This is a genomic window from Anoxybacillus sp. ST4 (assembly GCF_019448545.1).
Lineage (GTDB): Bacteria > Bacillota > Bacilli > Bacillales > Anoxybacillaceae > Anoxybacillus > Anoxybacillus pushchinoensis.
In genome coordinates, this window is sequence record NZ_JAHZOE010000014.1 from 1 (window position 1) to 55,219 (window position 55,219).

The following is a 55,219-nucleotide window of genomic DNA, read 5'->3' on the forward strand; positions in this document are numbered from 1 at the left end:
TTCAATTCTGACTTGGAGAAAGGACGGTACATACTTCTACCTCTCCTTCTTCATAGTTTTCCTTTAACATATTAACAAAAGAAAAACGATTTTGTCCTTGACAAAATCGTTTTTCAACAGTCTGAAATAAAATGAGGCGGCAAGCCTCATTTTATTTCCGTAAAAGCCTATGCAACGTAAGCAATTGGTATGCATTGCAAATTAATAACGGGAACAACATTAAATATAACCAATTTTCTTCATTAATCCGCAATACCGGGAACCATTCAATCACCGTAACAACAACCATAAAAAATAAGGCAGGAATAAATGCTTCTTTGTTTGTTTCACGCATTTTTACGTATGCAACAATAAGTCCAAACAGGAAAATAAATAAAGCAACAAGCACGTAACTGACAATTGACTCTCCTTCTTTAGCAAACAGTTGATAGCGAAAATAAACGAGATCAAATAAAACAAAAGCAATGAGAACGATTTGTACCGCATTCCACAAGCTTGCGGAACGGAAAATTCCGAGACCAAAACGATGAATTGTTAAATATGCAAAAAAACCCATTTGACTAATGACGCTAAAAATGAAACCAACTCCAATCAGCCAAACGAGAACAGATAAAATTTCTTTTATCTCAAAAGATGTAAAAAGATGTGCGTATTCATTCCACTTTACAGCAAAACCAACAATCCCTGTACTTATTCCACCGACCAACAATGTTGAAAAAAACAATTGAACCCACTTTCGACTGTTCACCTATAAACCCTCCACTTCTCAATATCCCTTTCAAAATTCTATCAACGAAATAAGAAAAATGCTAGCGAATATTTTTGCAAAGAATATTGAATATTAACAGTAAGGAAACTTGTTGAAAGGGGCCCTTAATGATGAATCGAACATTTTTGCTCCTCGCATTTAGTTGTGCATTAGCGCTAGCAGGGTGCGCTCAACAAGAGAAAACCCCTGTACAACCTGATTACGATCAAACAAAAAAAATGGTCGTTGATATTTTAAAAACGGACGAAGGGAAAAAAGCAATTCAAGAAGTGATGAGTGATGAAAAAGTAAAACAGCATCTCGTCATGGATCAAGAAGTTGTAAAAAAAACGATTGAGGAAACGTTAACTTCAGACAAAGGAAAAGCGTTTTGGAAAAAAGCATTTGAAGATCCAAAGTTCGCTCAAAATTTCGCGAAAAGCATGAAAGAGGAACATGAAAAATTATTGAAAGCGCTAATGAAAGACCCTGAATATCAAGCAATGATTGTAGACATTATGCAAAATCCAGAAATGAAAAAATTAATACAAACAGAGATGAAAAACAAAGATTTTCGCGCTCATTTGCAAAAAGTGATTACTGAGACATTTAGCAGCCCGCTATTTAAAGCAAAAATTGAAGATATTCTTATCAAAGCAGCGGAAGAAATGCAAGGCGGTAAGAAAAAATCCGACCAAGAGGGATCGAGCGAGGATCAAACAGCATAAGGGTGTCCTTGCATTATCGGGACACCCCTTGTAAATACATATGCACAATCGATCATCAAAGAAAGACGCTACTTCATCGTAACTTTGCGATAATTTTTTTAGCAATATTCATATATACTTTTCCAATTGGATGATCTTCACCGTATACAGAAGGGGCAAAATCATCATCGTTCCAATCAGGTTGTCCGAGCGGTAGCTGTCCAAGTAAGTCCGTCTGTAATTCTTCAGCTAATTTTTGGCCACCGCCTTTTCCAAAAATATATTCTCTTTCACCTGTTGTTTTGCTTTCAAAATATGACATATTTTCGATAACACCAACAACTTCATGATTCGTCCGAACCGCCATCGCTCCCGCTCTTGCGGCAACAAAAGCAGCCGTTGGATGAGGCGTCGTCACAATAATTTCTTTCGATGTCGGAAGCATCGTATGCACATCTAACGCTACATCCCCTGTGCCTGGGGGTAAATCTAATAGTAAATAATCCAATTCTCCCCATTCCACTTCATCAAAAAAGTTTTTTAACATTTTGCCAAGCATCGGTCCACGCCAAATGACCGGAGAATTATCTTCTACAAAAAACCCCATAGAAATTACTTTTACACCAAACCGCTCAACCGGAATAATTTTTTCTCCACGGACGATTGGCCGTTCTGTAATCCCCATCATATCCGGCACACTAAACCCGTAAATATCCGCATCGATTAATCCAACTTTTTTCCCAAGACGTGCAAGCGAAACAGCTAAATTAACGGATACGGTCGATTTCCCTACGCCACCTTTCCCGCTTGCAATCGCTAAATAAATCGGTTCATTCGTTAATCTTTCCTCTTCTAACGGCAATTGAGCAAAACGAAGCCCAACAGATGATGCTCCTGCATCTTTTAAACGTTGTACAACCGTCTGTTGCACTTGAAGTTGTTCCGCCGTCCCTGTTTTAGCTAAAGCAATTTTTACGCTTACTAGCCCTTTTTCTTCATTTATTTTGACTTCTTGAATCGCTCCTGTTTCTTTAAACGTTTTTTTCAAAAAAGGGTCGTAAATCGTTTCAAGCAGCTCTACAACTTGTTTTTCTGTCAACATCGCGCCTCACCAATCCTTATGTATTCGGTTTCACACTTTCAATATAACATAATTTTCTGCATAAAAAAATGAATCCTTCTCACTCAGAAGGATCACGTTCGTTTGATACGTAACGTAAAACGCCTTTGTAAATCGAAGCGGCAAGCTGTTCTTGATACGTTGAGGATGCTAGTAATTTTCGCTCTTCTTCATTTGACAAAAAGCCGATTTCAACTAAAGCTCCTGGTTTTTTAGCCATTTTTAATAAATATACTGTTTGAATGGGCTTCGCCAATCGATGTGTATTTTCCAAATTGACGCGTAGCTCTTGTTGAATAAACTTCGCTAACCTTGCATTTTCCTCTAATGAAGGATAGTAAAAAACTTGTGCGCCTCTCCATTTCGGCGAAGGGATGGCATTTAAATGAATGCTAATAAAAAAATCTGCCTCTGACTCATTCACAAATTGAACTCGCCGTTGTAAATCTTCTATTTTCCTTCGGCTATATCCTCTTGTTTGTTCGCTTGCTAAATCATGATCTCCTTCTCTCGTCATTTGAACGAGTGCACCTTGTTGTTGCAAATAATCGCGTAATTTTAACGCCACATCTAGTGCGACTTCCTTCTCCAAAACATCTCCTCCGACCGCTCCTCCGTCAGGTCCTCCATGCCCGGGATCAAGAACAATAATTTTTCCTGATAACGGTAAGCTCCATGCTTTCCAAGAGCGATCATGAAGGACATAAAACTGTAAAAAAAGGGCAAAAACAATGAAAACAATAATAATACGTATTTTCATCCCTTCTCCTCCCCACTATTTATGTTATATGGGACAAGAGGAGAATTTAGAACGGTTACTTCAAACGAAGACGTTGACGGCGCAGTCCTTTTTCGATTCCTTCTCTCCACCATCCGTCGATGTAACGGGCGCATGCATCGTACATGTCATCTCCGTATTCTTTCATACGGTCATACAACTCATCAATGAGCTGCATATATTCATCGATACAACGTCTTCTCACCGTTTCCTTTGACTCACCATAATATATAAAGCGGCTATAATGCGCCCCGATCAAATATGCTTCAATCGCCACATCGATACATATCGTTTCGATCCATTCAGAAACAATGATGTATCGTTGCCAATACGTGCGCATACGTTGCCATAGTTCATGATAAGAAAGATCGCGCAATGCATTTCGTTCATCAGTTAGCTGCTTTTCTATCTTTTTCGCTGTAAACGATGTAAGTATTCCCATCTTCTTATCCCTCCTCATACATATTGTTTGCATGAAAATGAGAGACATACAAAAAAATCTCGGCAAATAATTGCCGAGATTTTTTGACATTAACGTTTTGAGAACTGTGGTGCACGACGAGCGCCTTTGAGACCGTATTTCTTACGCTCTTTCACACGAGAATCGCGCGTTAATAAACCTGCACGTTTTAATGTTTGGCGGTATTCAGGGTCAACTTGTAACAATGCACGAGCGATACCGTGACGGATCGCACCTGCTTGACCTGTAAATCCACCACCGCTTACGTTTACTAATACATCGTAGCTACCGAACGTTTCCGTTAAAACAAGTGGCTGTTTTACAACTTCCACTAACGATTCATATGGAACGTAGTCACGAATGTCACGACCATTTACGATAATGCGTCCTTCACCTGGAACGAGACGCACGCGCGCAACTGAACTTTTGCGACGGCCTGTGCCGTAGTATTGTACCTGTGCCAAAATAATGCCCTCCTTTAATCAATTATCCGCGAAGTTCATAAACTTCTGGTTTTTGTGCTTGATGCGGATGTTCACTTCCGCGATAAACGTGCAATTTTTTGAACATTTGACGACCAAGGCTACCTTTTGGAAGCATGCCGCGAATTGCCTTTTCAAGCATTTGCTCTGGGTAATTTGTGCGCATTTCAAGAGCTGTTCTTACTTTTAACCCGCCTGGATGTAAGCTGTGGCGATAGTATAATTTGTTTGTTAATTTTTTACCTGTCAATTCAACTTTTTCTGCGTTGATGATGATCACATGATCACCTGTGTCAACGTGCGGTGTGTAAGTTGGTTTATGTTTACCGCGCAAAATTGCAGCAACTTCGCTAGCAAGACGTCCTAACGTTTTGCCTTCTGCATCAACAACGTACCATTTACGTTCTACTTCATTTGGCTTCGCCATATACGTACGCATTTGTTTTCCCTCCTAAAATAAAAAATAAACAAGCAATATTTATTTCAACACGATTAATTTCCGGGGCTAATCGTGGGTTTAAAATACATACCATATGATATAATATCTCTTTCACAACCTAATGTCAAGAAAATGTTACACCTGGATTAGTTGTCATAAGAAACGTGCCATAAATATAAGCCGTGACCTGGGGCCGTCTTCCCCGCAGCGCTTCGATTTTTTTGTTGCAAAATCGTTTTCATCTCTTCAGCACGTCGTTCCCCGCGCCCAACTTCTAGCACTGTTCCAACAATAATGCGAACCATATTGTACAAAAAGCCGTTGCCGACAAGACGGAAGATTAGCTCTTCTCCTTCTTGAATGACTTCCGCTTCATAAATGGTACGAACTTTATCGTCAATTTCCGTTTTTGCCGAACAAAAACTTGTGAAATCATGCGTCCCGATCACATAACGGAGCGCTTCGTTCATCGCCGTGACATGAAGTTTATACGGGTAGTGATATACATAATGGCGTAAAAAGACGTTTTTCTCTCCCATCCAGACGCGGTAGCGATATTCTTTCTTTTTTACGCTAAATCGGGCATGAAAAGAAGGAGATACTTCACTTGCTTCTTTGACAATGACATCATCCGGGAGAAGAGCATTTAACGCCTTTGGCCATTTTTCATCTGGAATCGTAAGCGGCGTATCAAAGTGAATCACTTGTCCATATGCATGAACCGTTGCATCCGTTCTTCCTGACGCATATACGCGAACAAATTGCCCTTTATGAATGATGGAAAGTGCATGCTCTAGTTCTCCCTGCACCGTTCGCTTTTGTTGTTGAATTTGATATCCTGCAAAATGCGTACCATCATATGCAATGGTACATTTTATTCTTCTCATGATTTTCGCTCCTTCTCATGAACGAAGTAACCATAACGCAATAGCCAATAAGCCGATGAAAAGCATAAAAGCAGTATCTATTCGTCCCCACGTCAACTCGCGCCATTTTGTTCGATTTTGACTACCACGATATCCGCGTACTTCCATCGCGACAGCTAGCTCTTCTGCTCTTTTAAATGCGCTAATAAATAGCGGAACGAGCAACGCCGTCATCGCTTTCATTCGTTCTTGTAACGGACCGCTTGAAAAATCGACACCACGAGCGGTTTGAGCTTTCATAATTTTTTCGGTTTCTTCCATTAACGTCGGAATAAAACGAAGGGAAATGGACATCATGAGCGCTAGTTCATGAACAGGTACATTCCATTTTTTCAAAGGCGAAAGTAACGACTCCATACCATCTGTCACTTCAATCGGCGTTGTTGTTAACGTTAATAGCGTCGTGACGACAATAAGGAGCAAAAAGCGTAAAGAAATAAACGCCCCTTGTTGAATCGCTTTATCGTACACTTCAATGCCAAACCATTGAAAAACGATATCTCCCTCTTTTGTTAATAGCACATGGAGAAAAAAAGTAAATACAATGACCCACAAAACAGGTTTTAACCCTCTCATCATAAATGAAAAAGGAATGCGTGATAAAAACAACAAAAGGCATGTAAACAAAGTCAATATTCCATACGTCCATCCGTTGTTCGCAAGAAATACGATGAACACGTAAATAAACATAAGCAGCAGTTTTGTACGTGGATCGAGCCGATGAATAAAAGAGTGTCCAGGAACATATTTTCCGATAATCATACCGTTCATCATATACGCTTCACCCTAGTAAATAACGTTTGTAAAGATCGGACGACGTCTTCTATCGTCAAACAAGGTTTTGGAAATTGTATCCCGAATTTTTGCTCGATGGCCCGCTGAAACAAAACGGGTTCAGGGACATCTAACCCAAGATGTATTAAATCATCAACGTTACGGAAAATTTGTTCTGGTGTCCCTCTTCGAACGATCGTTCCTTGATGCATAATAATAATATCATCCGCGTAACGTGCTGCCTCTTCCATGCTGTGTGTCACGAGTACAATCGTCATCCTTTTTTGCCGTTGAAGCTTTGCAAACATGTCCATCATTTCTTTCCGTCCACGCGGGTCTAATCCTGCCGTAGGTTCATCTAACACAAGCACTTCCGGCTCCATTGCTAACACACCAGCGATCGCCACACGGCGCATTTGTCCACCGCTTAAAGCAAACGGAGATTTATGTCGCACTTCTTCCGGCAGCCCGACAAGTGCTAACCATTCACCAACACGAGCTTTTGCTTCTTGTTCCGACATTCCGAAATTCATCGGCCCAAAACAAATATCTTTTTCTACTGTTTCTTCAAACAATTGATGTTCAGGGAATTGAAAAACAATGCCTACTTTCTTCCGTAAAGGTTTTAACTGTTTTTCTTTTTTTCCCGCTGCAATTGTATAATCGCCAAGGTGGACGGTCCCTTTTGTCGGTTGAAGTAAGCCATTGAAATGTTGTAAAAAAGTGGACTTCCCTGATCCTGTATGACCGATTACCGCTACATATGAGCCGCTGCGAATATCAACATGAATATCGTACAATGCTCGCTTCTCGAAAGGGGTATTTATTTGGTAACGATGTTCGACATCGCGGAATACAATGTCCATAATTCACTCACCAACCCCTCCATTGTTAAATGATCAGCCGTCATTGGAATACCATTGTTCTTCAATCGTTGACTTAGCTGTAGCGAGAATGGTAAGTCTAACCCCATCTCTTCTAATTTCGCCCCGTATGCAAAAATATGCGCAGGCGTTCCTTCGAGCACAATTTTTCCTTTATTCATCACAATAACCCGATCTGCTTTTGCGACTTCATTTAAATCATGAGTAATCGAAATGACCGTCATATCGTGTTCCCGACGAAGCGACTGCATCACATGAAGAACGTCTTTTTTCCCGCTCGGGTCAAGCATGGATGTCGCCTCATCTAAAATAATGACATTCGGATGAAGAGCGATGGCGCTTGCAATGGCGACGCGTTGTTTTTGTCCACCTGACAAGCGATGCGGCTCGTGATGAATGAAATCTTCCATTTTTACTTTTTTTAACGCTTCGTTTATGCGTTTTTTCATTTCCTCTTTTTGTATCCCTCTATTTTCAAGACCGAAAGCAACGTCATCTTGAACCGTCGTTCCAACGAACTGGTTGTCTGGATTTTGAAATACAATACCTAATCGCTCACGTACGTCCCATACTGTTTCTTCATTCAATGGGATTCCACATACATGAATCGTTCCGCTTGTCGGTGGCAATAAACCAATTAACAACTTCGCTAATGTTGATTTACCTGATCCGTTATGACCAACAATTGTTACCCATTCACCTTTATACACTTGAAACGATATGTTTTGTAGAGCATACGTTTGTTCACTTGCATATTGAAAACTTACATCTTCCACACGTACTGCAACTTCCACGACTCTCTCCTCATCTCTTCTGAATGTTCTTACTCTCTACTCTACTACAAAAAAGAAAACAAAAAAAAGGGCATAGATCCAGTTCAAAAACTGTCTCGCCCTTGTAAAAACGTATTAAACTAGTTCAATAATCACCATTGGCGCACCGTCACCGCGACGTGGTCCAAGTTTCATAATGCGTGTATAACCACCTTGACGGTCTTGATAACGTGGTGCGATATCGCTGAACAATTTTTGAATCGCATCTTGACCTGTTTCTGTGTTTGCTACTTCTTTGCGAACGAATGCAGCCGCTTGACGACGTGCATGCAAATCGCCGCGCTTTCCTAATGTGATCATTTTTTCTACAACAGAACGCAACTCTTTTGCACGAGCTTCTGTTGTTTCGATTCGCTCATTAATGATTAAGTCTGTCACTAAATCACGAAGCAATGCTTTACGTTGAGAGCTTGTGCGTCCTAATTTTCTGTAAGACATGTGATGTCCCTCCTTTATTTCACTTTTAACATGAAAATGCCTAGTTAACCAAACGCTTAACTAGTCATCTTTACGTAAGCTTAATCCTAGCTCTTCTAACTTCGCTTTTACTTCCTCAAGCGACTTGCGGCCTAAGTTGCGCACTTTCATCATATCTTCTTCTGTTTTTTGAGCAAGCTCTTGCACTGTGTTGATGCCAGCACGCTTTAAGCAGTTGTACGAACGAACGGAAAGATCAAGCTCTTCAATTGTCATTTCGAGCACTTTTTCTTTTTGGTCTTCTTCTTTTTCAATCATGATTTCAGCATGTTGTGCCTCGTCCGTTAAGTTCACAAAAATGTTTAAGTGCTCTGTTAAAATTTTTGCCCCTAGTGAGATTGCTTCTTTCGGGCCGATGCTACCATCTGTCCACACGTCGATCGTTAACTTATCGTAGTTTGTCATTTGACCGACGCGCGTATTTTCGACTTGGTACGATACGCGCGATACCGGCGTATAAATGGAATCGATCGGGATAACACCTATCGGTTGATCCTCGCGCTTATTAGCATCAGCTGGTGTATACCCACGCCCGCGTTTCGCTGTCATTCTCATGCGCAAACGACCGTCTTTCGCCAAAGTGGCAATATGAAGGTCTGGGTTGAGAATTTCTACATCGCTATCGTGAGTAATATCGGCAGCTGTAACGACTCCTTCACCCTGTACATCAATCTCAAGCGTCTTTTCTTCGTCCGAGTAAATTTTTAGCGCTAGCTTTTTAACATTTAAAATGATCGTTGTTACATCTTCCACGACGCCATCAATTGTTGAAAACTCGTGCAATACACCATCTATTTGAACAGATGTTACAGCGGCACCAGGGAGTGAGGATAACAGGATACGACGTAAGGAGTTACCCAAAGTTGTACCATATCCACGCTCAAGTGGTTCAACGACGAATTTGCCATATTTGGCATCCTCGCTGATTTCAACCGTTTCGATTTTCGGCTTTTCGATTTCCAGCATTCCTTTAACCCTCCTTCAAAACGTCGAAACCCCGATTAAACCGATGACAGCTCAATCGAAATTCCCCCATGAATAAGTTCCCGAATGTGCACAACAACTGTTTTTCATTTCCCTGTAAGAATGACTATATCCCATTATTGACACATACGCAAATTCTATACAGAGAAATTAAACACGACGACGTTTTGGCGGACGGCATCCGTTATGTGGAACCGGTGTAACATCTTTGATCGCTGTAATTTCTAGTCCAGCCGCTTGAAGTGCACGAATTGCTGCTTCACGACCAGCACCCGGACCTTTTACGTTTACTTCAACAGTTTTCATGCCATGCTCCATAGATGCTTTTGCAGCAGCTTCTGCAGCCATTTGTGCAGCGAACGGAGTTGACTTACGAGAGCCTTTAAAGCCTAACGCACCTGCACTTGACCAAGAAATTGCATTTCCATGAACGTCTGTAATTGTGACGATTGTGTTGTTAAAAGTCGAACGGATATGAGCAATACCAGATTCAATGTTCTTTTTTACACGACGTTTACGCGTATTCGTTTTACGTGCCATTCGTTCATGAACCTCCTTTACTTAATTATTTTTTCTTGTTCGCTACTGTACGACGTGGACCTTTACGTGTACGAGCGTTGTTTTTCGTATTTTGGCCACGAACTGGCAATCCGCGACGATGACGAAGACCACGATAGCAACCGATCTCCATTAAACGTTTAATGTTTAAAGATACTTCGCGACGAAGATCTCCTTCTACTTTCAAGCGATCTACGATTTCACGAATTTTCCCTAATTCTTCTTCTGTTAAGTCGCGAACGCGAGTGTCTTCAGATACGCCAGCCTCTGCTAAGATTTTTTGTGCAGTTGCTTTACCGATTCCGTAAATGTATGTTAATGAAATGACTACACGTTTGTCACGAGGAATATCTACACCTGCAATACGTGCCATGATTTGTACACCTCCTCAAGTTTTATCCTTGTTTTTGCTTATGCTTTGGATTTTCGCAAATAACCATAACTTTTCCGCGTCTGCGAATAACTTTGCATTTTTCGCAAATCGGTTTTACAGATGGTCTAACTTTCATGAGAACTTACCTCCTTGTTCGTGCGGAGTGTTATTTATATCGATACGTAATTCTTCCACGTGTTAAATCGTAAGGTGATAACTCAACTGTTACTTTATCACCCGGTAAAATGCGAATAAAATGCATGCGAATTTTACCTGAAACGTGAGCTAAAACGGTATGACCGTTTTCAAGTTCCACTCGGAACATCGCATTCGGCAACGTTTCAACGACTGTACCTTCCACTTCAATTACATCGTCTTTCGCCATTGAACGGCTCTCCCTTCTTTTTTGAAATGAGTAACATGTTCAACTAACACGACCAGTTTACAGCTTACGATGCGCATCCGCAAAGAAGGTTAAAGCGTTCAAAGTGTTGTTAAAATTTCATATCCCGCCTCAGTAATCGCAATCGTATGTTCAAAATGAGCACAAAGCTTGCCATCTACTGTGACGACTGTCCAATTATCTTCTAACGTGCGAACATAACGGGTTCCTGCATTCACCATCGGCTCAATGCATAGAACCATGCCTGGCTTTAACCGCGGTCCCTTATTTGGCGGACCGTAATGTGGGATTTGCGGATCTTCATGTAAGTCTTGACCAATTCCATGTCCGACATACTCACGCACAACGGAAAAGTTATGCGCTTCAACGTATGTTTGGATCGCATGGGAAATGTTCGTTAACCGTGCGCCAGGTTTCGCTTCTTCCAATCCACGATACAATGACTGCTCTGTCACTTCTAAAAGCTTTTTCGCCTCTTCTGAAATGGCTCCGACTGGATATGTCCATGCCGAATCACCATGGTATCCATTGTACTTTGCGCCAATATCGATGCTAATAATGTCTCCTTCGCGAAGCACACGGTCTCCTGGGACGCCGTGAACGAGCTCCTCGTTTACCGACGTACAAATGCTCCCACGAAATCCATTATATCCTTTAAACGAAGGAATTGCATCATGTTTGCGAATAAACGTTTCAGCAATATGATCGAGCTCTTTTGTCGTTATACCTGGCTCGATATATTTTTGTAACTCTTGATGAGTTAACGCAACAATTCGGCCAGCTTCACGCATAATTTCAATTTCACGCGGGGTTTTGCAAATGATCATTATTGTAAGCCCCCAAGTAATTCACAAATGTCAGCAAACACTTGATCAATATGTTGTTGTCCGTCAATGTTGCGCAAATACCCTTTCGCCGCGTAAAAATCAAGCAACGGCTGGGATTGCTTCATATTGACTTCAAGACGGTTCGCTACTGTCGCTTCGTTATCATCTGCACGTTGATACAACTCTCCACCGCATTTATCACAAACACCGGCTTGTGCTGGCGGATTAAATACGAGATGATACGTTGCTCCGCATTCTTTACAAATGCGTCTACCTGTTAGACGTTCCATTAAAATGTTTTTATCTACTTCAATGTTAATGACATAGTCGATGGAGCGGTTCAATTGTTGAAGAAGCGTTTCTAACGCTTCAGCTTGAGCAACTGTTCGCGGAAACCCATCAAGCAAAAAACCGTTTTGGCAATCGTCCTTGCTTAAACGCTCACGAACAATGCCGATTGTCACTTCATCTGGAACAAGATCGCCGCGATCCATATATGATTTCGCCTTTAAACCGAGCTCTGTTCCCTCTTTCATCGCTGCTCGAAACATATCCCCAGTAGAAATGTGAGGAATTTTGTATTTCTCAACGATTTTCTCTGCCTGTGTGCCTTTTCCAGCTCCCGGCAGTCCCATCAATACTAAATTCATCAATTTCTCCCCCTCAGCTCTCTATATGAGGTAGAGGGAATAAAATTCCCAACACCTCTTTATTTAATAAAGCCTTTATAATGGCGCTTCACTAATTGGCTTTCTAGCTGCTTCATCGTCTCTAAAGCAACGCCAACGACGATTAGCAAGCTCGTTCCTCCAATTTGAGCAGAAGGCGGTAGTTTAGCGAACTCGATAAAGAAGACAGGAAGAACAGCGATTGCTGCTAAAAATAGAGCCCCGACGAAAGTTAAACGATACAAAACGCGTGTAATGAATTCCTGCGTGTTCTTTCCTGGACGAATGCCTGGAATATAACCACCTTGCTTTTTCAAATTGTCCGCCATTTGTTCTGGATTGACTTGAACAAACGCATAAAAATACGTAAAGGCAACAATTAAAGCGACGTATATGAGCATACCAACTGGTTGTGTGTAGTCAAAAACTTTTTTGATCCACAATGTTACATCATTCGAGCCGAAAAACGATGCAATCGTCGGTGGAGTAATGATAAACGACACCGCAAAAATAACCGGAATAACACCTGCCGGGTTTACTTTTAACGGAATGTGTGTCGAATGACCACCTACTGGACTACGTCCTTCTAATCGCTTCGCATACTGAATCGGAATTTTCCGAAACGCTTGTTGCATATAAATGACGCCAACAATAACTGCAACAACTGCTAAAGCGACCAACAATACTGTAACGATGCGTAAAAACAGCTGATCACCAGCGTTTTCAAATTGTTGAACATAAATTTGGTTAAGCGTCGTCGGGATACCAGACACAATTCCTGCAAAAATCAATACAGAAATGCCGTTCCCAACACCTTTAGCCGTAATTTGCTCACCAAGCCACATTAAAAAGGCTGTTCCAGCTGTTAAAACAAGCGCGATAAGCAAATACGTCGGAATGCCTGGATTTTTAATAAGCACACCACCAGACATATTATGAAAGCCGTACGACATAGCAAACGCCTGGATAAAACCAAGCACAATTGTAAAATAGCGAGTAAACTGAGCGAGTTTACGACGGCCTACTTCCCCTTGCTTCGACCATTCAGTAAATTTAGGAACAACATCCATCTGTAATAACTGTACGATGATGGATGCCGTAATGTATGGCATGACGCCCATCGCAAAAATAGAAAAGTTTTGTAGAGCGCCACCACCGAACGTATTCAACACGCCAAAAGCGTTGAATTGATCTTGCATTTTTAGTACATCTGCATTTACGCCCGGCACGGGAATAAATGTACCGATGCGAAATACAATGAGCATAAGAAGGGTGAATACAATTTTTCTTCTTATATCACCCACGCGCATAAAATTGGAGATTGTTCGAAACATTAAATCACCTCAGTTGTACCGCCAGCAGCTTCGATTGCTTCTTTTGCAGAAGCAGAGAATTTATGAGCTTTCACTGTTAATTTTTTCGTGAGCTCACCGTTTCCAAGAACTTTGATGCCTGCTTTCAACTTGCTTACGACGCCTGTTTCAAGCAACAATTCTGGTGTCACTTCCGTACCGTCTTCAAAGCGATTTAACACTTCGAGGTTAACGATCGCATATTCTTTACGATGGATGTTAGTAAAGCCGCGTTTTGGTAAACGACGGAATAAAGGTGTTTGACCACCTTCAAAGCCGATGCGTACACCGCCGCCAGAGCGAGCGTTTTGCCCTTTATGTCCTCTACCAGAAGTTTTTCCGTTACCAGAGCCGATACCACGACCAACACGATTACGTTCTTTACGGGAACCTGGTGCTGGTTGTAATTCATGTAGCTTCATGCCTAGGCACCTCCTTATTCTTCTAATTCTTTTACTGTTACAAGGTGAGAAACTTTATTGATCATTCCACGAATGGCTGGATTGTCGTTATGAACAACTGTTTGATGCAATTTTCGTAAACCTAATGTTTTAACCGTCACGCGTTGGTCTTGCGGACGACCGATTACGCTGCGAGTGAGGGTAATTGCTAATTTTTTCGCCATCATTTTTCCCTCCCTTATCCTAACAGTTCCTCAACTGTTTTGCCGCGCAATTTTGCAACATCTTCAGCACGTTTTAATTGCTTCAAACCGTCGATTGTTGCGCGCACCATGTTGATTGGTGTGTTGGAACCGATTGACTTCGATAAAATATCGCTAATGCCTGCTAACTCTAATACCGCACGTGCAGGACCACCGGCGATAACTCCTGTACCTTCAGATGCTGGTTTTAAAATAATTTCACCTGCTCCGAAATGTCCGATTACTTCATGTGGAATCGTTGTACCAACGATCGGTACAGTAATTAAGTTTTTCTTCGCATCTTCAATTGCTTTACGAATTGCATCCGGAACTTCTTGAGCTTTTCCAGTTCCGAAGCCGACATGACCGTTTTTGTCACCAACAACGACTAACGCAGCGAAACGGAAACGACGTCCACCTTTTACAACTTTAGCTACGCGGTTAACGGCAACAACGCGTTCTTCTAGTTCAAGTTTATTTGGATCAATGCGACGCATCTCTGTCCCTCCTTCTTAATTAGAATTGTAATCCAGCTTCACGAGCAGCGTCTGCAAGTGCTTTAACACGTCCATGATATAAATATCCACCACGGTCGAATACAACCGATGTAATTCCTTTTTCAAGTGCACGTTTAGCAATTAATTCGCCCACTTTTTGAGCTGCTTCAACATTGCCCGTTGATTCTAAATCGAAATCTTTATCTAATGTTGACGCGCTAACAAGCGTCACAGCTTTCATATCGTCAATGATTTGCGCATAAATGTGTTTGTTTGAACGGAACACATTTAAGCGTGGACGTTCCGCAGTTCCTACTACTTTACGACGAACACGAGCGTGTCTTTTTTTGCGAACTGCATTTTTATCAAGCTTAGTGATCATTCGTGTCACTCCTTTCATTTACCTAAGCAGCATTATTTCTTACCAGTTTTACCTTCTTTACGACGTACAACTTCACCTTCGTAACGAATACCTTTTCCTTTGTAAGGCTCTGGTGAACGAACGGCACGAATGTTTGCTGCTAATTCACCAACGCGTTGTTTGTCCGCACCTTTAACAATAATTTTTGTTTGTGAAGGAACTTCGATTTCAAGTCCTTCTTCAGGCTCAATTTCAACAGGATGAGAGTATCCTACGCTTAACACGAGCTTTTTCCCTTGTTTTGTCGCACGATAACCGACACCGACAAGCTCAAGGCCGCGCTCATAACCTTTTGAAACACCTTCAACCATGTTTGCAAGTAAGCTACGAGTCGTTCCGTGAAGCGCGCGATGATGTTTCTCATCACTTGGACGCTCAACTGTTAAAACGTTACCTTCTAATTTAATGACCATATCTGGATGGAACGTACGAGTAAGTTCACCTTTCGGACCTTTTACAGTAACTGTGTTACCGTTTAATGTAACTGTAACACCAGCTGGAATTTCCAATGGTTTTTTACCAACACGTGACATGTATTACACCTCCATTCGTTACAAAATAATTACCAAATGTATGCTAACACTTCGCCGCCAGTGCGTTTTTGACGTGCTTCTTTGTCAGTTAAAATACCTTGAGATGTTGAAAGAATTGCAATTCCTAATCCGTTCAATACGCGTGGAACTTCGTCCGCTTTTGCATATACGCGCAAACCAGGTTTGCTAATGCGTTTAAGACCTGTAATTACGCGTTCATTGTTTGGACCGTACTTTAAGAAAATACGAAGAATACCTTGTTTGTTATCTTCAATGTATTCGACATCACGAATGAAACCTTCACGCTTTAAAATTTCAGCGATTTCTCTTTTAATTTTTGAAGCAGGAACTTCAAGTTTCTCGTGACGCACCATGTTCGCATTACGAATGCGAGTAAGCATATCTGCAATTGGATCTGTCATCACCATTATGTTTTACCTCCTTCCCAACTCATGGGTTTATTACCAGCTTGCTTTTTTCACACCAGGAATTTGACCTTTATACGCTAATTCACGGAAACAAATACGGCAAAGTTTAAATTTGCGATATACAGAGTGTGGACGTCCACAACGCTCACAACGAGTGTACGCTTGCACTTTAAACTTTGGTGTGCGTTTTTGTTTCGCGATCATTGATTTTTTAGCCACGTTTTCGCCTCCCTCTTTTTACGAATGGGAATGATTATTTTTGGAATGGCATACCGAGCAATGCAAGTAATTCACGAGCTTCCTCGTCTGTTTTCGCAGTTGTAACGATCACGATGTCCATACCACGAACTTTGTTTACTTTATCGTAATCAATTTCTGGGAAAATTAATTGCTCTTTTACACCTAACGTGTAGTTTCCGCGTCCGTCAAACGATTTTTTAGAAACGCCACGGAAGTCGCGCACACGCGGTAAAGAAACGGAAACGAGCTTATCGAAAAACTCGTACATACGCTCACCGCGAAGAGTTACTTTCGCACCGATTGGCATTCCTTCACGAAGACGGAAACCTGCGATTGATTTTTTCGCGCGTGTAACAACTGGTTTTTGACCAGAAATTAATGCGAGTTCTTCTACAGCGTTATCTAACGCTTTCGCGTTTTGTACCGCATCACCAACACCCATGTTGATGACGATTTTTTCGATTTTTGGAACTTGCATCACAGATTTATAGTTAAACTTGCTCATAAGAGCAGGAACAACTTCTTTCAAATACTTTTCTTTAAGGCGGTTCATTTGAGTACCTCCCTTCCTCAATCACTTCATTATTTGTCTAAAATTTCACCAGAACGTTTCGCGTAGCGAACTTTTTTACCGTCAACCACTTTATATCCAACACGAGTTGGTAATCCTGTTTTTGGATCAAGAGGCATTACGTTTGATACGTGGATTGGCGCCTCTTGGCTGATGATGCCGCCTTGTGGATTTGCTTGAGAAGGTTTTACGTGTTTTTTCACGATGTTCACACCTTCAACAAGCACTCGGTTTTTCTTTGGAAACGCAGCGAGGATAACGCCTTGTTTGCCTTTATCTTTACCAGAGATTACTTGTACTTTATCACCTTTTTTTACATGCATCTGAATCGCACCTCCTTAAAAGGCTTTTCCTTTTCATTAAATCACTTCTGGAGCTAAAGAAACGATTTTCATAAAGTCTTTTTCACGCAATTCGCGAGCAACTGGTCCGAAAATACGTGTGCCGCGTGGGCTCTTGTCATCACGAATGATTACGCAAGCATTTTCATCAAAGCGGATGTAAGAACCATCTGTACGGCGCACGCCACGTTTCGTACGAACGACAACCGCTTTAACAACTTGACCTTTTTTAACAACGCCACCTGGTGTTGCATCTTTAACAGTCGCTACAACGATGTCGCCCACGTTCGCATAACGACGACCAGAACCACCTAGCACTTTAATAACAAGCACTTCACGTGCACCAGAGTTATCAGCAACTTTCATACGAGTTTCTTGTTGAATCATTGACGAAACCTCCTTTCGGATTTGTATCCATCATACCGAACATATTCATTAAACGATTACAGCTTTTTCAACCACTTCAACAAGACGGAAACGTTTTGTTGCAGAAAGAGGACGTGTTTCCATAATTTTTACGATGTCGCCCACTTTTGCCACGTTGTTTTCGTCATGCGCTTTATATTTCTTTGAATACTTTACGCGTTTGCCGTAAAGAGGATGCTTTTTATAAGTTTCTACAAGAACCGTGATTGTTTTATCCATTTTGTCAGAAACAACACGGCCAACGAGAACTTTACGATTGTTGCGTTCACTCATTGTGCGAACCTCCTCTCGATATCAATTATTTGTTAGCAGCGATCTCTCTTTCGCGAATAACAGTTTTCATACGCGCAATCGCTTTGCGTACTTCACGAATACGAGCTGTATTCTCTAATTGACCTGTTGCCAATTGGAAGCGAAGGTTGAATAACTCTTCTTTCAACGCTTTAATTTTTTGTTCAATCTCGGCAGTGGTAAGTTCACGAATTTCTTTAGCTTTCATTTGATTCACCACCAATTTCTTCACGTTTTACGAATTTACATTTGATTGGAAGTTTATGAGAAGCAAGACGTAACGCTTCACGTGCTACTTCTTCAGAAACCCCAGCGATTTCAAACATGACTTTACCAGGTTTAACAACAGCTACCCAACCTTCTGGAGCACCTTTACCGGAACCCATGCGCACTTCAAGTGGTTTTGCTGTGTATGGCTTTGAAGGGAAAATTTTAATCCATACTTTACCGCCACGTCTCATGTAACGAGTCATCGCACGACGAGCAGCCTCGATTTGACGGTTTGTAATCCATGCTGGTTCTAACGCTTGTAAACCGTATTCACCAAAATGTACTTCCGTACCGCCTTTTGCGCGACCTTTCATACGACCGCGATGTTCACGACGATATTTTACGCGTTTTGGCATTAACATGATTAATTTCCTCCTTCCTCAGTTTTCTTTTTCGTAGGAAGGACTTCTCCACGATAAATCCATACTTTCACGCCGATTTTTCCGTATGTTGTGTCCGCTTCTGCCGTTGCGTAATCAATGTCAGCGCGAAGAGTATGAAGTGGAACTGTTCCTTCACTGTAATGTTCTGAGCGAGCGATATCTGCTCCACCTAGACGACCAGATACCATCGTTTTAATTCCTTTTGCACCTGCGCGCATTGTGCGTTGGATCGCTTGTTTTTGCGCACGACGGAAAGATACGCGATTTTCAATTTGACGCGCGATGTTTTCTGCAACAAGTTTCGCTTCTAAATCTGGCTTTTTAATTTCAACAATGTTGATATGAACGCGTTTGCCAGTTAGTTCGTTCAACGCTTTGCGAAGCGCTTCAACTTCAGATCCACCTTTACCGATAACCATTCCTGGTTTCGCTGTGTGGATAGTGATGTTCACACGGTTTGCCGCACGCTCGATCTCAATGCGAGAAACAGCTGCATCGCTTAAACGCTTTGTAAGGTATTCACGAATTTTAAGATCTTCGTGTAAAAGGTCCGCATAATCTTTTTCAGCGTACCATCTTGATTCCCAATCACGGATAATACCAATGCGAAGACCGATTGGATTCACCTTTTGACCCACTGATTATCCCTCCTTCTTTTCTGAAACAACGATCGTGATATGGCTTGTGCGTTTGTTAATTGCGCTCGCACGACCTTGTGCACGAGGACGGAAACGTTTCAATGTTGGTCCTTCGTTCACATAAGCTTCTGTAACAACAAGCTTGTTAACGTCCATGTCATAGTTATGTTCTGCATTTGCCACTGCAGATTTTAATACTTTCTCGATAATTGGAGAAGCAGCTTTTGGCGTATGACGAAGAATGGCAACTGCTTCACCTACTTGCTTTCCTCGAATTAAGTCAATGACTAAGCGAGCTTTACGAGGAGCAATTCGAACCGTTCTAGCAACAGCTTTAGCTTGCATAATGAAAGCCTCCTCTCATATTAACGTCTTGTTTTCTTATCATCAGCAGCATGGCCTTTATATGTGCGCGTTGGCGCAAATTCACCGAGCTTATGACCAACCATGTCCTCTGTGATGTAAACCGGAACGTGTTTACGACCATCGTAAACAGCGATCGTATGACCGATGAATTGTGGGAAAATAGTTGAACGACGAGACCATGTTTTGATCACTTGTTTTTGTCCAGTTTCGTTCAATTTCTCAATTTTTTTCATTAAATGATCATCACAAAAAGGACCTTTTTTCAAGCTGCGACCCATAAGTGAACCTCCTTTCGTGATTGCTCTACGGTTCTTTTGAACCGTAGCTCAACCCCGTTATTTTTTACGACGACGTACAATAAATTTGTCGGATTTGTTTTTCTTTTTGCGTGTTTTGAATCCAAGCGTTGGTTTACCCCATGGAGTCATTGGAGACTTACGTCCGATCGGTGCTTTACCTTCACCACCACCATGTGGGTGATCAACAGGGTTCATAACAGAACCGCGAACTGTCGGACGAATACCTAACCAACGAGCACGTCCAGCTTTACCGATGTTCACAAGCTCATGTTGTTCGTTACCAACTTGACCGACTGTCGCGCGGCAAGTTGCTAAAATCATACGAACTTCACCTGAAGATAAACGAACAAGTACATATTTACCTTCTTTACCTAACACTTGCGCAGATGTACCTGCAGCACGCACTAATTGTCCACCTTTACCAGGTTTCAACTCAATGTTGTGAATTACTGTACCAACTGGAATGTTTGCTAAAGGTAATGCATTACCTACTTTAATATCCGCATCTGGACCTGACATGATTTCCATGCCAACTTCTAAGTTTTTCGGAGCGATAATGTAACGCTTTTCACCATCTGCGTAATGAATTAACGCGATGTTCGCAGAACGGTTTGGATCGTATTCGATTGTAGCAACGCGTCCTGGAATGCCATCTTTATCGCGTTTGAAGTCAATAATACGGTATTGACGTTTATGACCGCCACCTTGGTGACGAACAGTCAGTTTACCTTGGTTGTTACGACCGCCTTTTTTCTTTAAAGGCGCAAGCAACGATTTTTCCGGCTTATCTGTTGTAAGCTCAGAGAAGTCTAAAACCGTCATACCACGACGACCGTTAGACGTTGGCTTATATTTTTTAATCGCCATGTCCGTTTCCCTCCTTCACTTTTAAACTTATACTTCAAATAGTTCGATCTCTTTGCTGTCTGGCGTTAATGTTACAATCGCTTTGCGGCGACGATTTGTTAATCCGCTATAACGACCGACGCGTTTGAACTTTCCTTTATAGTTCATAATGTTGACCTTCGCTACTTTTACGCCGAAGATCGCCTCAATTGCGTCTTTTACTTCTGTTTTGTTCGCTTTCACATCAACTTCGAACGTATATTTTTTCTCAGTCATCAACTCTGTTGAACGTTCAGTAATGACGGGGCGCTTAATAATATCGCGAGGATCTTTCATTATGCAAGCACCTCCTCTACTTTTTCCACAGCAGCTTTCGTAATGACAAGCTTGTCGTGGTTGAGTACATCAAGAACGTTGATGCCGCTCGCTGTTACAACTGTCACTCCTGGGATGTTACGAGCTGAAAGGATCACGTTCTCGTTTGCATCAGCTGTTACAATTAACGCTTTGCGATCAACGGAAAGATTGTTTAAAATTTTAACCATTTCTTTTGTTTTTGGTGCTTCAAGCGCTAGGTTATCTAACACAACGATGTTGTTTTCAAGCACCTTTGAAGATAAAGCTGATTTAATGGCTAAGCGACGAACTTTTTTAGGAAGTTTGTAGCTGTAGCTGCGTGGAACTGGACCAAATACAATACCACCGCCACGCCATTGTGGAGAACGAATCGATCCTTGGCGAGCGCGTCCAGTACCTTTTTGGCGCCATGGTTTACGACCACCGCCGCTCACTTCTGCACGATTTTTTGTTTTATGAGTTCCTTGACGCAAGGAAGCACGTTGCATAATTACCGCTTCAAATAACACATGTTTGTTCGGTTCTACACCAAATACGGCATCGTTTAATTCAATTTCACCGATGTTTTCTCCGTTTTGGTTATACAATGCTACTTTTGGCATTGGGTAATTCCTCCTTTCTTAAAAAAATTATTTCGCTTTAACCGCGCTTTTAATAATAACTAGCCCTTTGTTCGGACCTGGTACGTTTCCTTTAATTAAGATTAAGTTGCGTTCTGGATCCACTTTTACAACTTTTAAGTTTTGTACTGTTACACGCTCGCCACCCATGCGGCCTGGAAGCTCTTTAGATTTGAATACACGGTTTGGAGCGATCGGACCCATTGAACCAGGACGACGATGATAACGGGAACCGTGAGCCATCGGTCCACGAGATTGTCCATGACGTTTAATTACACCTTGGAAACCTTTACCTTTCGACGTACCTGTTACATCAACGATTTCACCTTCGTTGAAAATATCAACTTTTACCTCTTGACCTACTTCATATTCCGCAAGATTTACACCACGAATTTCACGAATGAAGCGCTTAGGTGTGGTGTTCGCCTTTGCAGCATGACCTTTTTGCGGTTTGTTCGCTAACTTTTCACGTAAGTCTTCAAAACCTAATTGAATCGCTTCGTAACCGTCGTTTTCGATCGTTTTCTTTTGAAGAACTACGTTTGGAGTGGCTTGAACAACTGTTACAGGAATAAGATCTCCGTTTTCAGCGAACACTTGAGTCATGCCGATTTTTCTTCCTAAGATTCCTTTCATCTTTCACACCTCCTATATCACAATTACAACTTGATTTCAATATCGACACCAGACGGTAAGTCTAAACGCATTAAAGAATCTACTGTTTGTGGCGTCGGGTTGACGATGTCAATTAAGCGTTTATGTGTGCGCATTTCGAATTGTTCACGAGAATCTTTGTATTTATGAACCGCACGTAAGATCGTGTACACCGTTTTCTCAGTTGGTAACGGGATCGGTCCAGATACACTTGCGCCTGAACGCTTTGCAGTTTCCACAATTTTCTCAGCAGATTGATCAAGAATTCGATGATCATACGCTTTTAAACGAATACGAATTTTTTCTTTTGCCATTATTTTCCCTCCTTCTTCGCCTATTTTTAAAATAGACATTCTCCATGGAAATTTCCTTCACACTCGCCATGGCAAAGCGGCCGGGTGTGTCAGCAACCTTCCACTTCATCGCAGTCAAAGACCAACGTTTATTATTATATATAAATTTCATGGCCAATGCAAGCTTTTTATTTCTTTTCTCAACAAACTGCCTTTCCCATTATACATATTTCACAACTGATTTTCAATGGAACAAAAAATAAGTGGTCTAGCTTATCGCTAGACCACTTTCATTCATTACTCGATGATTTCAGATACAGAACCTGCACCTACTGTACGTCCACCTTCGCGGATCGAGAATTTTGTACCTTCTTCGATCGCGATTGGCGCGATTAATTCTACTGTCATTTCAATGTTGTCGCCAGGCATAACCATCTCAACGCCTTCTGGAAGTTGGATGATACCTGTTACATCCGTTGTACGGAAGTAGAATTGTGGACGGTAGTTAGAGAAGAATGGAGTATGGCGTCCACCTTCTTCTTTTGTTAATACGTAAACTTGCGCTTTAAATTTTGTGTGTGGAGTGATTGTTCCTGGCTTCGCTAATACTTGACCGCGTTGTACTTCGTCACGAGAAACACCGCGAAGAAGCGCACCGATGTTGTCACCAGCTTCAGCTTGGTCAAGAAGCTTACGGAACATTTCAACACCTGTAACAGTTGTTGCTTTTGGCTCTTCAGAAAGACCGATGATTTCTACTTGGTCACCAACTTTTAAGATACCGCGCTCAACGCGACCTGTAGCAACTGTACCACGACCAGTGATTGAGAATACGTCCTCAACTGGCATCATGAATGGTTTGTCGATTTCGCGTTGTGGAGTTGGGATGTACTCATCAACAGCGTTCATAAGCTCGATGATTTTTTCTTCCCAAGCAGGATCTCCTTCAAGAGCTTTTAACGCAGAACCTTTAATTACAGGAACTTCGTCTCCAGGGAAGTCATATTCAGATAATAGATCGCGAACTTCCATTTCAACAAGCTCTAAAAGCTCTTCGTCGTCTACCATGTCGCATTTGTTTAAGAATACAACGATGTAAGGTACGCCTACTTGGCGAGAAAGAAGAATGTGCTCACGAGTTTGTGGCATTGGACCGTCAGCAGCAGATACAACTAGGATCGCGCCGTCCATTTGTGCTGCACCTGTGATCATGTTTTTCACGTAGTCAGCGTGACCTGGGCAGTCAACGTGTGCATAGTGACGGTTGTCAGTTTCATACTCAACGTGTGCAGTTGAGATTGTAATTCCGCGCTCGCGCTCTTCTGGAGCAGCGTCGATTTGATCATACGCGCGCGCTTCTGCTTTACCTTGTTTCGCAAGAACTGTTGTGATTGCAGCTGTTAAAGTTGTTTTACCATGGTCAACGTGGCCGATTGTACCAATGTTGACGTGTGGCTTCGTACGTTCGAATTTTGCTTTAGCCATTATAATATCCTCCTTAATGTTTTTTATTAAGTATAGAATGCTTGGAAGCGAAAGTGCACAGGCACGTCCACTTCCAAGTCTTACATAAGTATTTATACTTGAACAATGCTAGAAAATCAATTATTCACCTTTATTTTTTTTGATGATTTCCTCAGCAATGCTCTTCGGAACTTCTTCATAATGGTCAAATACCATCGTGAACGTTCCGCGACCTTGTGTATTTGAACGCAATGAAGTTGCGTATCCAAACATTTCAGAAAGTGGAACCATCGCGCGCACAACTTGTGCATTACCGCGAGCTTCCATACCTTCGACGCGACCACGACGGGAAGTGATGTCACCCATAATGTCACCTAAATATTCTTCAGGAACGATGACTTCTACTTTCATGATTGGCTCAAGCAATACAGGGTCACATTTTGACGCTGCGTTTTTCAATGCCATAGAAGCAGCGATCTTGAACGCCATTTCACTTGAGTCAACATCGTGGTAAGAACCGTCGAACAATTTCGCTTTAATGTCGACAACTGGATATCCTGCAAGAACACCATTTTGCATTGCATCTTCAAGACCTGCTTGGATGGCAGGAATGTATTCTCTCGGAACAACCCCACCAACGATCGCGTTTTCGAATTCGAAGCCTTTTCCTTCTTCGTTTGGCGAGAACTCGATCCAAACGTGACCGTACTGACCGCGACCACCAGACTGACGCACAAATTTCCCTTCAACCTGTGCCGATTTACGGAATGTTTCGCGGTACGCAACTTGTGGAGCACCAACGTTTGCTTCTACCTTGAACTCACGGCGCATACGGTCAACGATGATATCAAGGTGAAGCTCACCCATACCCGCGATGATTGTTTGACCTGTTTCTTGATCTGTCCAAGCACGGAATGTAGGGTCTTCTTCTTGAAGTTTTTGTAACGCTGTGCTCATCTTATCTTGGTCAGCCTTTGACTTCGGTTCGATCGCAATTTGAATAACTGGCTCTGGGAATTGCATAGACTCCAAAATTACTGGGTCTTTTTCATCACACAGCGTATCACCAGTTGTTGTATCTTTTAAACCTACAGCTGCCGCAATGTCACCTGCGTACACTTGCGCAATTTCTTCGCGGTGATTTGCGTGCATTTGTAGAATACGACCGATACGTTCACGCTTACGTTTTGTTGAGTTCAACACGTATGAACCGGAGTTTAATGTTCCAGAGTATACGCGGAAGAACGTCAACTTACCAACGTAAGGGTCTGTCATAATTTTGAACGCTAACGCCGCAAATGGAGCGTCATCACGCGCTTCACGAACTGTTTCCTCTTCTGTATCAGGAACAGTTCCTTTGATCGCAGGAATGTCAACTGGAGACGGTAAGTAGTCAACTACGCCGTCAAGCATCAATTGAACACCTTTGTTTTTGAACGCGGAACCACAGAACACAGGGAAGAATTGGACAGAAACTGTCGCTTTACGAATTGCAGCTTTTAATTCTTCTTTCGTAATTTCTTCCCCTTCTAAATATCTCATCATTAACTCTTCATCAAGCTCTGCAACCGCTTCGATTAACTTTCCGCGATATTCTTCTGCCATATCACGATAGTCTTCAGGAATCTCGATGCGCTCGATATTTTTACCTAATTCATCGTGATAATGGTATGCGCACATTTCAACGAGGTCGATAATACCTGTGAACTGGTCTTCTGCACCGATCGGCAGTTGAACAGGGTGCGCATTCGCTTGCAAGCGCTCGTGAAGCGTTTTAACAGAATATAAGAAGTCCGCGCCGATCTTGTCCATTTTGTTAACGAAAACGATACGTGGAACACCGTATGTAGTCGCCTGGCGCCATACTGTCTCTGTTTGCGGCTCTACGCCTGATTGTGCGTCTAGTACAGCTACCGCACCGTCTAATACACGCAACGAACGCTCAACTTCTACTGTGAAGTCGACGTGTCCAGGTGTATCGATGATGTTAATACGATGGCCTTTCCATTGAGCTGTTGTTGCTGCGGACGTAATTGTAATACCGCGTTCTTGTTCTTGCTCCATCCAGTCCATCGTCGCTGCGCCCTCATGAACTTCCCCGATTTTATGAACGCGTCCTGTGTAGAAAAGGATACGCTCTGTCGTTGTTGTTTTACCGGCGTCAATGTGGGCCATAATTCCAATATTGCGAGTGTTTTCTAAGGAGAACTGTCTTGCCATATGGATTTTTTCTCCTTCCTTAAATGAAGTATCGTAATTTAATTTGCGTATAGGAATATAGGCGAATGAGCGATGGGCATGCTTTTTTAGTTTCAACCGCATCGCTCTCACCTATTCTTAATTTAAAAGAAAAATTACCAACGATAGTGAGCAAACGCTTTGTTTGCTTCTGCCATTTTGTGCGTATCTTCGCGCTTCTTCACAGCTGCACCTGTGTTGTTCGCAGCATCCATAATTTCGTTCGCTAAGCGCTCTTCCATCGTTTTTTCCCCGCGAAGACGAGCGTAGTTAACAAGCCAGCGGAGACCTAATGTTGTGCGGCGTTCAGGACGCACCTCAACAGGAACTTGATAGTTTGCACCACCTACACGGCGTGCGCGAACTTCAAGAACTGGCATAACGTTTTTCAACGCTTGCTCAAACACTTCCATCGGATCTTTACCTGTGCGCTCACGAATGATATCGAACGCTGTGTAAAGAATTTTTTGCGCTTTACCTCTTTTACCGTCAATCATAATTTTATTGATTAAACGTGTAACTAACTTTGAATTGTAAATTGGATCTGGTAACACATCTCGTTTAGGAACCGGACCTTTACGTGGCATAGTTTTTCCTCCTTTCAGTAAAAATCATCGAGAAATGATTAATGTTATTTCTTAGCTGCTTTTGGCTTTTTCGCACCGTATTTTGAACGACCTTGCATACGGTTCGCTACACCTGCTGTATCTAACGCACCACGAACGATATGGTAACGTACCCCTGGCAAGTCTTTTACACGTCCACCGCGAATTAATACAACGCTGTGTTCTTGTAAGTTATGACCGATACCCGGGATGTAAGCAGTTACCTCGATACCGTTAGATAAACGTACACGGGCATATTTACGAAGCGCGGAGTTTGGCTTCTTCGGTGTCATTGTACCTACACGTGTACATACTCCACGTTTTTGCGGAGAGTAAACAGTTGTTTGAACTTTTTTGAAGCTGTTATACCCTTTATTTAACGCAGGTGATTTAGATTTCACTACCTTTTTTGTACGACCTTTGCGTACAAGCTGGTTGATTGTAGGCATGGTAAATTTCCTCCCTTCACAATTAAATTCAAGCCCACACATCCAGGTGGCTCATTTTTATGCAAAAACAAAGTTTTTGTAGTAAACCCACAAAAACAGTTTTTAACGAATGATCGCAACAGCCGCTGCCCCTACATCGATTTTGCATGCCTTTCCAAGCTTTTTCATCGAGTCGACTTTACATACAGGCACATGAGCCTCATTTGCCGCTTCTACGACTTTTCGGATGATCGTTTCATCCGCATCTTCAGCGATTACAACTTCACATACCTTTCCATCTTTTAGAGCTCGCACTGTTTGTTTTGTTCCTACAATAATTTGCTTAGCCTGTGCGACTTTTTCATAAGACATGTAACATATCCTCCAAAGTGACAGGTTTCGGAACACCTTTATTATGCTATCACTTTCTAAGAGCTCTGTCAACTATATTTTTTCAACCTATTGCTAGCAAACGACGCTAGCAATAGGTTGATCATTATTTCGTTGTGACAACATCTTCATCTTTACTCGTTTTAATAACCGGTTTTACTTTGCGATAGCGTGCCATTCCCGTTCCTGCTGGAACAAGTTTACCAATAATGACATTCTCTTTTAATCCAAGCAACTCGTCGCGTTTTCCTTTGATCGCTGCATCTGTTAAGACGCGTGTCGTTTCTTGGAATGATGCCGCAGACAAGAACGAGTCTGTTTCAAGCGACGCTTTTGTAATTCCGAGTAATACTGGACGAGCTGTTGCTGGACGTTTCCCTTCCATCAACACTTTCGCATTTGCATCCGTAAATTGATGGATATCAAGCAACGTTCCAGGTAATAAGTCCGTATCGCCTGCGTCAATGACGCGAACTTTTCGAAGCATTTGGCGAACCATAACTTCGATATGTTTATCGCTAATTTCTACCCCTTGCATGCGGTATACTTTTTGCACTTCACGCAACAAGTACTCTTGAACAGCATTCATATCTTTGACTCTCAATAGTTCTTTCGGGTCGATCGAACCTTCTGTTAGTTCTTGACCGCGTTCAACTTTCTGTCCTTCTTGTACTTTGAGGCGTGCGCTATAAGGGGCTGTATACGTACGTGTCTCGACTTCGCCTTGAATGACGAGCTCACGTTGACGATCGCGCGTTTCATTAATAGCCACAACAACGCCATCAATTTCTGAAATGACCGCTTGCCCTTTCGGATTACGCGCCTCAAACAATTCTTGTACGCGCGGTAAACCTTGTGTAATATCGTCTCCTGCTACCCCACCTGTATGGAACGTACGCATTGTCAGCTGTGTACCCGGCTCACCGATCGATTGTGCCGCGATAATACCAACCGCTTCACCAACTTCCACTTCCGCACCAGTTGCCAAGTTTCGTCCGTAACATTTTTTACATACACCATGACGTGTGTTACATGTAAATGCCGAACGAATCCACACTTCTTCAATGCCAGCTTTTACAATAGCATTTGCGATATCTTCTGTAATCATTTCGTTTTCATGCACAAGCACTTCGCCTGTTTTCGGATGTTTCACCGTCTTGCGTGCGTAACGTCCAACGAGACGCTCTTCAAGCTTTACAATCACTTCTGTGCCGTCTTTTAACGCACGAATTAACGTACCACGGTCTGTACCGCAATCGTCTTCACGAATGATGACGTCTTGTGCAACGTCAACGAGACGACGTGTTAAATAACCGGAGTCAGCTGTTTTTAACGCTGTATCAGCAAGACCTTTACGCGCTCCGTGAGTCGAAATAAAGTACTCAAGTACCGTTAATCCTTCACGGAACGAAGATTTAATCGGAAGTTCGATAATGCGTCCTGCTGGGTTCGCCATTAATCCGCGCATACCTGCAAGCTGCGTAAAGTTCGATGCGTTACCGCGGGCTCCCGAGTCACTCATCATGAAAATTGGATTTCGCTTATCAAGCGACTCCATTAAGCGCCCTTGAATTTTATCTTTTGCCGCACTCCAAATCGAAATGACACGTTCATAACGCTCTTCATCCGTAATTAAACCGCGTCTAAATTGTTTTAATACCGTATCAACTTTCGCTTGCGCTTCTTCTAAAATTTCCTGTTTTTCTGGCAAGACAACAATGTCAGCTACACCGATTGTGATACCTGCTTTTGTTGAGTATTTAAAGCCAAGATCTTTCATACGGTCAAGCATTTTAGACGTTTCTGTAATTTTGAAACGTTTAAATACTTCCGCAATGATGTTACCAAGAATTTTCTTCTTAAAAGGCGGAACAAGTTCTCGTTTGCGAATTTCTTCTTTTACGTTCACACCTTTATCAAGGAAATATTTATCTGGTGTTCGTTCTTCAATGTTTTCTTGCGTCGGTTCATTAATATACGGGAATGACTTCGGCAAAATTTCATTGAAGATTAACTTCCCGACAGTCGTTACAAGCAACTTATTATTTTGCTCTTCTGTAAACGTTTCGTTTTTAAGCGAACCTGCATGAACAGCGATGCGTGTATGCAAATGAACATAACCGTTATGATATGCTAGCAACGCCTCATCAGTATCTTTAAACACCATTCCTTCGCCGACTGCCCCTTCACGCTCCATCGTTAAGTAGTAGTTTCCTAAAACCATGTCTTGTGAAGGAGTAACAACTGGCTTTCCGTCTTTCGGGTTTAAAATATTTTGCGCCGCAAGCATAAGTAGACGTGCCTCAGCTTGTGCCTCCGCCGAAAGCGGTACGTGTACGGCCATCTGGTCGCCGTCAAAGTCTGCGTTATAGGCAGTACATACAAGTGGATGCAGGCGGATTGCACGACCTTCTACAAGCGTCGGCTCAAACGCTTGAATTCCAAGACGGTGAAGCGTTGGTGCACGGTTTAATAGCACAGGGTGTTCTTTAATGACAGACTCTAAAACATCCCAAACTTCTGGATGAACGCGCTCAATTTTCCGCTTCGCACTTTTAATGTTGTGCGCTAAGCCGCGTTCCACTAATTCTTTCATAACAAACGGCTTAAACAATTCAAGCGCCATTTCTTTTGGCAAGCCACATTGATACATTTTTAAGTTTGGACCGACAACGATTACCGAACGGCCAGAATAGTCAACGCGCTTACCGAGCAAGTTTTGACGGAAGCGACCTTGCTTTCCTTTTAACATATGAGAAAGCGATTTAAGCGGACGGTTTCCTGGTCCTGTGACCGGGCGGCCACGACGACCGTTATCAATTAACGCATCAACCGCTTCTTGAAGCATTCGTTTTTCGTTTTGCACAATAATGTTCGGCGCTCCAAGGTCTAATAGACGTTTTAAACGGTTGTTTCGGTTAATGACTCGACGATATAAGTCATTTAAGTCAGATGTCGCAAAACGTCCCCCATCTAACTGTACCATCGGGCGCAACTCCGGTGGGATGACCGGAAGCACATCTAATACCATCCACGATGGGTCGTTGCCAGAGTTACGAAAAGCTTCTAGCACTTCAAGACGTTTAATCGTGCGAGCACGACGCTGCCCTTGCGCTGTCTTTAATTCTTCCTTTAACGTTTCTACTTCTTTTTCAAGATCAATGTCTTGCAGAAGCTTTTTAATCGCCTCTGCACCCATTGAAGCTTGGAATGAATTTCCGTACTTCTCGCGATATGCACGATACTCTTTCTCAGAAAGCAATTGCTTCTTTTCTAATGGCGTATCGCCTGGATCCGTCACGACGTAAGATGCAAAGTAAATGACTTCTTCTAGCGCACGAGGGGACATGTCTAAGACAAGTCCCATGCGGCTAGGAATTCCTTTAAAGTACCAAATATGTGAAACAGGGGCTGCTAGTTCAATATGACCCATGCGCTCACGGCGAACTTTTGCACGTGTGACTTCAACACCGCATCGGTCACAAACGACACCTTTATAACGAACGCGCTTATATTTTCCGCAATGACATTCCCAGTCTTTTGTCGGACCAAAAATGCGTTCGCAAAACAGACCATCTTTTTCTGGTTTTAATGTTCGATAGTTAATCGTTTCTGGTTTTTTAACTTCACCATACGACCAAGAACGAATTTTCTCGGGTGAAGCGAGTCCGATCTTCATATATTCAAACTTATTTACATCTAACAAGGGGCCTACCTCCCTTTTAATATCCAGGTTTTACCCTTATGTCCAAACGCTATTCTTTTACAACAACACCTTCATCTTCTTTGGCTGACTCATCTGTAGGTGGGATGATGTCAACTGGTTGAACGTCATCATCTTCCCCGAAGTTTTCCATGCTAATTTCTTTTTCATCGCTTGATAACACTGTTACGTCCATACCTAAGCTTTGTAGCTCTTTAATTAATACTTTGAAAGATTCAGGAACGCCTGGTTCTGGAACGTTTTCGCCTTTCACGATCGCTTCGTACGTTTTGACACGACCAACCACGTCGTCTGATTTGACAGTTAAAATTTCTTGCAACGTGTAAGCAGCACCGTATGCTTCAAGCGCCCATACTTCCATCTCACCGAAACGCTGACCACCAAATTGCGCTTTTCCGCCGAGCGGTTGTTGCGTAACAAGTGAATATGGACCTGTCGAGCGAGCATGTAACTTATCGTCAACCATGTGCGCGAGCTTAATCATATACATGATACCGACAGAAACGCGATTATCAAACGGTTCTCCTGTGCGTCCGTCATATAAAACTGTTTTGGCATCGCGCGCCATTCCTGCCTCTTCTAACGTTGCCCATACATCTTCTTCGCGAGCACCGTCAAATACAGGTGAAGCGACATGAAGGCCTAGCTTTCTCGCCGCCATTCCGAGATGCAACTCGAGCACTTGCCCAATATTCATACGCGAAGGTACGCCTAGCGGGTTTAACATGATATCAACTGGTGTACCATCTGGTAAAAACGGCATGTCTTCTTCAGGTAAAATGCGCGAAATAACACCTTTATTTCCGTGGCGACCTGCCATTTTGTCACCTTCAGAAATTTTCCGTTTTTGTACAATATACACACGAACAAGCTGGTTTACACCTGGCGGCAACTCATCGCCATCTTCGCGCGTAAACACTTTGACATCAAGAACAATTCCGCCTCCACCGTGCGGTACGCGTAAAGAAGTATCTCGAACTTCACGTGCCTTCTCACCGAAAATCGCATGAAGTAATCGTTCTTCAGCTGTTAATTCCGTAACCCCTTTTGGTGTTACTTTTCCAACGAGCAAGTCGCCATCTTTTACTTCCGCACCGATGCGTACAATCCCGCGCTCATCTAGATTGCGGAGCGCGTCTTCACCGACGTTTGGAATATCGCGCGTAATTTCCTCTGGACCGAGCTTCGTATCGCGCGCTTCAGATTCGTATTCCTCGATATGAATGGACGTATATACATCATCTTTAACAAGGCGCTCGCTCATAATAATCGCGTCTTCGTAGTTGTACCCGTCCCATGTCATAAACGCAACAAGCACGTTGCGTCCAAGCGCTAATTCACCTTTTTCCATCGATGGACCGTCCGCCAAAATTTCACCCTTCTCAACGATATCCCCTGCTTTAACGATCGGGCGTTGATTGTAGCACGTTCCTTGGTTTGAACGAACAAACTTCAACAGACGATATTTATCTAGGTCACCTTTGACTTCTTTTCCATCGACTTCGATTAAACGGCGTACCCAAATTTCTTTCGCCTCGACTCGCTCAACAATCCCGCGATGCTTACAAATAACTGCCGCTCCGGAATCTTTCGCTGCGACATATTCCATTCCTGTACCGACAATTGGCGCTTCAGGCTGCATAAGTGGAACAGCTTGACGTTGCATGTTCGCACCCATGAGCGCGCGGTTCGAGTCATCGTTTTCTAAGAATGGAATGCATGCAGTCGCAACTGACACAACTTGTTTTGGTGAAACGTCCACATAGTCAACGCGATCGCGCTTAACAACAATATTTTCACCACGGAAGCGAGCAACGACGTTTTCCTCTAAAAACGTTCCATCTTCCGCAATTGGAACGTTCGCTTGGGCAACGACGTAATTATCTTCCTCATCTGCTGTTAAATAGTCAATTTGATCCGTTACTTTTCCTGTTTCAGGATCAACGCGACGGTAAGGCGTTTCAATAAAGCCAAATTTATTAACTTTCGCATATGTCGAAAGCGAGTTGATCAATCCGATGTTTGGGCCTTCCGGCGTTTCAATTGGACACATGCGCCCGTAGTGCGAATAGTGAACGTCACGCACTTCAAAACCAGCACGTTCACGCGTTAAACCACCTGGACCAAGCGCAGACAGACGACGTTTATGTGTCAGCTCTGCAAGCGGGTTCGTTTGATCCATGAATTGTGATAATTGCGAGCTTCCAAAAAACTCTTTAATCGCCGCAATTACCGGACGAATGTTAATGAGTTGCTGTGGTGTAATTGTGTTAGTATCTTGAATGGACATCCGTTCGCGAACGACGCGCTCCATGCGCGAAAGACCAATTCGGAACTGATTTTGCAACAACTCGCCAACAGAACGAAGTCGACGGTTTCCTAAATGGTCGATATCGTCCGTATCACCGACCCCATGCAATAAGTTAAAGAAGTAGCTAATGGATGCAATAATATCCGCAGGGGTAATGTGTTTTACCGTTTCCGGAATGTATCCGTTGCTAATGACCGTGATGACTTTTTCGCCATCTGGATCATTTGGGGCGTAAATTTTGATCGCTTGCAAAGCAAATTCATCTTCGACAACGCCCCCGAGCGGTTGGTATTTTCGCATACCAATCCCTTTTTCAAGCTCAGGTAAAATGCGGTCGAGCGTTCTACGATCAAGAACAGTCCCTTTTTCTGCGATTACCTCACCCGTTTCTGGATGAACGAGCGTTTCCGCCAAACGCTGACCAAATAAACGGTTTTTAATATGAAGCTTTTTGTTGATTTTATAACGACCTACACTTGCCAAATCATATCGTTTCGGATCAAAGAAACGAGAGATTAACAAGCTTTTTGCATTTTCAACGGTAGGCGGCTCCCCAGGACGTAACCGTTCATAAATTTCAAGCAATGCTTTTTCTGTGCTCTCTGTATTGTCTTTTTCTAACGTGTTACGAATATACTCATTATCACCAAGCAAATCGACAATCTCTTGGTCTGAGCCAAAACCTAGCGCTCGCAACAATACAGTTACAGGCAACTTACGCGTACGGTCGATACGAACGTAAACAACGTCTTTTGCGTCCGTTTCGTATTCTAACCATGCGCCGCGGTTCGGAATAACAGTGGCCGTAAACCCACGTTTTCCGTTTTTATCCACCTTGCCGCTGTAGTACACGCTCGGTGAACGAACAAGCTGTGAAACGATAACGCGCTCGGCACCGTTAATGATAAATGTTCCCGTTTCTGTCATTAACGGGAAGTCTCCCATAAATACATCTTGTTCCTTTACTTCGCCTGTTTCTTTGTTGATGAGGCGCACTTTGACCCGAAGCGGTGCCGCGTATGTAACGTCGCGTTCTTTCGACTCTTCAACAGAGTACTTCGGCTCTCCTAAGCTGTAATCAATAAATTCTAGTGACAAATTTCCTGTAAAATCTTCGATCGGTGAAATATCTTGAAACATTTCACGCAATCCTTCGTCGAGAAACCACTGGTAGGAAGAAGTTTGAATTTCAATTAAGTTCGGTAGTTCCAACACCTCACTAATGCGCGCATAACTTCTTCGTTGGCGGTGTCGTCCGTATTGAACTAGTTGACCTGTCAACTGATTCACCCCTCAAATCAAACATTAATAACTTGTCGTAAGACAAAAAAGAAATGGTTTCTTATAAGAAAACCACATGTTTGACCTATTATATATTTTATAAGTTTTTCCTTTAAAACTAAAATTATACATGCACACACAGCATACGTAAACTAAAAAAAATACACATTTAGCATTTTATAATGGTATCATACAGATATTTAGGCGTCAAGCTTTTTGTGCCCGAATAATAAAGTAACCTTTTTTCTTTTCAACAACATCAACTTGAGCAAAAATCATGTTTAACTTCTCTAATGCAGATGGAGCTCCTTGTTTTTTTTGAATAACAACCCAAAGCTCTCCCTTGGAAAGAAGATAGTTTGCACTTTGCTCAAAAATAGCATGGACAACCGCCTTGCCAGCGCGAATCGGTGGGTTTGTAACAATCGCTGCAAACTGTCCTTCAACTCGTTCAAATAAATTACTTATGTAAATTCGCGCGTTTTCAATTTTGTTTTGCCGCTTGTTCTTCTCTGCCAACTCAATCGCTCGTTCGTTCACATCGATCATATCTACCATTCGGTGTGGGAAATCTTTCGCAAGCGCTAAACCGATTGGCCCATACCCACATCCGACATCAAGAATATTTCCCGGCACAGTTGGTTCAACAAACGTCTCAATTAATAACCGCGAACCAAAATCCACTTCTTTTTTCGAAAACACCCCTTGATCGACTGTAAATAAAAATTGATGCCCGCGTAGCATATACGTCCATTGAAACGGTTTGCTCTCTACATTTGGTCGCTCCGTATAGTAATGATCAACCATCACACTCACCTCTCTTTCTTTCATTGTAAACGAATGAACATGAAAACACAAAGAAGCTCGCTACTACGAGCGAGCTTCCTCACATCATTACTTAATTTCAACTTTCGCGCCAGCTTCTTCAAGTTTCGCTTTAATTTCTTCAGCTTCTTCTTTAGAAACGCCTTCTTTAACTGGCTTTGGAGTGTTGTCTACTAAGTCTTTTGCTTCTTTTAAGCCAAGACCAGTAAGTTCGCGCACAACTTTAATAACTTTAATTTTTTGCGCGCCGCCATCCGCAAGGATTACGTCGAATTCAGTTTTTTCTTCAGCAGCAGCACCAGTAGCAGCACCGCCAGCAACTACTACAGGAGCAGCAGCAGTTACACCAAACTCTTCTTCAATTGCTTTTACTAAGTCATTTAATTCTAAAACAGTCATATTTTTAACCGCTTCAATGATTTGTTCTTTAGTCATGATCGATCTTCCTCCTTAATGTTTTAATTTTAGGCGATTTGGAAATTAAGCACCTTGCTCTTCTTTCTTCTCAGCAACCGCTTTTGTAACGAGAGCAAAGTTGCGGATTGGTGCTTGAAGAACGCTAAGCAACATAGAGAGCAAGCCTTCGCGAGATGGAAGCTCTGCAAGTGCCTTAACTTCTTCAAACGTTGCCACGTTGCCTTCGATGATACCTGCTTTAATTTTTAACGCTTCGTTCTTTTTCGCGAATTCGTTCAAAATTTTTGCAGGAGCAACGACATCTTCATTGCTGAATGCAATTGCATTCGGACCTGTTAATGTTTCGTCTAAACCTTCTAAGCCTAGCTCAGCAACAGCACGACGAGTTAATGTGTTTTTGTACACTTTGAACTCGATGCCCGCTTCGCGAAGTTGCTTACGAAGTTCTGTAACTTGAGCGACATTTAAGCCACGGTAATCAACGATGATCGTTGACTTGCTCGCGCGAAGTTTTTCAGCAATCTCCGCCACTAGCTGCTGCTTTTGTTCAAGTACGCTGCTCATGTCAACACCTCCTGTAGAAGTTGAGTTTCAACACCACTTATACCGCCCAATAAAAAACCTCCACGTCAACGTAGACATGGAGGCCCCTAAAAGTGCACGCATGCACTCATTTATCAGTCTCAACACCTCGGTAGGAAATTAAGCCTTGCATGAGGCACCTACTGTCTACGGTACAAATGATATTCTTTTTTCAAACAATGAGTATTTTACTAAATTCCAATTAGAAAGTCAACATCTATTATTAGCGAGCGACAGCAACTGTAGAAGGATCTACTTTTACGCCAGGACCCATCGTTGAAGCAACTGTTACGTTTTTCACGTATGTGCCCTTTGCCGCTGCTGGTTTCGCTTTTAAGATTGTTTCGTAAATTGTTGTGAAGTTTTCTACTAATTTTTCTGTATCGAACGATACTTTGCCGATTGGTACATGGATATTTCCTGCTTTATCAACGCGGTACTCTACTTTACCAGCTTTAATTTCGTTAACCGCTTTAGCAACTTCGAACGTAACTGTTCCTGTTTTAGGGTTTGGCATTAATCCTTTTGGTCCTAAAATACGACCGATTTTACCAACTTCACCCATCATATCAGGAGTAGCAACGATCACATCGAACTCAAACCAACCTTGTTGGATTTTGTTAATGTAATCTGTGTCGCCTACGTAATCTGCGCCTGCAGCTTCCGCTTCTTTCGCTTTTTCACCTTTCGCAAGTACTAACACGCGGCGCACTTTACCTGTACCATGTGGCAGTACAACTGCACCACGAATTTGTTGGTCCGCTTTCTTCGGATCAACACCTAAACGGAAAGCAACCTCTACTGTTGCGTCAAATTTTGCAACATTTGTCTTTTTCACTAACTCGATCGCCTCTTGTACAGCGTATGCTGTTGAGCGATCAATTAATTTCGCTGCCTCTAAGTAACGTTTTCCTCTTTTTGGCATGTTTATTTCCTCCTTTTGTGGTTTTAACGGAAAGACCTCCCACGAATAAAGGTTGCGAAAACTATATAGTTCGCTTCCGCAACCTTTTCCAGCCAGATCTTCATTAGTCTTCGATGACGATGCCCATGCTGCGCGCTGTTCCTTCGATCATGCGCATAGCTGCTTCAATGCTCGCCGCGTTTAAGTCTGGCATTTTTGTTTCAGCAATCTCGCGCACTTTGTCGCGCTTTACTGTTGCCACTTTATTACGGTTTGGCTCACCAGAACCAGACTCGATACCAGCCGCTTTTTTAAGTAATACAGCAGCAGGTGGAGTTTTCGTAATAAATGTAAATGAACGGTCTTCATATACCGTAATTTCAACAGGAATAATTAAACCTGCTTGATCAGCTGTACGAGCGTTGAATTCTTTACAGAATCCCATGATGTTAACACCAGCTTGACCTAATGCTGGACCGACTGGTGGTGCTGGATTCGCTTTCCCTGCAGGAATTTGCAATTTGACAACTTTAATTACTTTTTTAGCCACGAGACACACCTCCTTAAGTCCGTGATGTGGTATTAGGGATGTTCCCTCCCACTCCATATATGAAAACAATCATCGCATTCGTCTCAATGATTGAGACATACTGACCTTAAAATATTATCACTTTTCTTGCATGTTTGCAAGTTGTTTACTATTATATTTTTTCGATTTGGGAAAAGTCAAGTTCTACCGGTGTTTCACGTCCGAACATATCAACGAGCACCGTTACTTTTTGTTTATCCATCTCAATTTCTTGAATCGTTCCAACGAAGTTTGCGAATGGGCCTTCCTTAATACGAACAGTTTCATTCAATTCAAAATCAAATTCGAGCTCGATTAAGTCGACGCCCATGCGTTTTAAAATGGCTGAAACTTCTTCCTCGAGAAGTGGCGTCGGCTTCGATCCCGCACCAGCTGAACCGACAAATCCCGTTACTCCTGGGGTGTTGCGGACAACGTACCAAGAGTCATCAGTCATAATCATTTCCACAAGTACGTAACCCGGAAATACTTTCTTTTTTACTACTTTCTTTTTTCCGCCTTTTATGTCTGTCTCTTCTTCCTCAGGTACAACAACACGAAAAATTTTATCTTGCATACCCATCGACTCAACACGCTTCTCTAAGTTCGTTTTTACTTTATTTTCGTAACCTGAGTACGTATGAATAACATACCAATTCTTTTCCATTTGTTGGGACGCTATCGTCCTTCCCTCCCTAAACATATCTTTTTTAGGCAAAATAAAAACCCGTTACCGGGCTTTATTTCTGTTTGTTATCTTTCATTATACCATGGATATACTAGTGCTATTCAAGTATAAAACGAACTAACTCTGAAATTCCTAAATCAACAACTGCAAAAAATACAGTGAAAAATGCAACTGTCGCTAAAACAGTAATCGTATAATTCACTAGTTCTTTTCGTTTCGGCCAGCTAACTTTTTTCATTTCACGAACGACTTCGCGGAAAAATTTCGTTAATTGTTGCATATAAAACCCTCCAACATCTCGGGATCATCAATTACTTCGTTTCACGGTGAAGCGTATGCGTATTGCATGTTTTACAAAACTTTTTCATCTCAAGCCGCTCACTATGTTGAGCAACATTTTTCATTGTTGAATAATTTCTATTTAAACATTGGCTGCATGCTAAAATCACTTTTTTGCGCATACGTTTTCCTCCGACATACTACGTCTTAAAAACTGTATCATACAACTTTTTTTTATGTCAATATTATAAGCTAATTCCTTGAATTTCTATATACTTCTCTAACTTGCGTTTTACGCGTTGCAATGCGTTATCAATCGACTTAACGTGCCGATTAAGCTCTTCGGAAATTTCTTGATACGATCGACCTTCCAAATAAAGAAGGAGCACTTTCCGTTCTAAATCGCTAAGCAGTTCAGTCATCTTTTCTTCAATATGATCGAACTCTTCACGATTAATGATTAACTCTTCAGGATTTGTTATTTTCGTTCCCGAAAGAACGTCCATTAATGTACGGGCAGAATCATCTTCGTAAATCGGCTTGTCCAATGAAACATAGCAATTAAGTGGAATATGTTTTTGGCGCGTAGCCATTTTTATCGCTGTAATCATTTGCCTCGTGATGCACAGCTCGGCAAACGCCTTAAACGACGACTGCTTATCTTCTTTAAAATCTCGGATCGCTTTATATAATCCGATCATTCCTTCTTGTACAATATCTTCGCGATCTGCACCGACTAAAAAATATGAACGTGCTTTCGCTCGGACAAAATTTTTGTACTTATGAATTAAATAATCAAGTGCCTCACTATCACCTTGATGCACAAGTTCTACAATCGTTTCATCTTCTAGTTGTTCATAACGGCTTTGTTGTTTTTCATTTGCATTTGCGCTCACGCCGATCCCCCCGCCCTGCACATGGATAAAAGTATTATACAGTACATTTTTTTACAGGGTCAATCGTTCATTTTTCCCCTCTTCGCCATTTTTCGAAAATTTTTGCGACTTCATCCGTCAGAGGAATTTTTGACATCGGCTTTTTTTGTTGAATATGCTTGACGTTGCTTGAAATATTTCGCTGCACCGCATCCACCTCAATGAGTAGCTCTCGTGCTGATTTGCGCAACGCCCCTTGACCAAAAATCGCCCATTGTTCTGTATAATCTGATGTAGCCACGTATACTTTCGTCCGAACTTTTTGGAGCGACTTCGCCAATTTCTCAATATGTTCATCTGCTGTTTCATTTTCTTTTGTAAAAATGACTTCTACTTGATGATCGACATATTTTTTTGTTGTTCCTTGTACGAGGTGTGCGTCAAAAACAATAATCACTTTACAGCCGGTAAATGCTTGATACTCTGCCATTCTCTCGACAAGTCGATCGCGCGCCAAAGCTAAATCTACATCCCGTAGTTCCCGCAATTCCGGCCAAGCACCGATGATGTTGTAGCCATCAACGATTAAAATATCCATCTTACTCACCTAATGGATGACGTTTTCGATACACCTCATACATTAACAAGCTAGCCGCAACGGAAGCATTTAACGATGTAACATGTCCAACCATCGGCAAGCGAACGAGCACATCGCACTTATCCCGTAATAAACAGCTTATTCCTTTTCCTTCACTACCAATGACTAACGCTAATGGAATCACCCCATCTAGTTGGCGATAATCTTCATTCCCTTTTGCATCCGTTCCGAAAATCCAAACTCCCCGATCTTTCAATTCATCTACTGTTCGTGCTAAGTTCGTGACACGCGCAACAGGGACATGTTCAATCGCACCCGTTGACGCTTTTGCGACGGTTGCGGTCAAACCGACCGAACGACGCTTCGGAATAATAATGCCATGAGCACCTACTGCATCAGCCGTTCGCATAATGGATCCTAAATTGTGTGGATCTTCGAGTTCGTCTAAAATGATAAAAAATGGAGCCTCTCCACGTTCTTCGGCTTTTTTGAACAAGTCATCTACGTCGTAGTATCGATATGCCGCAACTTGCGCAATGACCCCTTGATGATTCCCTTCGCTTAACTGATCCATCTTTTTTTTAGGAACGTATTGCACCGTAATTCCCATCTCTTTAGCAAGCTGGATAATCGGTTGCATTTGGCCGCGTTGGGAACCTTCAGCAATCCATATTTTATTCATCTCGCGTCCAGATTTTAATGCTTCCAATACCGGATTTTTACCGATAATGAGATCCATGCGTTACATCCCCCTTTCCTCATCATTGTGTTGTACATCGAACACCCATTGCATTAATTGATGGAGCCGCTCTTCATTTCCGCTTAAAAAATGGTAGCCAATTAACGCTTCAAACCCTGTACTTTGACGATACGTTTGTACGTCTGTACTTTTCGGAGTGCTCCCAGATTTTGCATTACGTCCACGTCGGACAATGGAAATCTCTTGATCAGATAGTTGATGATGATTTAATAACGATTGCAACACTTTCGCTTGTGCTTTAGCACAAACATATGTTTTTGCTAAGTTGTGTAAATCGTTTGGCTTTACTTTTCCTAAAGCGAGGAGATGATGCCGTACGAATAACTCGTATACGGCATCACCAATGTAAGCTAACGTTAAACCGTTTAACTGTTGAAAATCTTTCATTTTAGGAAACAAATGCAACATCGTTTTATCCTCTTCTCCATCTCGTTCCTTGTGGTGTATCTTCTAAAATGATGTTTTTCGCCTTTAGTTCATCACGAATGCGGTCAGCTAATGCAAAATCGCGATTTTTCCTTGCTTCAATTCGCTGTTGAATGAGCGCTTCAATTTCTTCATCAAGCAATTCATCTTGTTTTAAAGAAAGACCAAGGACATCAAAAAGCTGTTCAAATTGTTGTAAAAACTTTTGAAGAACCGCTTGAGATGTATGCTTCTCCATCAAATATACGTTCGCTTGTTTAGCTAGTTCAAACAAAACGGCGATCCCGTTTGCTGTATTAAAATCATCATCCATTTCGCGAATAAATTCATTTTTTAAATCTTCAATTTTCGTCAGCCATTGTTCATCGTTTGTCGTTAAATTTGTACTGCTTTCTAAACGATGTTTTATATTCGCATACGCTGTCTTTAAACGTTCTAACCCACTTTTTGCACTGTCAAGCAGCGGCTGGCTATAGTTAATTGGATGACGGTAATGAACCGAAAGCATAAAGAAACGCAACACTTGCGGATCAACTTGCTGAATAATGTCATGCACTAAAATAAAGTTTCCAAGCGACTTTGACATTTTTTCGTTATCGATATTAATGTAGCCATTATGCAACCAATATTTCGCAAAAACTTTCCCTGTTAACGCTTCCGATTGAGCAATTTCATTCTCATGGTGCGGGAACGTTAAATCTTGCCCACCAGCATGAATGTCAATCGTATCTCCTAAATATTTACGCGCCATGGCTGAACATTCAATATGCCATCCTGGACGACCTTTCCCCCATGGACTATCCCAGTAAATTTCCCCTTCTTTTGCCGCTTTCCATAACGCAAAATCAAGAGGATCTTCTTTTTTCTCCCCCACTTCAATACGGGCGCCTGATTTTAATTCATCAATCGATTGATGCGATAGTTTCCCGTAATCAGAGAAGCGACGTGTGCGATAATATACGTCACCATCCACTTCGTACGCATATCCTTTTTCGATGAGCTGTTCAATAAATTCAATGATCGTATCAATGTTTTCTGTCACACGAGGATGAACATCTGCCTTTTTGCAACCAAGCGCTGTAATATCTTCAAAATATGCCTCAATAAACCGCTCTGCAATAGTCGGCACGTCTTCTCCTAGTTCTCTTGCTGCTCGAATAAGTTTATCGTCTACATCGGTAAAATTAGAGACGTATTGAACTTCATACCCACGAAATTGTAAGTAGCGTCGAATAGTATCAAATACGATAGCTGGGCGAGCGTTACCAATATGAATATAGTTGTATACTGTCGGGCCGCATACATACATTTTTACTTTATTTGGTTCAATCGGGACAAACGGTTCCTTTTTTCGCGTTAACGTATTATACACTTGAATGCTCATGGTTCACCGTTCCTTTCTTTAGTTCTTCTAATTGTGTTTTTAGTTGCTCGATTTCTGCTTCTAACTCTTTAAAACGATCTGCAATTGGATCCGGTAAATCACAATGATTTAAATCTTTATTGACACGCACTCCATTTTGTACAACGACACGCCCTGGAATACCGACAACCGTTGAGTTTGGTGGTACATCTTTCAACACGACCGAACCGGCCCCAATTTTACTATTCTCCCCAATAGTGATGGAACCAAGCACTTTCGCACCGGTTGCAATTAAGCAGTTATCTTTAATCGTCGGATGACGTTTTCCCTTTTCCTTACCGGTTCCACCGAGTGTGACACCTTGATACACCGTTACGTTATCACCAATTTCGCACGTTTCACCGATGACGACTCCCATGCCGTGATCGATGAAAAAGCGGCGACCAATTTTTGCACCTGGGTGGATTTCAATGCCGGTAAAAAAGCGGCTAATTTGTGAAATAAGGCGAGCTAAAAAGTAAAATTTCCGCTTATAAAGCGCATGTGCAATGCGATGTGCCCAAATCGCATGTAACCCGGAATACGTCAAAATGACTTCTAAATAACTTCTTGCTGCCGGGTCTTGTTCGAAAATCACTTCAATGTCTTCTTTTAAAGTTTTAAACACGTTGTTCCCCCCTTTGTTATCTTCCAAAATAAAAAACGTCTCTGTGTACAATGACACAGAGACGCTTCACTAGCGCGGTTCCACTCTGTTTAGCCAAAAGGCTCACTCTTGCCCTTATAACGGAAGGGAATCCGCTCCATTCTACTGCAGAACGTCTCTGGTTCGAAAGGAGGCTCCGAGGTGCATTTCAAAAGAATCAAGCATAAACCACTTCCAGCCAAGGTGGTTCTCTCTGGCATGCTGCATTCTTTCTACTTCTCCTCTTCAACGCTTTCGTCTATATGACTTATACCTATTTTATTACATAAGCAAAGAAATGTTAACCGATGAGTTTTGCTAATCGGGACATTACCGTTTCTTTTCCGAGCAAACGAATCGCCTCTGGAAGTTCCGGACCGTGCGTTTGTCCTGTTACAGCCACACGAATCGGCATAAACAAGTTTTTCCCTTTTTGTCCTGTCTCTTTTTGTACCGCTTTAATCGCAGCTTTAACTTGCTCACTATTAAACGTCGCAAGCTGTTCGATTTGTTCGTAAAATGCTTTTAATACATGTGGCACTTGTTCACCGGCTAAAACTGCTTTCGCTTCTTCATCATATTCAATATCTTTTTTAAAGAAAAGCTCTGATAGCTCTACAATTTCAGCACCATAGCTCATTTGCTCTTGGTATAACGCAATTAAATCACGAGCCCACTGCTTTTGCTCATTTGTCATTTGTTCTGGCAAGCGCCCAGCCTGAATTAAATGAGGGAGTGACAATTCAACGAGACGATCTAAATCGAGCTTTTTAATATATTGGTTGTTCATCCACGTCAACTTTTGCTTATCAAACATCGATGGAGATTTTGATAAGCGAGAAACATCGAACATACGGATAAGCTCTTCTTTTGTGAAAATCTCCTCTTCTCCTTCTGGTGACCAACCTAATAACGCAAAGAAGTTGAACATCGCTTCTGGCAAATAACCAAGCTCTTTATACTGCGAAACGAATTGAATAATCGATTCATCACGTTTGGACAATTTTTTACGATTTTCATTTACGATTAGCGTCAAATGCGCATATTTTGGTGGCTCCCAACCGAAATATTCATACACCATCAACTGTTTTGGCGTGTTTGATAAATGCTCTTCACCACGGAATACATGTGTAATTTTCATTAAATGGTCATCAATGACGACAGCGAAGTTATACGTTGGGATACCATTTGCTTTCACGATGACCCAATCTCCGATATCTTTTGATTCAAAAGAAACACGGCCGCGCACCATATCTTCAAATTCGTACACTTTCCCTTCCGGCACTTTTAGACGGATCGTGTATGGCTTACCTTCCGCTTCTAGCTGCTGAATTTGTTCTGGCGTTAAGTGACGGCATTTGCCACTATATTGTGGGGCAGCAATGCCAGCTGCTTTTTGTGCCTCACGCTCCTGTTCTAGTTCCTCGGGCGTACAAAAACATTTATAAGCATATCCTTTTTCTAGCAATTCATTTGTATATTGACGATATATGTGCAGACGCTCTGTTTGACGATAAGGTCCGTAGCCTCCATCTTTATCTATAGATTCGTCATATTCAATACCGAGCCATTTCAAATTTTCAAGTTGCGACTGTTCGCCGCCTTCTACATTCCGTTCAATATCTGTATCTTCAATACGAACGATAAATTTTCCACGATGATGGCGAGCGAATAAATAATTAAATAATGCTGTGCGCGCACCGCCAATATGTAAATGACCAGTCGGACTCGGTGCGTAGCGCACCCTTACTTCCTGTGACATGTCATGACCTCCATCTACCTAATTTCTGTACCTCATTGTACCGTAAACCGCCTACAAAATCCATCATTCATTATTCTTTTGTAGTAAAACGACGGCCTGGGCAGCTATTCCTTCTTCTCTTCCTGTAAAACCAAGCTTTTCTGTTGTCGTTGCCTTCACGTTTACTTGTGAAACGTCCCCTTCTAACAACTCAGCAATTCGCTCCTGCATATTTGCAATATACGGTGCCATCTTCGGTTTTTGGGCAATAATTGTACAGTCCACATTAACAAGTTTGTATCCATGTTGGCGCACAATGCTCCATACATGTTGCAAAAGAAGTGCTGAATCGGCATCTTTGTATGCTTCATCTGTGTCGGGAAAATGCTTACCGATATCCCCTTGACCAATAGCCCCTAAACAAGCATCAGCAATCGCATGCAACAATACGTCTGCATCCGAATGTCCGAGCAATCCTTTTTCATACGGAATCGTTACCCCACCAATAATAAGCGGACGCCCTTCAGCAAACTGATGGACATCAAACCCTTGTCCAATTCGATACATCATTGATCTCCTCTCGCACGTAAAATGGCTTCTGCAAATAATAAGTCTTCTTTTGTTGTCAGTTTAATATTCGTATATTCACCTTCGACAATGGCAACTCGATGACCGATCCGCTCGACAAGGCTCGCATCATCTGTCCCGATAAACTGTTCTTCTTTCGCCTGTTCATGGGCATGGCGAATTAACGGCACGGAAAAAGCTTGTGGTGTTTGTACAGCCCACAAGCTCGATCGATCGACCGTTTTTTCAATTTGGCCATCGACCACCTTTTTCATCGTATCTTTTACAGGAACAGCTAACACGGCCGCCCCTGTCTTTTCCGTTACTTGAACGAGTTCATGAATTTTTTTAATTGTAACAAACGGGCGAGCACCATCGTGAATGAGTATGATGCCCGTATCGCCCACCGCTTTTAATCCATTGTAAACACTTTGTTGTCGTTCTTCCCCTCCGGGAACTAGTGATGTCACTTTTTTTATTTCAAAACGATGAAGCAGACGAACAAACTGTTCACGTTCTTGATCATTAACGACCAACACAATGTTTTGGCATAAAACATCCCGTTCAAATACACGTAACGTATGAATGATAACTGGCATTCCTTCAAGATCGATAAATTGTTTGTTCATTCCTGCATTCATTCGTTTGCCTTGACCAGCTGCCGGTATAATGACAGAATAGTTCATTTCCCTATCTCCTAACAGCTCATAATGCTTTTTCGAGTAGTTTTAATTTGGCGAAAATCATTCTTCCTGCTGAAGTTTGTAAGACGCTTGTCACAAGTACATCGACCCGTTTTCCGATATAATCTTTCCCGTCTTCAACAACGATCATCGTTCCGTCATCTAAATAGGCAACACCTTGGTTTTGTTCTTTTCCATCTTTAATCACATGAACATTTAATTCTTCCCCTGGAAGAACGATCGGTTTGACGGCGTTTGCTAAGTCGTTAATGTTTAACACCGGAACATTTTGCAACTCACATACTTTATTTAAGTTAAAATCATTTGTCACGACAACCCCTGACGTAAGTTGCGCCAATTTTACGAGCTTGCTATCAACTTCTTGAATTCCTTCAAAATCACCTTCATATATCTCAACGTTAATGGCTAATTCTTTTTGAATTCGGTTTAAAATATCTAGCCCTCTTCGTCCGCGATTTCTCTTGAGGGCATCAGAAGAATCAGCGATATGTTGTAATTCTTCTAACACAAAGCGCGGAATGACAATCGTCCCTTCCAAGAAACCCGTTTGGCAAATGTCAGCGATCCGTCCGTCAATAATGACACTCGTATCTAAAATTTTTAACGACTTTCCTTTTTTCTCTTCTTCCTCGCTCCCTTTTTTCTTTCCGCTTCTGTTCGTTAAAGAAAATAAGTTCATTAACTCATCTCGCTTTTTGAACCCAACTTGAAAACCTAGGTAACCTAACAATAGCGTAAGAAAAATGGGCAACATCGTATTAACAAAAGGAATTTGAATAGAATTCAACGGAATGACGACTAAAAAGGCAACAATGAGCCCAAAAATGAGACCGAGACTCCCAAACAACAAGTCCGTCACAGGTGCTTTAACTAGCGTTTCTTCCATCCAATGAATGAGTCCAACCACATGATCGACTAACCAAAACGTGAGAAGGAATACGATGATCGCACCAACTGGGGCCGCTACATATGGACTATCGATATAAGGAAGATCGTTAAGGTGCAACAATTTCAACAAAGTAGGAAAGAAAATGATTCCCAGCATTCCCCCAGTAATTAAAAAGGATGCTTGCACAATTCGTTTTAACACGTTTTTTCACCTCCTCTATTACATTATAAACAGTTTCCAATGTTTGAAACCAATATGAGCATCATTTTTAATCATTTTTTAATCGTTTTGTTAAAATATTGGCCGATTTTTCCCTTCTCCTAACGAGTAATACAACGCTTCTTCTACATCGGCCACACCAATGACTTCAACACTTTTTGGCATGTTCCATCCACCGATGTTACTTTTCGGAATAATAATGCGCTGAAAACCAAGCTTAACTGCCTCTTGCACACGCTGTTCAATCCGAGACACGCGGCGAACTTCCCCTGTCAATCCAACTTCCCCAATGACAACATCCGTATGATTTGTCGGTTGATCGCGAAAGCTTGAGGCGATGCTTACAGCGATCGCTAGGTCAATAGCAGGTTCGTCCAGCTTGATGCCACCAGCTACTTTTAAATACGCATCTTGGTTTTGAAGAAGCAAGCCTACCCGTTTTTCTAATACAGCCATCAGCAAAGAAACGCGATTATGATCAATGCCTGTTGCCATGCGACGCGGCGTTCCGAAGCTAGTCGGTGACACTAATGCTTGAATTTCGACTAATACCGGCCTTGTACCTTCCATGGAAGCGACAACGGTAGAGCCGGATGCACCTTTGGAACGCTCTTCTAAAAAAATTTCTGATGGGTTTTTTACTTCTGTGAGTCCTGTTTCTTTCATCTCAAAAATGCCGATTTCATTTGTAGAGCCAAACCGGTTTTTTACCGCCCGTAAAATGCGGTACGTATGATGTCGTTCTCCTTCAAAATATAATACAGTGTCAACCATATGTTCAAGAATGCGCGGTCCTGCAAGTGCCCCTTCTTTCGTCACATGTCCGACAATGAAAATAGCAATTCCTTTCGTTTTAGCTATTCGCATCAGCTCCGCTGTACATTCACGAACTTGTGAGACACTTCCCGGGGCTGATGTAATCTCCGAACGATATATCGTCTGAATCGAGTCAATGACGACAAACGCAGGCTTCATCTCATCCACCGTTTGAATAATATGCTCTAAATTCGTTTCAGATAAAACATATAAATGGTCGGACGTCACATGCAACCGTTCAGCACGAAGCTTCGTTTGTTTGACGGATTCTTCCCCGGAAATATATAGCACAGTATGTTCATCGTTTGCGAGCTGGGCGCAAATTTGCAATAACAATGTCGATTTCCCAATGCCAGGATCGCCCCCGATCAAAACGAGGGAACCGCGAACAATTCCGCCCCCTAACACGCGATTGAACTCTGTAAACTTTGTGTCAATTCTTGGCTCTTGCGTTGTCTCTACCGTAGTAATGGATACAGGTTTAGCTAATACCCCTTCTGTATGCACAAATAACGCACGATGATGGGATTTTACAATTTCCGTTTCCTCAACCATCGCATTCCATGAATGACATCCTGGACATTTCCCCATCCATTTTGCTGTTTCATACCCACAATGTTGACAAACAAATTTCGTTTTCCGTTTAACCATTGCTCCATTCCTTTCACCATGAAAAACAAGGTATGCGCGTAAGCATACCTTGTTTTGTTATTTTACCGGCTCGTTTGTTAGTACAACAAACTGACCTTCTTTTACATCCATGACGACTTTTTGCCCGCTATTAATCGTTCCTTTTAACAATTCTTCAGATAAACGATCTTCGACATGTTTTTGAATTGCTCGGCGCAACGGACGAGCTCCATATTCTAAGTCATATCCTTCTTCCGCTAATTTTTCAATCGCTGCATCTGTTAATTCTAAATCAATTTGTTGTTCCTGTAGTCGTTTTTTCAGTTGTTCGACCATCAATGATACAATTTCTTTTAAATGTTTTTTCTCAAGTGAGTGGAAGACGATGATCTCATCAATTCGGTTTAAAAACTCTGGACGGAATGCCTTTTTCAACTCGTCCATTACTTTTCCCTTCATATCTTTGTACTGCTGGCTCTCATCTTGTACATTAAAACCAACGTATTTATTTCTCTTGAGGGCGTCAGCACCGACGTTTGATGTCATAATGATAATTGTATTTCGGAAATCAACCGTCCGTCCTTTAGAGTCTGTCAAGCGCCCATCTTCTAATACTTGTAACAAAATATTAAACACATCTGGATGCGCTTTTTCGATCTCATCTAATAAAATGACAGAATACGGTTTCCGGCGAACTTTTTCTGTCAATTGTCCGCCTTCCTCATAGCCAACATATCCTGGAGGAGAACCGACAAGGCGTGACGTTGAATGTTTCTCCATATATTCAGACATGTCGATGCGGATCATTGCATCTTCGTCACCAAACATCGCTTCAGCAAGCGCTCTTGCCAACTCTGTCTTTCCTACACCTGTCGGTCCAAGGAAAATAAATGAACCGATTGGGCGCTTCGGATCTTTTAACCCTGCTCGAGCACGACGAACAGCCTTTGCAACAGCTTTAACTGCTTCTTCTTGTCCGATCACACGAGAATGTAAAATTTCCTCTAACTTCAACAACCGCTCTGTTTCTGTTTGAGCCAATTTGGAAACTGGAATTCCGGTCCAACTTGACACGACGGCTGCAATATCTTCTACAGTCACTTCAGAGTTTTCTTGACCTTGCTTTTCTTTCCATGCCCGTTTCGTTTCCTCAAGTTGTTCGCGCAATTTTTGTTCGGCATCTCGCAACGATGCTGCTTTTTCAAATTCTTGACTTTGCACTGCGGCATCTTTTTCTTTACGAATTTCCTCCAGTTTTTGTTCAAGCTCTTTTAAATTTGGTGGTGTCGTGAATGAACGTAAGCGCACTTTCGAACAAGCTTCATCAATTAAATCAATCGCCTTATCTGGTAAAAATCGATCCGAAATGTAACGATCCGAAAGCTTTACTGCCTGCTCAATTGCCTCATCTGAAATAGAAACGCGATGGTGCGCCTCATAACGATCCCGCAATCCTTTTAAAATTTGAATCGATTCCTCAACAGTTGGTTCACCCACATGAATTGGCTGGAAGCGTCTTTCTAACGCCGCATCTTTTTCGATATATTTTCGATATTCATCTAACGTTGTAGCTCCAATGCATTGTAACTCCCCTCGAGCAAGAGAAGGTTTTAAAATATTTGATGCATCAATAGCTCCTTCCGCCCCACCTGCTCCGATGAGCGTATGCAATTCGTCAATAAATAAAATGATGTTGCCAGCTTGACGAATTTCATCCATCACTTTTTTCAAACGATCTTCAAACTCACCCCGATATTTTGTTCCGGCAACGACCGTACCCATGTCAAGCGTCATTACACGCTTATCACGAAGCGTTTCAGGCACTTCATTATTGACGATTTGTTGAGCTAGTCCCTCGGCAATTGCTGTTTTTCCTACACCCGGTTCTCCAATTAAAACAGGATTATTTTTCGTTCTGCGACTTAACACTTCGATAACACGTTGAATTTCTTTACTTCTCCCGATCACAGGGTCTAAACCGCCTTCACGTGCAATCGCTGTTAAATCACGCGCCAAACTATCTAGCGTCGGCGTATTGGCGTGAGCTGTCCCCCCATGATGCCCAGAGGCAGATTCGTTGCTTCCTAGCAGTTGAAGCACTTGTTGACGAGCCTTATTTAAGCTTACACCTAAATTGTTTAAAACACGCGCCGCTACACCTTCTCCTTCACGAATGAGACCGAGTAAAATATGTTCTGTTCCTACATAAGAATGGCCAAGCTTCCTAGCTTCATCCATAGAGAGCTCAATCACCTTTTTGGCACGTGGTGTATAGTGAATCGTTTGCCCTACTTCGTTTCCACGTCCAATCAGTGACTCTACTTCTTTCTGAATTTTGTCTGGCCCTAATCCGAGCGCCATGAGCGCTTTCGCAGCAATCCCTTCGCCCTCCCGAATAAGACCGAGTAAAATGTGCTCTGTCCCAATATTGTTATGTCCTAATCGAACTGCTTCCTCCTGCGCTAATGCTAGCACTTTTTGTGCTCGCTCTGTAAAACGTCCAAACATCATTTTGATCAACCCCCTCTAATTTAACTTAATTGGCATAATCGTTCACGAATGAGCGATGCACGACGAACATCTCGCTCCTGCGGACGCATTGCACCGCCTGCATATTTTTGTAAAAATCCAGGCTGTGTCAAAATCATAAGCTCTGTTAAAATTGTTTTTGGCACGTTTGTAATATATCCTAGATCAATGCCTAATCGCACATCGGATAAACATTGTGCTGCCTCTTTTGAACCGATGATTCGGCTGTTCGTTAAAACACCGTAAGAACGATATACCCTATCTTCTAATTGTATGTTAGAAGTTTTTACTAATGCCTCACGGGCCATTCGCTCTTGCTCAATTAATTGTCGAACAACTCCAGTTAAATCCTCGACAATATCTTCCTCGCTTTTTCCTAATGTAATTTGGTTAGAAACCTGGAAAATATTACCTAACGCCTCACTACCTTCTCCGTACGTACCGCGCACAACTAAACCGAGTTGATTAATTGCTGGAATGATTTGATTCATTTGTTGTGTTAATACAAGTCCTGGTAAATGCATCATGACAGATGCTCGTAATCCCGTCCCGACATTCGTCGGGCAGCTTGTTAAATAGCCGTATTTTTCGTCGTAGGCATAATCTACATGCTGTTCAATCCAATCGTCTAAGGCGCTTGCCATTTTCAATGCTTCTTTTAATTGGAAGCCTGCAAATAAACATTGAATGCGAACATGGTCTTCCTCATTAATCATGATACTAGCTTCTTCTTGTTCAGATAATAAACATGCACCAAACGTGCAATCTTCAGCTAAATGAGGGCTAATTAAATGCTTTTCAACTAATACTCGCTTTTCAATTGATTGTAATTCGTTCATTTTCAATAAGAAAAAAGGTCCGATATGCCCATAGCTTTTTTGCGAAAATAACCGTTCAAATAGTTCAATAATTGCGATTGCTTCTTCGTTTGTAAATACGGTTGGAAACGAATATTGTTTCATATTTCTTGCTAGACGAATTCGACTGCTTAACACAATATCGGAATCTGGCCCTTCTTCACTCATCCATGGGCTAAGAGCGCGCTGAAAAAATAATTGTTTACTCATGTGAAGCGCCCCCTTCTGCCTTTAATTTTGTTTCAAGTTCCCGAATTTGATCACGAGCTTCGGCTGCTTTTTCAAATTGTTCCTTAACAATTAGATCTTGTAACACGTGCTTTAGCTGTCCAATTTGTTTACGGATATATAGTGTGCCGCCGACCCGCTTCGGAATCTTTCCTTCATGAGCCACATGGCCGCCATGTAGTCTTCGAAAAACAGGTGGTAAATAATGAGCAAATGTTTCGTAACAATTCGCACAACCAAAACGTCCAACTTTCACAAACTGAGCATACGTCATTTTACACCGTTCGCATTGTAATATATGCTCGCTATGGAAAGAGGGCGCTTTCTGTTCTTTTAGTGACGCGTCCATATTTAACAGTCCAGCAATTAAATTATTAATTGAAAAAGCGCCTTGATGCGGGAACATAAACATTTCACCTTTTTCATGAGCGCACTGCTCACAAAGATGTATTTCTGTTTTTTCCCCATTCACAATTTTAGTGAAATGAAGCGTTGCTGGTCGCTGATTACACTCTTGGCATATCAAAGTATTCACCCTCTCTACATGTACTTTAACGATGTCAACATCGCTTTCAATATGCGCGCACGCAGTTCATCACGATGAGGAAGATCAATAGATAAAACGGCGCGATCAATAACGCTTAACATCATATTCGCCTCTCGCTCTGAAATTACCTTTTCATCTAGCAATCGTTGAATGATATGTTCGCCGTGCGTTTGGCTAATTCGCTCTTGAACAAGTGACAGTAGATGATCAATAAGTTGAGAAGCGCTCTGGGCTTTCACTTTCATAATGCGAATATAACCACCACCGCCACGCTTGCTTTCAACAATATATCCTCTCTCTAGTGTAAAACGTGTATTGATGACATAGTTAATTTGCGAAGGAACACACTGAAATTTGTCTGCAATTTCACTTCGTTTAATCTCAACGATATCTTTTCCGCTCATATTTAGCACTTGTTTTAAATATTGCTCAATGACATCAGAGATATTCCTCACATAATCCCTCCTCTGCCAGTTGACTTTGACTATATTTGACTTTAACTTTAATATATACGGAATTCTTCAAAAATGCAAGGATTCCCTTCCTACACTACTATATATTTTACCCATTGCATTCGTTCAATAAAACAAAAAGACCAAGACTAAATTTGTCTTGGTCTTTTCTTGCCCGGCAACGTCCTACTCTCGCAGGCGGTGTCCCGCCAACTACCATCGGCGCTGGAGAGCTTAACTTCCGTGTTCGGGATGGGAACGGGTGTGACCTCTCCGCCATCGTCACCGAGCAAACATATAGAAGGATGATTCCTTCAAAACTAGATAACAGGTTAGCCTACGCTTTTCTTGATGTCTAGCTTCGAACTAACATCCTCCTACGCCTTCGCTTTTTCCGTTCGACGTGCAAGCACGTCTTCGTCAAAAGCTCTCGGCTCCGTCGGACGTTTCCTTGGCTTCGCCAAGGACCGTTCTCAGCTTTTCTTGCTGTCTAGCTTCGGCTCCTAGCCCCTCGAATCGCTTCAGTCCTGCTGTGGCGGCAACAGCCTCCTCGCAGGCCTTTCGCGTTCTTCGTGGCTGAACAGTCGCCTACGCTTTTCTTGTGTGCTTAGTTAAGTCCTCGATCGATTAGTATCCGTCAGCTACACGTGTCGCCACGCTTCCACCTCGGACCTATCAACCTTGTCATCTTCAAGGGATCTTACTCGCTTGACGCGATG

The 55,219-nt window shown here is 42.1% G+C and carries 71 protein-coding genes, 2 rRNA genes and 2 other annotated features; of the genes, 1 reads left to right on the top strand and 72 read right to left on the bottom strand.

Annotated features, from left to right (window positions below; all coding sequences use genetic code 11):
• Positions 1 to 151: 151 nt before the first annotated feature.
• Positions 152 to 748, bottom strand: a complete 597-nt coding sequence (locus K1I44_RS09740) for a KinB-signaling pathway activation protein (protein ID WP_219986042.1) — start codon at positions 746 to 748, stop codon at positions 152 to 154.
• Positions 749 to 876: 128 nt separating this feature from the next.
• Here K1I44_RS09740 and gerD point away from each other — a divergent pair, with 128 nt between their 5' ends.
• Positions 877 to 1,476, top strand: a complete 600-nt coding sequence (gene gerD / locus K1I44_RS09745; protein WP_219986043.1) for a spore germination lipoprotein GerD — start codon at positions 877 to 879, stop codon at positions 1,474 to 1,476.
• A gap of 73 nt (positions 1,477 to 1,549) precedes the next feature.
• On the opposite strand, the gene K1I44_RS09750 is transcribed toward gerD, so the two are convergent.
• The 71 genes from K1I44_RS09750 to K1I44_RS10100 form a co-directional block, all read right to left on the bottom strand.
• On the bottom strand, positions 1,550 to 2,557 hold the full coding sequence (locus tag K1I44_RS09750) for an Mrp/NBP35 family ATP-binding protein (protein WP_219986044.1): 1,008 nt from the start codon (positions 2,555 to 2,557) through the stop codon (positions 1,550 to 1,552).
• Between the two features lie 79 nt (positions 2,558 to 2,636).
• On the bottom strand, positions 2,637 to 3,335 hold the full coding sequence (cwlD, locus tag K1I44_RS09755; RefSeq protein WP_219986045.1) for an N-acetylmuramoyl-L-alanine amidase CwlD: 699 nt from the start codon (positions 3,333 to 3,335) through the stop codon (positions 2,637 to 2,639).
• 55 nt (positions 3,336 to 3,390) lie between these two features.
• Complete coding sequence (locus K1I44_RS09760) at positions 3,391 to 3,795, bottom strand: DUF2521 family protein (RefSeq protein ID WP_219986046.1); 405 nt, start codon at positions 3,793 to 3,795, stop codon at positions 3,391 to 3,393.
• 89 nt (positions 3,796 to 3,884) lie between these two features.
• Complete coding sequence (gene rpsI / locus K1I44_RS09765; RefSeq protein ID WP_003397701.1) at positions 3,885 to 4,277, bottom strand: 30S ribosomal protein S9; 393 nt, start codon at positions 4,275 to 4,277, stop codon at positions 3,885 to 3,887.
• Between the two features lie 22 nt (positions 4,278 to 4,299).
• Positions 4,300 to 4,734: a 50S ribosomal protein L13 gene (rplM, locus tag K1I44_RS09770; protein WP_021095320.1), complete on the bottom strand. Its 435-nt coding sequence runs from the start codon at positions 4,732 to 4,734 to the stop codon at positions 4,300 to 4,302.
• A gap of 146 nt (positions 4,735 to 4,880) precedes the next feature.
• Positions 4,881 to 5,621, bottom strand: coding sequence for a tRNA pseudouridine(38-40) synthase TruA (gene truA / locus K1I44_RS09775; RefSeq protein WP_219986047.1), 741 nt, complete (start codon positions 5,619 to 5,621; stop codon positions 4,881 to 4,883).
• 15 nt (positions 5,622 to 5,636) lie between these two features.
• Positions 5,637 to 6,434: an energy-coupling factor transporter transmembrane component T family protein gene (locus K1I44_RS09780; protein WP_219986048.1), complete on the bottom strand. Its 798-nt coding sequence runs from the start codon at positions 6,432 to 6,434 to the stop codon at positions 5,637 to 5,639.
• Positions 6,431 to 7,300 (bottom strand): energy-coupling factor ABC transporter ATP-binding protein, encoded by an 870-nt coding sequence (locus K1I44_RS09785; protein ID WP_219986049.1) that lies wholly within the window; start codon positions 7,298 to 7,300, stop codon positions 6,431 to 6,433. The genes K1I44_RS09780 and K1I44_RS09785 overlap by 4 nt, the downstream gene beginning before the upstream one ends.
• On the bottom strand, positions 7,258 to 8,112 hold the full coding sequence (locus K1I44_RS09790) for an energy-coupling factor ABC transporter ATP-binding protein (RefSeq protein ID WP_219986050.1): 855 nt from the start codon (positions 8,110 to 8,112) through the stop codon (positions 7,258 to 7,260). The genes K1I44_RS09785 and K1I44_RS09790 overlap by 43 nt, the downstream gene beginning before the upstream one ends.
• A gap of 114 nt (positions 8,113 to 8,226) precedes the next feature.
• Positions 8,227 to 8,589: a 50S ribosomal protein L17 gene (gene rplQ / locus K1I44_RS09795; RefSeq protein ID WP_003397694.1), complete on the bottom strand. Its 363-nt coding sequence runs from the start codon at positions 8,587 to 8,589 to the stop codon at positions 8,227 to 8,229.
• Between the two features lie 60 nt (positions 8,590 to 8,649).
• Positions 8,650 to 9,594, bottom strand: coding sequence for a DNA-directed RNA polymerase subunit alpha (locus K1I44_RS09800; protein WP_003397693.1), 945 nt, complete (start codon positions 9,592 to 9,594; stop codon positions 8,650 to 8,652).
• A 168-nt stretch (positions 9,595 to 9,762) separates the two neighbouring features.
• A complete protein-coding gene (rpsK, locus tag K1I44_RS09805) occupies positions 9,763 to 10,152 on the bottom strand; it encodes a 30S ribosomal protein S11 (RefSeq protein ID WP_003397692.1) in 390 nt (129 codons plus the stop codon).
• A 25-nt stretch (positions 10,153 to 10,177) separates the two neighbouring features.
• The gene (rpsM, locus tag K1I44_RS09810; protein ID WP_003397691.1) at positions 10,178 to 10,543 is read right to left on the bottom strand and encodes a 30S ribosomal protein S13; all 366 of its coding nucleotides are present in this window, start codon (positions 10,541 to 10,543) and stop codon (positions 10,178 to 10,180) included.
• Between the two features lie 22 nt (positions 10,544 to 10,565).
• A complete protein-coding gene (rpmJ, locus tag K1I44_RS09815) occupies positions 10,566 to 10,679 on the bottom strand; it encodes a 50S ribosomal protein L36 (protein WP_000868344.1) in 114 nt (37 codons plus the stop codon).
• Positions 10,680 to 10,709: 30 nt separating this feature from the next.
• The gene (gene infA / locus K1I44_RS09820; RefSeq protein ID WP_003247618.1) at positions 10,710 to 10,928 is read right to left on the bottom strand and encodes a translation initiation factor IF-1; all 219 of its coding nucleotides are present in this window, start codon (positions 10,926 to 10,928) and stop codon (positions 10,710 to 10,712) included.
• A gap of 98 nt (positions 10,929 to 11,026) precedes the next feature.
• Positions 11,027 to 11,773, bottom strand: coding sequence for a type I methionyl aminopeptidase (gene map, locus K1I44_RS09825; protein ID WP_042535889.1), 747 nt, complete (start codon positions 11,771 to 11,773; stop codon positions 11,027 to 11,029).
• On the bottom strand, positions 11,773 to 12,423 hold the full coding sequence (locus K1I44_RS09830) for an adenylate kinase (RefSeq protein WP_003397689.1): 651 nt from the start codon (positions 12,421 to 12,423) through the stop codon (positions 11,773 to 11,775). The genes map and K1I44_RS09830 overlap by 1 nt, the downstream gene beginning before the upstream one ends.
• A gap of 59 nt (positions 12,424 to 12,482) precedes the next feature.
• On the bottom strand, positions 12,483 to 13,775 hold the full coding sequence (secY, locus tag K1I44_RS09835) for a preprotein translocase subunit SecY (RefSeq protein WP_042535887.1): 1,293 nt from the start codon (positions 13,773 to 13,775) through the stop codon (positions 12,483 to 12,485).
• Positions 13,775 to 14,215, bottom strand: a complete 441-nt coding sequence (gene rplO / locus K1I44_RS09840; RefSeq protein ID WP_003397686.1) for a 50S ribosomal protein L15 — start codon at positions 14,213 to 14,215, stop codon at positions 13,775 to 13,777. Before rplO ends, secY begins: the two co-directional genes overlap by 1 nt.
• A 14-nt stretch (positions 14,216 to 14,229) precedes the next feature.
• Entirely contained in the window at positions 14,230 to 14,418 is a 189-nt protein-coding gene (gene rpmD / locus K1I44_RS09845) for a 50S ribosomal protein L30 (protein ID WP_003397685.1), read from the bottom strand.
• 14 nt (positions 14,419 to 14,432) lie between these two features.
• Positions 14,433 to 14,933, bottom strand: a complete 501-nt coding sequence (rpsE, locus tag K1I44_RS09850) for a 30S ribosomal protein S5 (protein ID WP_003397684.1) — start codon at positions 14,931 to 14,933, stop codon at positions 14,433 to 14,435.
• 19 nt (positions 14,934 to 14,952) lie between these two features.
• Positions 14,953 to 15,315, bottom strand: a complete 363-nt coding sequence (gene rplR, locus K1I44_RS09855) for a 50S ribosomal protein L18 (RefSeq protein ID WP_003397682.1) — start codon at positions 15,313 to 15,315, stop codon at positions 14,953 to 14,955.
• A 32-nt stretch (positions 15,316 to 15,347) separates the two neighbouring features.
• The gene (rplF, locus tag K1I44_RS09860; protein WP_003397681.1) at positions 15,348 to 15,887 is read right to left on the bottom strand and encodes a 50S ribosomal protein L6; all 540 of its coding nucleotides are present in this window, start codon (positions 15,885 to 15,887) and stop codon (positions 15,348 to 15,350) included.
• Between the two features lie 29 nt (positions 15,888 to 15,916).
• On the bottom strand, positions 15,917 to 16,315 hold the full coding sequence (rpsH, locus tag K1I44_RS09865; protein ID WP_003397680.1) for a 30S ribosomal protein S8: 399 nt from the start codon (positions 16,313 to 16,315) through the stop codon (positions 15,917 to 15,919).
• A gap of 33 nt (positions 16,316 to 16,348) precedes the next feature.
• Positions 16,349 to 16,534 (bottom strand): 30S ribosomal protein S14, encoded by a 186-nt coding sequence (rpsN, locus tag K1I44_RS09870; RefSeq protein WP_003397678.1) that lies wholly within the window; start codon positions 16,532 to 16,534, stop codon positions 16,349 to 16,351.
• Positions 16,535 to 16,568: 34 nt separating this feature from the next.
• Positions 16,569 to 17,108: a 50S ribosomal protein L5 gene (rplE, locus tag K1I44_RS09875; protein WP_003397677.1), complete on the bottom strand. Its 540-nt coding sequence runs from the start codon at positions 17,106 to 17,108 to the stop codon at positions 16,569 to 16,571.
• Between the two features lie 29 nt (positions 17,109 to 17,137).
• Positions 17,138 to 17,449, bottom strand: coding sequence for a 50S ribosomal protein L24 (gene rplX / locus K1I44_RS09880; protein WP_003397676.1), 312 nt, complete (start codon positions 17,447 to 17,449; stop codon positions 17,138 to 17,140).
• A gap of 36 nt (positions 17,450 to 17,485) precedes the next feature.
• Entirely contained in the window at positions 17,486 to 17,854 is a 369-nt protein-coding gene (gene rplN / locus K1I44_RS09885) for a 50S ribosomal protein L14 (protein WP_003397675.1), read from the bottom strand.
• 48 nt (positions 17,855 to 17,902) lie between these two features.
• The gene (gene rpsQ / locus K1I44_RS09890; protein ID WP_003397674.1) at positions 17,903 to 18,166 is read right to left on the bottom strand and encodes a 30S ribosomal protein S17; all 264 of its coding nucleotides are present in this window, start codon (positions 18,164 to 18,166) and stop codon (positions 17,903 to 17,905) included.
• Between the two features lie 25 nt (positions 18,167 to 18,191).
• Positions 18,192 to 18,392, bottom strand: a complete 201-nt coding sequence (gene rpmC, locus K1I44_RS09895) for a 50S ribosomal protein L29 (protein ID WP_003397671.1) — start codon at positions 18,390 to 18,392, stop codon at positions 18,192 to 18,194.
• Positions 18,382 to 18,816 (bottom strand): 50S ribosomal protein L16, encoded by a 435-nt coding sequence (rplP, locus tag K1I44_RS09900; protein ID WP_003397670.1) that lies wholly within the window; start codon positions 18,814 to 18,816, stop codon positions 18,382 to 18,384. Before rplP ends, rpmC begins: the two co-directional genes overlap by 11 nt.
• Positions 18,817 to 18,818: 2 nt before the next feature.
• Positions 18,819 to 19,475, bottom strand: coding sequence for a 30S ribosomal protein S3 (gene rpsC, locus K1I44_RS09905; protein WP_003397666.1), 657 nt, complete (start codon positions 19,473 to 19,475; stop codon positions 18,819 to 18,821).
• Between the two features lie 3 nt (positions 19,476 to 19,478).
• Positions 19,479 to 19,820 carry a 50S ribosomal protein L22 gene (gene rplV / locus K1I44_RS09910; RefSeq protein ID WP_003397665.1) on the bottom strand — a complete coding sequence of 114 codons (342 nt, stop codon included), beginning with the start codon at positions 19,818 to 19,820 and terminating at the stop codon, positions 19,479 to 19,481.
• A 20-nt stretch (positions 19,821 to 19,840) separates the two neighbouring features.
• Complete coding sequence (rpsS, locus tag K1I44_RS09915; protein WP_003397663.1) at positions 19,841 to 20,119, bottom strand: 30S ribosomal protein S19; 279 nt, start codon at positions 20,117 to 20,119, stop codon at positions 19,841 to 19,843.
• A gap of 57 nt (positions 20,120 to 20,176) precedes the next feature.
• Positions 20,177 to 21,007: a 50S ribosomal protein L2 gene (gene rplB, locus K1I44_RS09920; protein WP_003397662.1), complete on the bottom strand. Its 831-nt coding sequence runs from the start codon at positions 21,005 to 21,007 to the stop codon at positions 20,177 to 20,179.
• Positions 21,008 to 21,034: 27 nt separating this feature from the next.
• Complete coding sequence (gene rplW / locus K1I44_RS09925) at positions 21,035 to 21,322, bottom strand: 50S ribosomal protein L23 (RefSeq protein ID WP_003397660.1); 288 nt, start codon at positions 21,320 to 21,322, stop codon at positions 21,035 to 21,037.
• A complete protein-coding gene (gene rplD, locus K1I44_RS09930) occupies positions 21,322 to 21,945 on the bottom strand; it encodes a 50S ribosomal protein L4 (RefSeq protein ID WP_219986051.1) in 624 nt (207 codons plus the stop codon). The genes rplW and rplD overlap by 1 nt, the downstream gene beginning before the upstream one ends.
• 27 nt (positions 21,946 to 21,972) lie before the next feature.
• Positions 21,973 to 22,599 carry a 50S ribosomal protein L3 gene (rplC, locus tag K1I44_RS09935; RefSeq protein WP_003397657.1) on the bottom strand — a complete coding sequence of 209 codons (627 nt, stop codon included), beginning with the start codon at positions 22,597 to 22,599 and terminating at the stop codon, positions 21,973 to 21,975.
• A 23-nt stretch (positions 22,600 to 22,622) separates the two neighbouring features.
• Positions 22,623 to 22,931, bottom strand: a complete 309-nt coding sequence (gene rpsJ, locus K1I44_RS09940) for a 30S ribosomal protein S10 (RefSeq protein ID WP_003397656.1) — start codon at positions 22,929 to 22,931, stop codon at positions 22,623 to 22,625.
• Between the two features lie 276 nt (positions 22,932 to 23,207).
• Positions 23,208 to 24,395, bottom strand: a complete 1,188-nt coding sequence (gene tuf, locus K1I44_RS09945; protein WP_021095336.1) for an elongation factor Tu — start codon at positions 24,393 to 24,395, stop codon at positions 23,208 to 23,210.
• A gap of 120 nt (positions 24,396 to 24,515) precedes the next feature.
• Positions 24,516 to 26,594 carry an elongation factor G gene (gene fusA / locus K1I44_RS09950; RefSeq protein WP_219986052.1) on the bottom strand — a complete coding sequence of 693 codons (2,079 nt, stop codon included), beginning with the start codon at positions 26,592 to 26,594 and terminating at the stop codon, positions 24,516 to 24,518.
• A 134-nt stretch (positions 26,595 to 26,728) separates the two neighbouring features.
• A complete protein-coding gene (rpsG, locus tag K1I44_RS09955) occupies positions 26,729 to 27,199 on the bottom strand; it encodes a 30S ribosomal protein S7 (protein ID WP_003397653.1) in 471 nt (156 codons plus the stop codon).
• 44 nt (positions 27,200 to 27,243) lie between these two features.
• Positions 27,244 to 27,666, bottom strand: a complete 423-nt coding sequence (gene rpsL / locus K1I44_RS09960; protein WP_003397652.1) for a 30S ribosomal protein S12 — start codon at positions 27,664 to 27,666, stop codon at positions 27,244 to 27,246.
• Positions 27,667 to 27,768: 102 nt separating this feature from the next.
• On the bottom strand, positions 27,769 to 28,017 hold the full coding sequence (locus K1I44_RS09965; RefSeq protein WP_219986053.1) for a 50S ribosomal protein L7ae-like protein: 249 nt from the start codon (positions 28,015 to 28,017) through the stop codon (positions 27,769 to 27,771).
• Between the two features lie 124 nt (positions 28,018 to 28,141).
• A complete protein-coding gene (rpoC, locus tag K1I44_RS09970) occupies positions 28,142 to 31,741 on the bottom strand; it encodes a DNA-directed RNA polymerase subunit beta' (RefSeq protein ID WP_219986054.1) in 3,600 nt (1,199 codons plus the stop codon).
• A gap of 49 nt (positions 31,742 to 31,790) precedes the next feature.
• Positions 31,791 to 35,351, bottom strand: coding sequence for a DNA-directed RNA polymerase subunit beta (gene rpoB, locus K1I44_RS09975; RefSeq protein ID WP_219986055.1), 3,561 nt, complete (start codon positions 35,349 to 35,351; stop codon positions 31,791 to 31,793).
• Between the two features lie 207 nt (positions 35,352 to 35,558).
• Positions 35,559 to 36,158, bottom strand: coding sequence for a class I SAM-dependent methyltransferase (locus K1I44_RS09980; protein WP_003397648.1), 600 nt, complete (start codon positions 36,156 to 36,158; stop codon positions 35,559 to 35,561).
• Between the two features lie 87 nt (positions 36,159 to 36,245).
• Positions 36,246 to 36,611 (bottom strand): 50S ribosomal protein L7/L12, encoded by a 366-nt coding sequence (gene rplL, locus K1I44_RS09985; protein WP_219986056.1) that lies wholly within the window; start codon positions 36,609 to 36,611, stop codon positions 36,246 to 36,248.
• Between the two features lie 45 nt (positions 36,612 to 36,656).
• Entirely contained in the window at positions 36,657 to 37,157 is a 501-nt protein-coding gene (gene rplJ / locus K1I44_RS09990; RefSeq protein ID WP_003397646.1) for a 50S ribosomal protein L10, read from the bottom strand.
• Positions 37,158 to 37,199: 42 nt separating this feature from the next.
• Positions 37,200 to 37,346: a sequence feature (ribosomal protein L10 leader region), on the bottom strand.
• 52 nt (positions 37,347 to 37,398) lie between these two features.
• Positions 37,399 to 38,100: a 50S ribosomal protein L1 gene (rplA, locus tag K1I44_RS09995; RefSeq protein ID WP_003397644.1), complete on the bottom strand. Its 702-nt coding sequence runs from the start codon at positions 38,098 to 38,100 to the stop codon at positions 37,399 to 37,401.
• Positions 38,101 to 38,203: 103 nt separating this feature from the next.
• Positions 38,204 to 38,629, bottom strand: a complete 426-nt coding sequence (gene rplK / locus K1I44_RS10000; RefSeq protein ID WP_003397643.1) for a 50S ribosomal protein L11 — start codon at positions 38,627 to 38,629, stop codon at positions 38,204 to 38,206.
• A gap of 151 nt (positions 38,630 to 38,780) precedes the next feature.
• Positions 38,781 to 39,314, bottom strand: a complete 534-nt coding sequence (gene nusG / locus K1I44_RS10005; RefSeq protein WP_003397642.1) for a transcription termination/antitermination protein NusG — start codon at positions 39,312 to 39,314, stop codon at positions 38,781 to 38,783.
• Positions 39,315 to 39,432: 118 nt separating this feature from the next.
• Entirely contained in the window at positions 39,433 to 39,615 is a 183-nt protein-coding gene (gene secE / locus K1I44_RS10010; RefSeq protein WP_003397641.1) for a preprotein translocase subunit SecE, read from the bottom strand.
• A 31-nt stretch (positions 39,616 to 39,646) separates the two neighbouring features.
• Entirely contained in the window at positions 39,647 to 39,796 is a 150-nt protein-coding gene (rpmG, locus tag K1I44_RS10015; protein WP_003397640.1) for a 50S ribosomal protein L33, read from the bottom strand.
• Positions 39,797 to 39,859: 63 nt separating this feature from the next.
• Complete coding sequence (gene sigH, locus K1I44_RS10020) at positions 39,860 to 40,510, bottom strand: RNA polymerase sporulation sigma factor SigH (protein WP_219986057.1); 651 nt, start codon at positions 40,508 to 40,510, stop codon at positions 39,860 to 39,862.
• A gap of 67 nt (positions 40,511 to 40,577) precedes the next feature.
• On the bottom strand, positions 40,578 to 41,087 hold the full coding sequence (locus K1I44_RS10025; protein WP_219986058.1) for an NYN domain-containing protein: 510 nt from the start codon (positions 41,085 to 41,087) through the stop codon (positions 40,578 to 40,580).
• Position 41,088: 1 nt separating this feature from the next.
• A complete protein-coding gene (rlmB, locus tag K1I44_RS10030) occupies positions 41,089 to 41,826 on the bottom strand; it encodes a 23S rRNA (guanosine(2251)-2'-O)-methyltransferase RlmB (RefSeq protein ID WP_219986059.1) in 738 nt (245 codons plus the stop codon).
• Positions 41,827 to 41,829: 3 nt separating this feature from the next.
• Entirely contained in the window at positions 41,830 to 42,255 is a 426-nt protein-coding gene (locus tag K1I44_RS10035; RefSeq protein WP_219986060.1) for a Mini-ribonuclease 3, read from the bottom strand.
• A 4-nt stretch (positions 42,256 to 42,259) separates the two neighbouring features.
• A complete protein-coding gene (gene cysS / locus K1I44_RS10040; protein ID WP_219986061.1) occupies positions 42,260 to 43,657 on the bottom strand; it encodes a cysteine--tRNA ligase in 1,398 nt (465 codons plus the stop codon).
• The gene (cysE, locus tag K1I44_RS10045) at positions 43,638 to 44,303 is read right to left on the bottom strand and encodes a serine O-acetyltransferase (protein ID WP_009361476.1); all 666 of its coding nucleotides are present in this window, start codon (positions 44,301 to 44,303) and stop codon (positions 43,638 to 43,640) included. The genes cysS and cysE overlap by 20 nt, the downstream gene beginning before the upstream one ends.
• A 54-nt stretch (positions 44,304 to 44,357) precedes the next feature.
• Positions 44,358 to 44,580: a binding site (T-box leader), on the bottom strand.
• 42 nt (positions 44,581 to 44,622) lie between these two features.
• Complete coding sequence (gene gltX / locus K1I44_RS10050) at positions 44,623 to 46,083, bottom strand: glutamate--tRNA ligase (protein ID WP_003397629.1); 1,461 nt, start codon at positions 46,081 to 46,083, stop codon at positions 44,623 to 44,625.
• Positions 46,084 to 46,146: 63 nt separating this feature from the next.
• Positions 46,147 to 46,629 carry a 2-C-methyl-D-erythritol 2,4-cyclodiphosphate synthase gene (gene ispF, locus K1I44_RS10055; protein ID WP_003397627.1) on the bottom strand — a complete coding sequence of 161 codons (483 nt, stop codon included), beginning with the start codon at positions 46,627 to 46,629 and terminating at the stop codon, positions 46,147 to 46,149.
• Positions 46,629 to 47,315: a 2-C-methyl-D-erythritol 4-phosphate cytidylyltransferase gene (ispD, locus tag K1I44_RS10060; RefSeq protein ID WP_003397626.1), complete on the bottom strand. Its 687-nt coding sequence runs from the start codon at positions 47,313 to 47,315 to the stop codon at positions 46,629 to 46,631. Before ispD ends, ispF begins: the two co-directional genes overlap by 1 nt.
• A 19-nt stretch (positions 47,316 to 47,334) precedes the next feature.
• Positions 47,335 to 48,423, bottom strand: a complete 1,089-nt coding sequence (locus K1I44_RS10065; RefSeq protein WP_003397625.1) for a PIN/TRAM domain-containing protein — start codon at positions 48,421 to 48,423, stop codon at positions 47,335 to 47,337.
• A gap of 90 nt (positions 48,424 to 48,513) precedes the next feature.
• Positions 48,514 to 49,908 (bottom strand): DNA repair protein RadA, encoded by a 1,395-nt coding sequence (radA, locus tag K1I44_RS10070; RefSeq protein WP_003397624.1) that lies wholly within the window; start codon positions 49,906 to 49,908, stop codon positions 48,514 to 48,516.
• A gap of 57 nt (positions 49,909 to 49,965) precedes the next feature.
• Positions 49,966 to 52,398: an ATP-dependent protease ATP-binding subunit ClpC gene (gene clpC, locus K1I44_RS10075; RefSeq protein ID WP_003397622.1), complete on the bottom strand. Its 2,433-nt coding sequence runs from the start codon at positions 52,396 to 52,398 to the stop codon at positions 49,966 to 49,968.
• A gap of 20 nt (positions 52,399 to 52,418) precedes the next feature.
• A complete protein-coding gene (gene mcsB, locus K1I44_RS10080) occupies positions 52,419 to 53,483 on the bottom strand; it encodes a protein-arginine kinase McsB (protein WP_003397618.1) in 1,065 nt (354 codons plus the stop codon).
• Entirely contained in the window at positions 53,476 to 54,027 is a 552-nt protein-coding gene (gene mcsA / locus K1I44_RS10085; protein WP_219986062.1) for a protein-arginine kinase activator protein McsA, read from the bottom strand. Before mcsA ends, mcsB begins: the two co-directional genes overlap by 8 nt.
• A gap of 14 nt (positions 54,028 to 54,041) precedes the next feature.
• Positions 54,042 to 54,452 carry a CtsR family transcriptional regulator gene (locus tag K1I44_RS10090; protein ID WP_370627990.1) on the bottom strand — a complete coding sequence of 137 codons (411 nt, stop codon included), beginning with the start codon at positions 54,450 to 54,452 and terminating at the stop codon, positions 54,042 to 54,044.
• A gap of 221 nt (positions 54,453 to 54,673) precedes the next feature.
• Positions 54,674 to 54,790, bottom strand: a 5S ribosomal RNA gene (gene rrf / locus K1I44_RS10095).
• A 317-nt stretch (positions 54,791 to 55,107) separates the two neighbouring features.
• A 23S ribosomal RNA gene (locus tag K1I44_RS10100) occupies positions 55,108 to 55,219 on the bottom strand; the annotation flags it as partial.

Excerpts from the sequence above, each read along its gene's own strand:
- gerD (WP_219986043.1), top strand. The coding sequence starts at position 877 with ATGATGAATCGAACATTTTTGCTCCTCGCATTTAGTTGTGCATTAGCG.
- K1I44_RS09750 (WP_219986044.1), bottom strand. The coding sequence starts at position 2,557 with ATGTTGACAGAAAAACAAGTTGTAGAGCTGCTTGAAACGATTTACGAC.
- cwlD (WP_219986045.1), bottom strand. The coding sequence starts at position 3,335 with ATGAAAATACGTATTATTATTGTTTTCATTGTTTTTGCCCTTTTTTTA.
- K1I44_RS09760 (WP_219986046.1), bottom strand. The coding sequence starts at position 3,795 with ATGGGAATACTTACATCGTTTACAGCGAAAAAGATAGAAAAGCAGCTA.
- rplM (WP_021095320.1), bottom strand. The coding sequence starts at position 4,734 with ATGCGTACGTATATGGCGAAGCCAAATGAAGTAGAACGTAAATGGTAC.
- truA (WP_219986047.1), bottom strand. The coding sequence starts at position 5,621 with ATGAGAAGAATAAAATGTACCATTGCATATGATGGTACGCATTTTGCA.
- K1I44_RS09780 (WP_219986048.1), bottom strand. The coding sequence starts at position 6,434 with ATGATGAACGGTATGATTATCGGAAAATATGTTCCTGGACACTCTTTT.
- K1I44_RS09785 (WP_219986049.1), bottom strand. The coding sequence starts at position 7,300 with ATGGACATTGTATTCCGCGATGTCGAACATCGTTACCAAATAAATACC.
- rplQ (WP_003397694.1), bottom strand. The coding sequence starts at position 8,589 with ATGTCTTACAGAAAATTAGGACGCACAAGCTCTCAACGTAAAGCATTG.
- K1I44_RS09800 (WP_003397693.1), bottom strand. The coding sequence starts at position 9,594 with ATGCTGGAAATCGAAAAGCCGAAAATCGAAACGGTTGAAATCAGCGAG.
- rpsK (WP_003397692.1), bottom strand. The coding sequence starts at position 10,152 with ATGGCACGTAAAACGAATACGCGTAAACGTCGTGTAAAAAAGAACATT.
- rpsM (WP_003397691.1), bottom strand. The coding sequence starts at position 10,543 with ATGGCACGTATTGCAGGTGTAGATATTCCTCGTGACAAACGTGTAGTC.
- rpmJ (WP_000868344.1), bottom strand. The coding sequence starts at position 10,679 with ATGAAAGTTAGACCATCTGTAAAACCGATTTGCGAAAAATGCAAAGTT.
- infA (WP_003247618.1), bottom strand. The coding sequence starts at position 10,928 with ATGGCGAAAGACGATGTAATTGAAGTGGAAGGTACAGTCGTTGAAACG.
- map (WP_042535889.1), bottom strand. The coding sequence starts at position 11,773 with ATGATCATTTGCAAAACCCCGCGTGAAATTGAAATTATGCGTGAAGCT.
- K1I44_RS09830 (WP_003397689.1), bottom strand. The coding sequence starts at position 12,423 with ATGAATTTAGTATTGATGGGACTGCCGGGAGCTGGAAAAGGCACACAG.
- secY (WP_042535887.1), bottom strand. The coding sequence starts at position 13,775 with ATGTTTCGAACAATCTCCAATTTTATGCGCGTGGGTGATATAAGAAGA.
- rplO (WP_003397686.1), bottom strand. The coding sequence starts at position 14,215 with ATGAAGCTACATGAATTACAACCAGCACCAGGTTCCCGTAAAGAACGT.
- rpmD (WP_003397685.1), bottom strand. The coding sequence starts at position 14,418 with ATGGCGAAAAAATTAGCAATTACCCTCACTCGCAGCGTAATCGGTCGT.
- rpsE (WP_003397684.1), bottom strand. The coding sequence starts at position 14,933 with ATGCGTCGCATTGATCCAAATAAACTTGAACTAGAAGAACGCGTTGTT.
- rplR (WP_003397682.1), bottom strand. The coding sequence starts at position 15,315 with ATGATCACTAAGCTTGATAAAAATGCAGTTCGCAAAAAAAGACACGCT.
- rplF (WP_003397681.1), bottom strand. The coding sequence starts at position 15,887 with ATGTCACGTGTTGGTAAAAAACCATTGGAAATTCCAGCTGGTGTTACA.
- rpsH (WP_003397680.1), bottom strand. The coding sequence starts at position 16,315 with ATGGTGATGACAGATCCAATTGCAGATATGCTTACTCGCATTCGTAAT.
- rplE (WP_003397677.1), bottom strand. The coding sequence starts at position 17,108 with ATGAACCGCCTTAAAGAAAAGTATTTGAAAGAAGTTGTTCCTGCTCTT.
- rplX (WP_003397676.1), bottom strand. The coding sequence starts at position 17,449 with ATGCATGTAAAAAAAGGTGATAAAGTACAAGTAATCTCTGGTAAAGAT.
- rplN (WP_003397675.1), bottom strand. The coding sequence starts at position 17,854 with ATGATTCAACAAGAAACTCGTATGAAAGTTGCTGATAACTCTGGTGCA.
- rpsQ (WP_003397674.1), bottom strand. The coding sequence starts at position 18,166 with ATGAGTGAACGCAACAATCGTAAAGTTCTCGTTGGCCGTGTTGTTTCT.
- rpmC (WP_003397671.1), bottom strand. The coding sequence starts at position 18,392 with ATGAAAGCTAAAGAAATTCGTGAACTTACCACTGCCGAGATTGAACAA.
- rplP (WP_003397670.1), bottom strand. The coding sequence starts at position 18,816 with ATGTTAATGCCAAAACGCGTAAAATATCGTCGTGAACATCGCGGTCGT.
- rplV (WP_003397665.1), bottom strand. The coding sequence starts at position 19,820 with ATGCAAGCTAAAGCTGTTGCTAGAACGGTTCGAATTGCTCCTCGTAAA.
- rpsS (WP_003397663.1), bottom strand. The coding sequence starts at position 20,119 with ATGGGTCGCAGCTTGAAAAAAGGTCCTTTTTGTGATGATCATTTAATG.
- rplB (WP_003397662.1), bottom strand. The coding sequence starts at position 21,007 with ATGGCGATTAAAAAATATAAGCCAACGTCTAACGGTCGTCGTGGTATG.
- rplW (WP_003397660.1), bottom strand. The coding sequence starts at position 21,322 with ATGAAAGATCCTCGCGATATTATTAAGCGCCCCGTCATTACTGAACGT.
- rplD (WP_219986051.1), bottom strand. The coding sequence starts at position 21,945 with ATGCCAAAAGTAGCATTGTATAACCAAAACGGAGAAAACATCGGTGAA.
- rplC (WP_003397657.1), bottom strand. The coding sequence starts at position 22,599 with ATGAAAGGAATCTTAGGAAGAAAAATCGGCATGACTCAAGTGTTCGCT.
- rpsJ (WP_003397656.1), bottom strand. The coding sequence starts at position 22,931 with ATGGCAAAAGAAAAAATTCGTATTCGTTTAAAAGCGTATGATCATCGA.
- tuf (WP_021095336.1), bottom strand. The coding sequence starts at position 24,395 with ATGGCTAAAGCAAAATTCGAACGTACGAAGCCACACGTCAACATTGGT.
- fusA (WP_219986052.1), bottom strand. The coding sequence starts at position 26,594 with ATGGCAAGACAGTTCTCCTTAGAAAACACTCGCAATATTGGAATTATG.
- rpsG (WP_003397653.1), bottom strand. The coding sequence starts at position 27,199 with ATGCCACGTAAAGGTCCGGTTCCTAAACGAGATGTGTTACCAGATCCA.
- rpsL (WP_003397652.1), bottom strand. The coding sequence starts at position 27,666 with ATGCCTACAATCAACCAGCTTGTACGCAAAGGTCGTACAAAAAAGGTA.
- K1I44_RS09965 (WP_219986053.1), bottom strand. The coding sequence starts at position 28,017 with ATGTCTTATGAAAAAGTCGCACAGGCTAAGCAAATTATTGTAGGAACA.
- K1I44_RS09980 (WP_003397648.1), bottom strand. The coding sequence starts at position 36,158 with ATGGTTGATCATTACTATACGGAGCGACCAAATGTAGAGAGCAAACCG.
- rplL (WP_219986056.1), bottom strand. The coding sequence starts at position 36,611 with ATGACTAAAGAACAAATCATTGAAGCGGTTAAAAATATGACTGTTTTA.
- rplJ (WP_003397646.1), bottom strand. The coding sequence starts at position 37,157 with ATGAGCAGCGTACTTGAACAAAAGCAGCAGCTAGTGGCGGAGATTGCT.
- rplA (WP_003397644.1), bottom strand. The coding sequence starts at position 38,100 with ATGCCAAAAAGAGGAAAACGTTACTTAGAGGCAGCGAAATTAATTGAT.
- nusG (WP_003397642.1), bottom strand. The coding sequence starts at position 39,314 with ATGGAAAAGAATTGGTATGTTATTCATACGTACTCAGGTTACGAAAAT.
- secE (WP_003397641.1), bottom strand. The coding sequence starts at position 39,615 with ATGCAACAATTAACGAAATTTTTCCGCGAAGTCGTTCGTGAAATGAAA.
- rpmG (WP_003397640.1), bottom strand. The coding sequence starts at position 39,796 with ATGCGCAAAAAAGTGATTTTAGCATGCAGCCAATGTTTAAATAGAAAT.
- K1I44_RS10025 (WP_219986058.1), bottom strand. The coding sequence starts at position 41,087 with ATGGATATTTTAATCGTTGATGGCTACAACATCATCGGTGCTTGGCCG.
- rlmB (WP_219986059.1), bottom strand. The coding sequence starts at position 41,826 with ATGGATCTCATTATCGGTAAAAATCCGGTATTGGAAGCATTAAAATCT.
- K1I44_RS10035 (WP_219986060.1), bottom strand. The coding sequence starts at position 42,255 with ATGTTGCATTTGTTTCCTAAAATGAAAGATTTTCAACAGTTAAACGGT.
- cysS (WP_219986061.1), bottom strand. The coding sequence starts at position 43,657 with ATGAGCATTCAAGTGTATAATACGTTAACGCGAAAAAAGGAACCGTTT.
- gltX (WP_003397629.1), bottom strand. The coding sequence starts at position 46,083 with ATGTCACAGGAAGTAAGGGTGCGCTACGCACCGAGTCCGACTGGTCAT.
- ispF (WP_003397627.1), bottom strand. The coding sequence starts at position 46,629 with ATGTATCGAATTGGACAAGGGTTTGATGTCCATCAGTTTGCTGAAGGG.
- ispD (WP_003397626.1), bottom strand. The coding sequence starts at position 47,315 with ATGAACTATTCTGTCATTATACCGGCAGCTGGTCAAGGCAAACGAATG.
- radA (WP_003397624.1), bottom strand. The coding sequence starts at position 49,908 with ATGGTTAAACGGAAAACGAAATTTGTTTGTCAACATTGTGGGTATGAA.
- clpC (WP_003397622.1), bottom strand. The coding sequence starts at position 52,398 with ATGATGTTTGGACGTTTTACAGAGCGAGCACAAAAAGTGCTAGCATTA.
- mcsB (WP_003397618.1), bottom strand. The coding sequence starts at position 53,483 with ATGAGTAAACAATTATTTTTTCAGCGCGCTCTTAGCCCATGGATGAGT.
- K1I44_RS10090 (WP_370627990.1), bottom strand. The coding sequence starts at position 54,452 with ATGAGCGGAAAAGATATCGTTGAGATTAAACGAAGTGAAATTGCAGAC.